Origin of the sequence: Eisenbergiella tayi (genome assembly GCF_001881565.1) — a bacterium.
Taxonomy (GTDB): domain Bacteria; phylum Bacillota; class Clostridia; order Lachnospirales; family Lachnospiraceae; genus Eisenbergiella; species Eisenbergiella tayi.
Genome location: NZ_MPDJ01000004.1, coordinates 165126 through 222796, shown reverse-complemented (window position 1 = coordinate 222796; position 57671 = coordinate 165126). Strand labels below are relative to the sequence as shown.

Below are 57671 nucleotides of genomic sequence, written 5' to 3'. Positions count from 1 at the left end.
TCTCCTTTGGTCAGAAAAGTGACCACCTTTTTATGATTGAGTTCAAAGGTGATATCCGAAGGCCAGTTATTGTTATAGCCGGGAGCCTCTGAGCATGCCTCAAAGGAAAATTCGATTTGCGCCGGTTTATCCTGGAGCAGGGAATAGTTGGAGAACTGGTATTCCAGATACCCCTTAGTAAACCACAGGAGAGAAGCGTCCGTGCGGTCGGGAGAGTAAAAGCCATAAGGAGTGTCTTCGTAATAAAGATAGGAGACAGCGGAAGCGATGCCGCAGGGCGGTGATATTTCACAGTTGCAGTAATGGCCGATGGGCATGTTTACAAACACAGGAGGCTTGCGGGTGATTTTGCTCACATGGGCAAAGACGTCCAGGGAGACATTGGCGGTCTTAATACCGCACAATTTCTGGGAACCGCGCATGCCCGGTTTGGGGATGACGGTTATCAGGTTGGCTTCCTTCAGGGTTTTGATATGGAGACACATGGAGGACATGGGAAGATAAAAAGCTTCCGCAAGCTCGCTGATAGTCATGGATTTGGCTACCAGGCATTTCAGTATTTCCAGACGGGTTTCCGATGACAGGGCCCTGCATATTTTGGCAGTGGTTTCTGTATCGGACAGATCCATGACGATGTCTCTTTTATTTTTGATTTCTTCGGAATGTTTTGCTTCCATGTTCATAGGCAGTGCTCCTTTAAATGAGAAGGAAGCGGCAGGCAGAACTCTGCTCCTGCGCCGTTTGTTGATATAAACAAAGTATAAAAGGAAAAGATTTTTATTGCAAGCTATAATTACATTAAAAATGTATTAAAAGAGGCTTTTGCATATAAAATGTATAGTATTAATTTAATATATTGAAAATTAATGTGTAAATTATATAATCAAAGTATCGATGGGTACAAATAAAATGGATAAGAAAGCCGGTGAAAAAATTGAATATTTTATGGATCTGTACGGATCAGCAGAGGGCGGATACCCTGGGCTGTATGGGAAATGAATGGGTCTGCACGCCCAATCTGGACAGGCTGGCAGCCGAAGGGGTGGTGTTTGAGAATGCCTATTCCCAAAGCCCTGTCTGTGCGCCCAGCAGGGGAAGCTTTCTCACAGGGCGTTATCCGAGAACCTGCGGCCCCAGGCAGAACGGACAGGATATAGATGCCGGAGAACGATTGTTTCCCAAAATGCTGGCTGACAGGGGATATTACTGCGGACTGGCCGGGAAGCTGCATCTGTCCGCCTGCCATCCGGATACGGGAAGACTGGAAGAACCGCGGATTGATGACGGGTATCATGTATTCAGATGGTCGCACCATCCGCAGCCCCATCATGGCACAAACTGGCCCTCCAATGCCTATAATCAGTTCCTTCTGCAGAACGGAAGGGATTATATCACTCCCGACAGGGAGGATTGTCCCTATGTACAGACAGGGGTGGAGGAAAAATGGCATCAGACCGCCTGGTGTGCGGATGAAGCCATTGCATTTATGGAAACGGCCCGGACATACGGAAAGGATTGGATGTTTTCCCTGAATTGTTTTGATCCGCATCATCCCTTTGATCCGCCCGCCGATTATCTGGAACGTTATCTTGATAAGCTGGAACAGCTTCCCCTTCCCAATTATGAAGAGGGCGAGCTTGCTGAAAAGCCGGTTTTCCAGCAAAAGGATCATGAGGGGGCTTATGATACCAAAGGTTATTACATGTATGACAACATGAACGATCATGATCACAGGCTTATCAAAGCTGCTTACTGGGCTATGGTGGATCTGATTGACAAGCAGGTCGGCAGGCTGCTTGATTACCTGGATAAGTCCGGGCAGAGAGAGGACACGCTGATTTTGTTCCACTCGGATCATGGGGAGAATCTGGGGGATCATGGCATGTACCTGAAGGGGCCTTATTTCTATGAAAATAATGTCCATGTGCCGCTGATTATCAGCTGGCCCGCCAGAATACCGGGAGGACGCAGAAGCAGGGCGCTGGTGGAGCTTACCGATTTGGCTCCCACATTGTGTGAGGCGGCAGGGCTCCCCGCCTTTGAAGGATTTCAGGGAAAATCCTTTTGGAAGCTGCTCACAGGGGAAACAGACCTGCACACTCACAGAAGCAGTGTTTACAGCGAGTATTATAACAGCAATATCAACCACAGGGATCCGCTGGCCTTTGCCACCATGGTATGTGACGGACGCTACAAGCTGGTCAGGGTGCATGGCGATATGGGGAAAACGGCAGACGGAGAACTGTATGATCTGGAGGAAAGGCCGTTGGAGAGGAAAAACCATTATCAGGATCCCGGAATGACGGAGGTGAAAATGCGCCTCCTGGAAACGATGTGCGACCGGATGGCGCAGACCTGCGATCCCCTCCCGGTGAGGAAGGCCTGCTGGTGAGAGAAGCACAGAAACAAAAGTAACAGTAAATGGGTGACCGCGGAAACGTAAGGAAGGATTCCGGCGGAGAAGAGGAGGATTGTATGGGATTAGTAAGAGTAAAGGATATTTTAAAAATGGCGGATGAAAATCGTTTTGCCGCCGCCGCTATTGATGTTTTTGATTTCCAGTCTGCCGAATGGGTGGTGAAGGCGGCGGAAAGGGAACAGGTGCCGGTATTGCTGATGTTTTATCCGGATATGAGTTCCTTCATCCCTTTCAGCACCATGGCGGGCATCGCCGTGGATCTGGCAAAACAGGCATCCGTGCCGGTAGGGGTCCATCTGGATCACGGCAAATCCTATGATGTGGCGGTAGGAGGAATTGCGGCTGGCTTTCCTTCCATCATGTACGATGGCTCCGCACGGCCCTTTGAGGAAAATCTAGAGGTTACGGCCAGCGTGGTAAAGTGTGCCCATATATTGGGAATTGATGTGGAAGCGGAGCTGGGAACTGTGGGGCAGGGAAGCCGGAAGGAGGACTTCTGCAACGAGGAGCTATATACCAAGCCGGAGATGGCGAAGGATTTTGTGGAAAGGACACATGTGGATTCCCTGGCCGTTGCCATCGGAAACAGCCACGGACATTATGTATGTGAGCCTCATCTGGATATCAGAAGACTGGATGAAATTAACAAAACCATTGATGTGCCGCTGGTGCTTCATGGCGGTTCCGGCATTCCTGCGGAGCAGATGATTGAGTCGGTCAAATACGGAATCAACAAAGTGAATATCGGTACGGAATTCTTTGAAAAATGTAAAAATTGTGTGGCGGCCCACATGGGAGAGGATGGTTTTATTCTGGATCATTACAAAGAAGCAGGGGAAGAGGTTATTGAATTTGTGAGAGGCCGGATCGCCAGAATTAATCCTTATCATTTTACCTTGTAGAATGCGGGAAGAGAGGGCGTTTTATGGATATGGAAACAAACAGGGCCATGGAGGTGGTCGGTATTGGGGTACCCTATTATGACATGGTGATCAATGTGAGCAAAATGCCCGGGCTGGACGGGGCCGCCGGCGCCAACGAAGCGTTTTACCAGGGAGGAGGAAAGGTGGCTACGGCCATGGCTGCGGCGGCAAGGCTGGGACGGCGTGCAGGTATCATCGCCAAGGTAGGGGAGAATCACAGAGGAAGATTTGTTATCGAAGATTTCCGGTACAATGGCGTGGATACGTCGGCGGTGATCGTGGACGCGCCGGGAACATCGAGTCCCTTCTGCCTTTCCCTGTCGGAAGAGGAGCATAAAACCAGGATTTTCATCGGCAAGGAGGGGACGGCCGGGGAACTGCAGCCGGAAGAGATCGATTATTCCTATCTGGGAAAGGCGAAGTATCTGCATCTGGAAAACGGAAGGCCTGCCAGTGAGGCGGCGGCCCGTTTCGCAAAGGAACACGGGATCGTAACTGTGATGGATGCGGACAATTATCAGGAGGGGATTGTAAAGCTTCTTCCCTTACTGGATGTATTTATCGCTTCCGAGTTTTTCTACCGGGATATGTTCGGGGAGCTGGATTATGAAGCAGGCTGCAGGAGGCTGATGGCAGCAGGCCCGTCTACAGTAATCGTGACTCTGGGAAGCAGGGGCAGCGTGGGGCTGACGGAACAGGACGGGTTCTTTAAGACGGAAAGCTTTCAGGTGCCGGTGAGGGATACGACAGGAGCAGGGGATGTATTCCACGGAGCCTATATCGTGGGGCTGCTGGAAGGGATGAATGCACCGGAATGCGCCAGGTTTGCCAGTGCGGTTTCTGCGATTAAGTGTACCTGCTTTGGCGGCAGGACGGGGATTCCGGACAGAAAGACAGTGGCGGAATTTCTGGAAACCGGGGTTATCGATGATACGCAGGCACAGGAGCGTCTGGCGTATTACAGAAATAACCTGTAACAGGAAAATTCGTGAATAATTAATTTGCGTAAAAACGATCATGGGGGTAAAATAAACTATGAAGAACAGGAACAAGCAGCTTAGGGTTGGACTGGTCCCCACACGGAGGGAGGCCTTTGCCAATGAAACCACGACAAAGCAGAAGAAAGCGATAGTGGAAAGGTTCCGCCGGCTGGCTGCGGAACTGGATTTTGAGATAGTGGATATTGAAGATATTAATGAGGAAGGCATGCTGATGACCTACCGGGATGTGGAAGCCGCCTATGACAAGCTGACCGCAGCCAAAGTGGATGCCCTGATTTTCCCGCACTGCAACTTCGGCCAGGAGGAAGCGGTGGGCAGGCTTGCGAAGGATATGAATCTTCCGGTCCTCATCTGGGGGCCCCGTGACGGGTATCCCAACGGGCTGGAATGGCGTCCGACGGACAGCCAGTGCGGCATGTTTGCCACAACCAAGCTTCTCATGCATTATGGAGTTACTTTTTCATACATAGAAAACTGCGAGCTGGAAAGCGATATCCTCAGGGAGGAACTGGCCGATTTCCTGGCTGCTGCGAACGTGGTGAAGGCGTTCCGCGCCCTGCGTATTGCGAGGATCAGCAGCAGGCCGAAGGAATTCCTGAGTGTTATGGTAAATGAAGCGGAGCTTCTGGAAAAGTACGATATTGAAATTGTGCCGGGAGAGCCGACGGTGATTCTGGATCGGGTGGATCGTATTCTGGCGGAGGACAGGGATCGCATGGAGGAGCTGCTGAAGAGCCTGACGGATGCGGGGCTGGATATCAGCGCACTGGGGGAAAACAGGTATCCTCTGGCGGCCATTGAACTGGCGCTCCTGGATTTCGCAGAGGATAATGACTGTAACGCCCTTTCCTGTGAGTGCTGGAATCTGTTCCGGAAGAAATACGGGGTTTCGCCCTGCTTTATCCTGGGGGATCTGAATGACAGAGGCCTGCCGGCTGCCTGTGAAAATGATGTCCACGCAGCAATAACCTCCGTGATGGCCGTTGCGGCCGCCAGATATAAAACTCCCTCTTTTGTGGCGGATCTGACGATCCGGCATCCGGAGAATGATAACGCGGAACTGCTGTGGCACTGCGGATCCTTCGCGAAGGCTCTGAAGAAAGAAGGGGCGAAGGGCTGTGTCATCCGGGAAGGAAAGGGATTCTATGAACTGGAAGGCGGTCCTGTTACCGTGCTGCGGTTTGACGGAAACCACGGGGAATATTATATGTTTGCCGGAGAAGCAAAAGGGGTGGACGGTCCTGTTACCAACGGAAACTATCTCTGGATTGAGACTGATAACTGGGTTAAGTGGGAAAAGAAATTCATTTTCGGCCCTTATATCCATCATGTGGTGGGAATTCACGGAAGCTATTCCGGCATTATTCAGGAAGCGTGCCGCTATCTGGGAATACGGATAGATCTGCCTGACATGCCTAACCAGTACTGACAAGCGGGGAATATAGATGAGAGGCGATAAAAAGACCATCCGGATTTTCTGGACACTGTTTGCCTTTAATGCCTTATTTTACATACCGGGGGCCACCTTCGGCGCCTATATCGGCGTATATTACAGATCCCGGGGAATGGATGTTTCTCAAATCGGCCTTCTTTCCGCCATCGGGCCGCTGCTGGCGTTGGTCATGCAGCCCCTTTGGGGTGTGGTTTCCGACAGGAAAGGCAGGCATATGACGGTTCTGCGCCTGGCCCTGGTGGGTTCGGCTGCGGGTGTCCTGTGCTATTACCGGGCGGATACCTTTGCGTTGTTTGCCGTATGTGTGCTCATTTACAGCTTTTTTAACTGTGCCGTAGGGCCTATCGGGGATTCCATCGTAGTGGATATGGCGCAGGAAAACGGCCTGAAATTTTCTTCCATCCGAATGGGAGGGACACTGGCTTATGCGGTGGTGGTTATTTTTGCGGGAATGTACCTGAAAACCAATCCCACCGCATCCTTCGGGATCACAGCTGCCGCATGGGCGATCATGCTGGTCATAACACGGTTCATGAACGGTGAGGTAAAGACCCATAAGTGTGAGAAGCAGGCGGGTATTCTGACAGTCCTCAAAAATAAAAAAATCCTGTTTGTTCTTTTTTACGCCTGTGTTTTCCAGATTGTGCTGGGCTGCTACGGCTCCTTTCTGGGCCTGGTAGTGACGGACATGGGGTATGATAACGCGGTTATAGGCCGGCTGATGTGCGTTTCTGCCCTCGGTGAAATACCGGTCCTCCTCTGTATTGGCTACTTATCAAGAAAAATCCGTATTGAATATCTGCTGCTCATTGCAGGGGCCGCCATGACCGTAAGGATCTGGCTGCCCCTGACAGGGAGCATAGCCGGGATTTTTCTGGGGCAGTCCCTGCAGGGAGTGACCTATATGATCATGTATTACAGCTGTGTGATGTTCATGAACGAGAATTTATCCAAGGAGCTGCATGGCACGGGCCAGTCTCTGTTCTATATGGTTCAGACGGGACTTGCCTGTACCTTCAGCAATATTGTAGGGGGATGGCTGGGAGGAAAAATCGGCCTTCTTAAAACCTATTTTCTTTATGGCCTGATTCTGCTCTTCGTCACGGTGCTTTGCGCTTTTGTGCTGAGGAGCCATTTTCATAAGAAAAAACAAGAACAAAAGGAGGCGGAATTTTTATGAGTGAAACGGGATCATTGCTGTCAGGGCTTACCAGCCTGGCAGACGCAAAGACAAGATCGATCAGCCCGGAAAATTTCCACGGGGAAAAAGGCAGGGGCGGAATGGCAGTGGAAGGGACCGGAAAGGAATGTGCCAGGCAGCTGGGACAGGGATGGAAAATTTCCCCTTCGGTTGAAATCGCGGGAAAAGAACTTCTGGTGCTGGCGGATATCGAGGGAAGCGGCATCATCCAGCATATCTGGCTGACCTGTCCCCATGAAGACTGGCGTTGCCTGATTCTGCGGATGTATTGGGACGAGGAGGAGAATCCTTCCATAGAGGTCCCTCTGGGTGATTTTTTCTGCATGGGCTGGTGTAAGCCCGGGCTTCTGCAGTCCATCCCGGTATGTGTCAATCCCAACGGGGGAATGAATTGCTATTGGCAGATGCCTTTCCGCAAAGGGGCGCGGATTACGCTGGAAAACCTGACGGATAAAAAGAGTGTGGTTTATTATCAGATCACCTATTCCCAAACCCATGTGGCGGAGGATACGCCCTATTTCCATGCCCAGTTTTCAAGAGATAACCCGCTGGAATATAAGAAGAACCATGTGATTCTTCAGGGGGCGGAGGGAAGGGGCCAGTATGTGGGAACCTATCTCGCCTGGGGAGTGAACAGCAACCGGTGGTGGGGAGAAGGGGAAATCAAGTTTTTCATGGACGGTGACAAAGAATTTCCCACTATCTGCGGAACAGGTACGGAGGATTATATCGGCGGCGCCTGGAATTTTGAGTATCCCAAAGGGGAATACTGCCGGTTTTCGAGTCCTTATTCCGGCCTGCATCAGATCATCCGTCCGGATGGCCTGTACAGCTCCCAGCAGCGCTTCGGTATGTACCGTTTTCATCTGACGGATCCCATCCGGTTTGACCAGGACCTTCATGTGGAGATCCAGGCTCTGGGATGGCGGAGCGAGGGACGTTACCTTCCTCTGCAGGACGATATCGCATCGGTGGGCTACTGGTATCAGACGGAACCTCACAAGCCGCTTCCTCCGCTGCCGGATGTTGATGAACTGGAAGTGAACTGAGCATGGAATGACAAAAGGGAGGTTTTATGGGGACATTTGCTTATTACAAGGACAGGCAGCGGACGATATCCTTTCCGGTAGGGGGATTGGGATCCGGCTGTATCGGAATTGCGGGAAACGGCTGTCTGATAGACTGGCAGGTTTATAACAGGCCCGCCATGGGGACGAGAAACGGTTACAGCCATTTTGCGATCAAGGCGCAGGATGAAACAGGGCTGCTGGATGCCAGGGTTCTTGTTTCGGATCTGGAAAAGCCCTATATGGGGCAGGTGGATGAAAAAACAATGCTGGGAATGCCGCATTTCCGGGAGCTGGTGTTTGAGGGAAGATATCCTGCGGCCAAGCTGTCCTTCCTGGATGAAAGATTTCCGGGAAAGGTTACGCTCCGGTATTATAATCCGTTTATTCCCTTAAATGATAAAGATTCCAGCATTCCCGGACTGTTTGCGGATATTATCGTGGAAAACACGTCGGATCATCCCATCCGCTATACAGCGGCAGGGGTGATAACCAATCCAAATAAGGGAGCCAATACAAGCAATCATTATTTTGAGGACAAAGGGATCCGGGGAATCCGTTTTGCAACGGATGGGATGGATGAACGGGATGCGGAGTACAGCGATTTTACCCTGGCGACGGATTCAGAAGAAGGGGACTGTCAGGAGTACTGGTTCCGCGGAAACTGGCGGGATCATGTGGAAACCTACTGGCGGGAGTTCGCTTCAATACAGCCGCTTCAAAACAGACGTTATGAGACGGGGATCCCGGATTATAAGGATACGGGAATGCTCTGTGCCGTACAGGATATCGGCCCGGGGGAGAAGAAGGAATTTCATTATATCCTTACCTGGAACGTGCCGAACTGTAATAATTATTGGAGCGGCCTGGATATCAGTACCTCCAATATCCATTATGATGTGTGCGACCGTACGCCCTGGAAGAATTATTATGCGGTGCTTTTTGCGGATTCCGGGGCCAGCGCATCCTACGGACTTGAAAACCGGGCGCGCCTTTGGGAAGAAACGAAGTGTTTTATGGACGCGGTTTACAGCACCACCATTCCGGAGGAGGCTCTGGATGCCGTTACGGCTAATCTGGCGATCCTTCGTTCTCCTACATGCCTGCGGCTGGAGGATGGCTCCTTTTACGGATGGGAAGGCTGTTTTGACGATGTGGGAAGCTGCGAAGGAACCTGTACCCATGTATGGAATTACGCTTATGCGCTGCCTTTTCTTTTCCCTGCCCTGGCACGGAGCATCCGGGATCTGGAGTTCACTTACAGCCAGCAGGATGACGGCGGGGTGGAATTCCGTCTCCGCCTGCCTCTCGGGAGTACGGGAAGGAGATTCCATTCCTGTGTGGACGGACAGCTGGGAAGCGTCATGCTGACCTACAGAGACTACAAAATAAGCGGTGACAGAGAGTGGCTGGAAGGAAAATGGGAATCTGTTAAGCAAGCCATTGCCTATGCCTGGTCCGAAGAAAATCCGGATGCCTGGGATCGGAAAAAACAGGGAGTGCTGGACGGAAGGCAGCACCATACCCTGGATATGGAGCTGTTCGGCCCCAATGCCTGGCTTCAGGGATTTTATGTGGGTGCGCTTGAGGCAGCGGCGGAAATGGCCGCCATATTGGGAGATGGGGAAGCGGAGGCGGAGTACAGGGCTCTGGCCGCCGGAGGAAAGGCGTATTTGAACAATGAATTGTTCAATGGGGAGTATTTTTACCAGAAGATAGATGTGTGCGACCGTTCTGCAGTGGATCGGTTTAACGCCTCAAAAGAGTACTGGAATGAAGAAAAGGGGCAGATCAAATATCAGATTGCGGAAGGGTGCGGAATCGATCAGGTTCTTGCTCAGTGGCATGGAAATCTGTGCGGACTGCCTGAGATATTTGAAAAGGAAAAAGTGCATAAGGCACTTGCTTCTATCTTCTGCTATAATTACAAACCGGCTTTGGGGGATATTTATAACCCATGGCGAATTTTTGCCATCGATGAAGAAAGCGGCGCAATCATGTGCGAATGGCCGGAGGGCACGGAGAAACCTGCCATCCCCCTGACCTATGCCCAGGAATGTATGGACGGCATGCAGTATCAGGCGGCGGCCCATATGATTCAGGAGGGGATGACGGAAGAGGGAGAGACGATTGTCAGAGCGGTGAGAGGAAAATACAGGGGAGATAACCGGAATCCCTGGTGCGAGATTGAATGCGGCAGCTACTATGCACGTTCCATGGCAAGCTATGCGCTGCTGCTTTCCTACAGCGGCTTTGTGTATGATGCAGCTGCAGGTATTATGGGATTCCGCCCGGTAATCAAAAGCAAAGAGGAGGATTTCTCCAGCTTCTGGTCCATGGGCAGCGGATGGGGTACCGTCCGTTACAGGAAGGACGGGAGCATATGGCTTGAAGTAATCCGGGGAAGCCTGGAACTGAAGCGGTTTGTTTATGGAAACGGGACAGAGGTGGCAGCGGTATACGCGGACGGGAAGGAAGTTCCTTTCATGCATGAAAAGGAAGCTGTGGGCTTCCCGGAGAAAATCAGAATACAAAAGAGTCTGGAACTGAAGGCGGATTAATCCGCCTTCATTTCTATTCTCTGGCCTGTCTCAAAAGAACGGATTGCTCCGTAGGCCAGCTCCAGGGCGCGCAGGCCCCGTCTGGCAGGAACCGGCGGCTTTTGCCCTGCGAGAAGCGCCGGAATGAGCGCGTCCAGATGCCGGTCCAGATTCCGGCCAAAGCTGCGCAGATCGTCTTCAAAGAATCCGGCCTGCCAGGTTTCTGCCATATCACTGTTGGTGGACTGGAAGGAATAGGAGCGCACATTATCCTCTATCAGGATTCTTCCGTCTGTGCCTCCGATTTCTACAAGCTGGGACAGGCGGTTATGTTCGTTGGCGTCCAGCGTGGCGAGGAAGGAGCCCACGGCTCCGTTTTGGAAACGCAGGGCCAGGGTAAAGCTGGAAAAGCTGTTTCGTCCGCCATTATCTGTCATTTCCGCCATACAGGAGCGGATGGGGCCGCAGAGATGCTCCAGAAGATCCAGGCCGTGGCACTGTGCTTCGATGAGATTCAGATAAGGATGATCCAGGTAAGGGGTATCCCATCCATGGCCGAAACGCCAGTGGGCGAATACCGGCCGTCCCAGGCGGCCTTCATCGATGGCCTGTTTGGCTTTCAGACAGGGAATGCTGTAGCGCTGATTGAAATCTATGGCGTAAAAGAGATTTTTTTCTTCCGCCTTTGCTACCAAAGCTCTTGCTTCCTCCAGCTTATAGGCGATAGGCTTTTCTGACAGAAGAGGAATACCGGCTTCAATGACTGCCATTGTGGTTTCAAAGGTATGCTGGGCGGGAAGACAGAGAGAGACAAAATCCGGTTTTTCCTTTTCCAGCAGCTCCGGAACGGAAAGATAATAAGGTACCTTGAACTCAGCGGCCCTTTTTGCCGTCCGTTCCTGAGTGCGCCCGGCGATTGCCACAAGCTCCGTATCACTGCGCCCGGAAAACGCCCTTGCATGCTGATAGCCCCAGCCGCCTGCACCGATGACTGCTACGCGTAATTTTTTCTGTTCCATATATGACTCCTTTCCTTATGCCTGAAAGAAACAGGGCTGAGGTGTTGTTACAGGCCCGTCCACCACCAGAATATCCGGTCCGTTATCCTGTTCTTCAAAATGGATACGATCCACACAAAGGCGGCGGGGGCTCATTTTTGTTAAATCATAATGTCGGTGGTAAATGATGAACATGTCTTTCTTGTCGGGGGACCAGGTAATGCAGTGATGGCCCACGCCATGTACGTTTTCATTGGAACGAAGAATCGGATTGTTTTCATATTTCCTGAATACTCCCATGGGAGAATCGGAAACAGCGTAGCCGGATCCATAATCGGACAGGCAGTGGCTGCCGGAATAGGTGAGATAATACAGTCCTTTGTGCAGGAGCATATAAGGTGCTTCATTTACCGGCCACTGGATGCATTCCCAGGGAGTGTCCGGAACCAGAAGCCGGGTCAGGGTTTCCTCCCGGATCCCCAGCAGATCATCGGTCATTTTCGCTCCCCAGATCTGGTTGGAATCAAAGAAACGGACGAAATACAGATACCAGGTGCCGTCCGCATCCTGAAAAAAGTGGCTGTCAATTTCCTTGGTATCCTCGTGCAGCGGCTTCTTCACCTCCTGTACAAAGGGGCCGAGGGGAGAACGGCTTGTGGCGATACACAAATGCTCCTCCACGGAGTAGGAAAGATAAAAGAGGCCGTTGGTATAAATGATATCCGGTGCCCAAAACTGCTTTTCTCCCCAGGAATCGCAGGCTTTCAGCGCCATACCGGCATCGTGCCAGTGGACGAGATCCTTTGAGGTATAAACCTTGAAGCCCATTTCGGAATCATCCTTCATGTCGGTGTTGGTGGCATAAAGATAATAGGTCCCTTCATAATAGATGACGTCCGGATCGGCACAGCCGTCCAGAACCGGATTGGTGAACATGTTTTCTTCCATAAAAAATACCTCCCATAGTAAGCAGCGCTTTCAGATTCATATGACGGAGCGCGGACTGCCGCTGTCTCTATTTTATCAAATCCTGCAAAGAGATGATATGGATTTGCCGCGTTCCAATAATTTTATATCCATCAGCCGAATTAACTACAAAAATTTGAAAGGAATCATTCCTTTCAGTATACGGAAAGGAAACTGCAGTGAAGCAGATCTGTGTTTTTGATATCCAGGTCAAAATCACAGATTATGTTATCTCCTGTGAAATGGATAACGCCGATTCCCTTTTTAATAGTAACAGCAGTGCTGAAAGCTCCGTCATTGCCGTCAGCGATGATTGTCTGTTCACCGTCTTCAGCGGTATATACCAGTTTGGCATATCCGGACTGATTTTTCAGCGTGCCGGTTATGGTGATTTCCGTATCTTTTTTGGCGGAAAGAGAAGTAAGCTGCAAAACGGGGGAATTGGCCTCCTGATGTGCGGTTCCCCGTACCTGACAGTTGTTTAAGCCCATCATACTTATGTAATTTTCCATATAGGAGCTGCCTTCAGCCAGTTCCGGCTGCTGGGTGGAAGGCTCTGCTTCATATTGGATCCGGACAGTGCCGCTGATATCTGTCAGCTTATTTTTCTGGCTGCCTACATAAATATAATAATTTCCGCTGTAGTCCGAACTATGATATATGCCGTCCTCGCTTTCATAATGCATCTGGGATCTTCCTTCCTGATAGCTGCTCCATACGATGAGATTTCCACTCTTTGGCATGCGTATGCCCATGTACAGATTTTTGCCATGAGCAGCCCTGACCTCATAGAGAATTTTCTCCGCACTGCCAAGATCCGGCACGGCGCCGATACAGACTTCGCTGTGCGGGGAAAGGGTATCAATGCGGAAGGATATTTCCAGAAGCCCGGAAGAATCCTTGTCCAAGACCGCTGGCGGCCCCTGTTCATTGCCTTTCAGCCGTATTTCCTTCTGTGCGGCAGTGGTTTTTGTATCAGGGTCGGAACGTCCATACATGATAGCTTCTATTTTTCCCAAATCGTCATTAAAGGGCAGGTAAGCGCCGGCAGCGGAGGCACAGGAGCATAAAAGGAGAGTGGCTGACAGAGCGACAGGGATCATCAGCTTTTTTCGTTTATTGAAATTCATAATTGCCTCCAGTCTTTCTTTTAACAATTCCTTGCTTTCATTAAGAGTTACAGATGCGAGCGAATTCTTGTAATGGCCGCCCACACTGATGGCATTGATTAAAGTATCGCCATAGCCATGCTGTCCGGCGGCATCAAGCTTTCTGATAACGGCTTCATCACAGGACAGCTCGCATAAGCGGCTTATATCCTGTTCCATCAGATAAACGAGAGGATTGAACCAGTGCAGGCATACAACAAGCTGGACAAACCATTTATAAAACATATCTCCCCGTTTATAATGGGTCAGTTCGTGAAGCGCTATATATTGAAAATCGGAATCCGGCAGGTCGGTGGTGGGAAGAATGATGCAGGGACGGACAAAACCAATTAATAAGGGAGTGGAAACCAGGGGATTGCAATACAATTCCACCGGCTTATTCACTCCGGCCTGTTCCGCAGCGGATGCCAGACGGTCCAGAACGGCGACGTCGGATACCTCAGAGCTGCCCGCCTTTACATAGCGTATAAAGCTCTGATAAATGGTAACTTTCCTGACAAAAAGAACGAGCCACAAGAACCAGAGGAGCAGCGGGAAAACGGACATAAAGCTTATTATCCCGCCGGATACGGAAGAAGAGTCCCATGAGTTGATACCGGAAAGAGGAGCCTCAGGATACCCGTTTTGCTCCTGTAACCGCACAGCTTCGTTTTCTTCAATAAAGAAAACATCCGCCTGACTGATGTTCTGCTCCAGTGAATGGAACAGAACTCCCACCGGGCTTATTCCGGGCGTGAGAGGCAGAAGCAGACGGAGGAGGGCAATCAGCCATATATAATACTGCCAGCGTTTGCTGGTCCTGTTTTTCAGAAGGGCCTTCAGGAAAAACAGAAAAAGGATCACAAGTGAACCGGACAGCGAAAGAGATAATACCGTTTCGATCAGACTGTTCATTTTCAGTCACTTCCTTTTTCCCAGAATTTTTTCAATTCCTCGTAATCCTCAGGCGACAGCATTTCTCTTTGTATCAGCGTGGATACAAGCCCCTTTGCATTCCCTTCATAAAATTTGTCGAGAAAGCATTTCATTTGATCTGCCTGATAGTCCTCTTCTGATACGATGGCTGTATACTCATTTCTCCGCCCGATTTTGTTCGTTTTTAATAATCCTTTTTCCACGAGACGTGAAAGAAGCGTCGTGACCGTATTTTTCTGCCAGGTACGGCCTGTCTGTGCCAGTTTTTCCATAATATCAGCATAGAGGGCCATACCTCCATTTTCCCAGATGATTTTCATGAGTTCCAGTTCGGAATCGGATACCTGTTGAATCATTTGTTCCTCCTTTTACATAACAGTTTGTCGGCCTAAATTTATAATAACACCTTGTCGGCTAACTGTCAACGCAGTCTTTCCTGTGGATTCCTGTATTTAATCTGTTTGTTACTGCTGTAATTTATGGTATGATAGGAAGAAGAAAGCAGGCAGGATGCTCCTGCGCAAAAGCACAGGGATTCCCGGAGAAGCAGGTTCGGAGAGGGAATCCGGAATCGAGGCCGGAATGTATGAATGTGCGGAAGCGGTCTATCAGAACGAAATCTGGAGGGCCGCCTCTTTAAAGGATGAGAACGGTAATTATAAGCAGGAACTGCGTCTGAAGATGAAAAAGGAGAGTCAGAAGCATTGCTTCAGCTGTCCGGAATGCGGGGAAAGCCTGATACTGAATGCGGGGAATATCAGGCAGCCTTATTTCAGCCATTATGCGGGCAGTGACTGTGTGCTTACCAGCAAGGAACAGGCGGAGAGACATCAGCTGATGAGGCAGGCCATGCTTTTGCTGGCTCAAAGCAGCTTCCCGGATGCCGAAATACGGGAGTATGCTCTTTTGAAGGGGAATATGCGCAGCCAGCTTCTCGTTATGTTGCCTGACAGTAAAATCGCGCTCAACTATGTATCTGATTTTGTGAAGCTTGGCAGGCTGGAAGATAAGATAGCCTGTATGAAAGAAAAAGGAATAAAACCGGTCTGGTTCACGCCCTTCAGGATAGCGGGCAGAGAAAAACTGACGACGGCAGAATATCTGATCAGCGCGGAGCAGCCGGTTCTTAAAAGCATTGACTGGTTAAATAAGCTTATTTATATGAAGGAATATGATGCGGATACGGACAAAGTGCTGTGGGAAGAATGCTATTCCTTTGCGGAACTGCGGCTGGACGAAGAGGGGGAATTCGTCTGCCGGGAACAGATAGAGCCTGATGAAAGTATATTACAGCAGCGAAGACATCAGGAAATGCTGGAAGAGAAGCTGGAGGAGGAGAGGCGTCTCAGGCTGGAATGCGGGAGAAACGCAGCAGCCTGCCTGTTCAGACAGAAAGAAGCCTCTTCTGCGGTGTATGAACCGGAACAGGTGGTGCTGCGGATTTCTAAGGAAGAATATCTTCAGCAGGAATATGCTTATGGACAGGATTTCTTTATGAAAGCCTTTGACGAATACTGGGTTTTGAAGAAGCTGAAAGGGGGAAGCCAGGAACGGCGTGCAGCGGCGGCAGTCAGGGAAAGATTCCTGGAATATGCGGATTATGAGCTGCAGTATGAACGGAAGGGGGAGGAGAAAGGACTTTTCTTAGGAAAGGTTCTTCAGATTCTGGAGGAGGTCCGTGACAGCAGGGAATGGCTGGCAGCGGGGAGTTAACAGATACAGAATACATTCCGACTTCCGGGAATAGCAGGAAGGAAATATTTTGAGGACACAGGAGAAAACCACCTATGGCAACCATCAAACAAATAGCGGAAGAGCTGGGAATAAGCCCTACCACCGTATCGAATGTAATTAACGGCCGTACAGGCAAAATGTCGGCGGAAACCAGAGAGAAGATAGAAGAGGCTCTGTGTAAGTACCACTATGAAACGGCAGGAAAAAGCGGCGGTGCTGCTGCGGAAGAAAATATGATTGCAGTGGGCTTCTGCATGGGGCGGAACAAGAATGTCATGACGGATCCCTTCTGCGGTGAGCTTTTGGGAGCCATTCAGAGGGCCGTAAAGTCCTATGGCAGATATATCGTTCTGGATGTACCGGAAACGGAAGAGGATTTAATCCGTCTGTGTGCCCCCTGGAATATCGACGGCGCGATCGTACTGGGATGGAACCCGGAGCAGTGCGCCAGGCTTCAGCAAAAAATCAACAAGCCCCTTGTTTTTATTGATTCCTGTTTTGAAGATATGGAAGCATATGATAATATCGGCCTGCAGGATTATGAAGGGGCCTTTGAGCTGATATCCTATCTGCTCCGTCTCGGACACCGTAACATCGCTTTTTTCAGCGATCAGGAGCCGCCTATGGCCAGCAACCGGGAACGGTTCAGAGGATATCTGGATGCGCTGAAAGCCTTTGATGTCCCTTTTTCCCGGGAAGACTTTTATTTCCTTCCGGAGAATAAGACGATGCGCCATGAGGTGTTGCGGCAGTTTGCAAGAAAGAATGGCAAGAAGTACAGCGCTGCCTTTTTCATATCTGATTATTATGCGAATGAAGCCATCACCGTTTTTTATTCCAAAGGGCTGAACGTACCGGATGATATTTCTGTAGTTGGTTTTGATGATAACATATATGCCAGGCTGTCAAGGCCTGCGCTTACCACAGTCCGCCAGCTTCCTGAGGAAAAGGGGAAACAGGCTGTGGAGTTGCTGATGAAAAGAATCCGGGGAGAAGAAAGCCCGGTGCGTTCCCTCACGCTTCCTACCGAGCTGATTGTGAGAGAAAGCACCAAGGCGGTATTTTCCTCCGAAGGGCGGCGGTAGAGGGAAACAGACGTATCCGTGCCAGGGTCCCTCCCGTCCTTTTGTTCCGCCTGCCTGCGCCTCGCCCTTTCTCCCGGGCCGGGGACGGCTTTGGATGTTGTTTCAGTTCCAGCCTCAAAAACGGGGTGTTTCTAAATATTTCATTCTTCCGGAATTCTGCCAGCGCGGCAAAACTCCTCGCGTTCGCTCGTCAGACAAGCCGCTAAGGACGGCAGCCTTCCGGAAGAATGAAATATTAAGAAACATCACCGTTTTTTCCCATGGAACTGAAACAACATCCAAAGCCGTCCCCGGCCCGGGAGAAAGGGCAAGGCGCAGGCAGGCGGAGCAAAAGGACGGGAGGGACCCTGGCACGGATACGTCTGTTTCGGCAGGCTAAGTATTTTATGTGTCTGTGGTTTTCGCGGGGGGTTCATTTATTAATCAATGGAATAAACGGTCTTTGATTGTACACTCTATACAATTAGAGACTGTTTTTTTGTGCAATAAATTGGTTTTGAAGAACACTTATTGAACAACCTGACAAAACCAACTAATCTTTTAGATAGAAAGATACCGAAAAAATGGTGTTTCCCGGAGGACGGGAAACGGCTGAAAAGGAAAGGGGATTATATATGGAAAACAAACAGGCGAAATGGTGGCAGAAGGCGGTTATTTATCAGATTTATCCCAGAAGCTTTTATGACAGCAATGCGGATGGAATAGGAGATCTTCAGGGGATTATACAGAAGCTTCCTTATCTGCAGGATCTGGGAATTGATGCGATTTGGCTGTCTCCGGTATTCCGTTCTCCTCAGGATGATAATGGTTATGATATCTCCGATTATCAGGATATTGATCCGATTTTCGGTAAGCTGGAGGATATGGATGAGCTGATTGCGGAAGCGAAGAAAAGGGGAATCCGTATTATCATGGATCTGGTTTTGAACCACAGTTCGGATGAGCATCCCTGGTTCCTGGAGGCGAAAAAAAGCAAGGATAATCCCTATCATGATTTTTATGTATGGCGTGACGGCGTGGAGGGAAAGTATCCGAATGATTTGAAGGCGGCCTTCTGCGGCCCTGCATGGGAATGGGTGCCGGAATGCGGACAGTATTACCTGCATCAGTTTTCTGTGAAGCAGCCGGATCTGAACTGGGAAAATCCTGCGCTGCGGAAAGCTATTTACGATATGATCAACTGGTGGATTGACCGCGGTGTGGGCGGCTTCCGGCTGGATGTGATAGACCTGATTGGAAAGGATACGGATAACTGTGTTATGGCAGAAGGGCCTATGCTTCATCCTTTTATCAGGGAGATGAGCAGCAATACCTTCCAGAGAGCCGATTTAGTGACAGTCGGCGAGGCGTGGAGCGCCACTCCGGAGAGGGCGTTCCTCTACAGTAACCCGGATGGCTCCGAGCTTTCCATGGTATTTCAGTTCGAACACATGGTGCTGGATCAGCAGCCGGGGAAAGAAAAATGGGATTTGGCCCCTCTTCCTTTTGTGGAATTTAAGAAGGTGTTTACGAAATGGCAGCAGAGTCTGTACCAGAAGGGATGGAACAGTCTTTTCCTGGATAACCACGACCTGCCCCGGGCGGTATCCCATTTCGGAAATGATGAAAAATACCGTGTGGAATCCGCTAAAATGCTGGCGACAATGATTCACGGCATGCAGGGAACCCCTTATATTTACCAGGGAGAGGAACTGGGGATGACAAATGTGAGATTTGACATTGAGGATTACCGGGATATTGAACTCCTGAACATGTATAAGGAACGGATGGAAAACGGATACGAGGAACAGGATATCATGCGTTCCATTTATGCCAAGGGCAGGGATAATGCAAGGACTCCCATGCAGTGGGATGAAAGCGCAAATGCCGGGTTCACGGCAGGAACTCCCTGGATACGCTGCAATCCTAACTATACAGTGATCAATGCCCAGGAAGAGCTGGTGGATCAGGATTCCATTTTCCATTACTATAAAAAATTGATTGCCTTAAGAAAAAAGGAAAATGTCCTTGTTGACGGCTGGTATGAGCCGGTGATGGAAGAGGATGAGGATGTTTTCGCCTATACAAGGGAAAATGATACGGAAAAGCTGCTCGTTCTCTGTAACTTTAAAGAACAGCCCCAGACACGGATCCTTCCGGAGGAATGGAAAAACGGGGAAGTGCTGATTTCCAACTATCCGGACAGCAGTGCGGGCGGAAATTTACGTCCCTTTGAAGCAATGATGATAAAGGTGAGAAAGGGGTAAGAAAATATGAGAAAACGGGGGAAAGCGGCGGCCTGCCTGATGATTGCGGCATTAACGGCAATCGCAGCGGTGCTGCCTGGCTGTCAGCCGCCGGACAGGAAAGGCAAAATCGAGATAGAGCTTGTACAATATAAGCCGGAAGCGGTGGAAGTATTTGAAATGCTGGAAGAAAAATTTAATGCCTCCCATGATAATATCCATCTGACTATTGAATCACCCAACGATGCGATGACCATCCTGAAAACCCGTTTTATCAGGGAGGACGCGCCGGATATTATTGGTATCGGAGGAGATATCAACTATTCCAATTTCCTGGATTCAGAGATGCTCATGGATATTTCCGATTACCGGGGCCTTGCGGATATAAATCCTTCTTACTTGACTATTGACAAGCAGCTGGAATTTATTCCCATGAACGGTACCTATGCGGTCCCTTATGTGGCAAATGCCGCCGGTGTTTTATATAACCGCGCCATGTTTCAGGAGAACGGATGGAAAATCCCGGAAACCTGGGAAGAATTTAAGGCTTTATGTGATACGATACAAGCCGCAGGAGTCCAGCCTTTGTACTTCGGCTTTAAAGATACCTGGAACTGCCTGGCACCCTGGAACGCCATAGCTGTGGATTTGGCTCCGGCCGACGTATGCAGCAGGGTTAACAGGGGAGAAACCACTTTTACTGAACAGTACAGGGAAGTGGCGGAACGTATGCTGGAGCTTCTTCCTTATGGACAGAAGGATCCTTTTTCCTACGGTTATAATGATGCCTGTACGGCCTTCGCACGCGGACAGTCTGCCATGTTTACTATTGGCAGCTATGCGGTGCCCCAGATCAAATCCGTGAATCCGGACATTGATATTGATACCTTTGTCCTGCCCGCCAGTGATAACGCACAGGAGAATGTGCTCAATTCAGGCATTGACCTGCAGTTTTCCGTCATGGCGGACTGTCCTGAAAAAGAAGCGGCCTATGAAGTCCTTGATTTCCTTCTTGCGGATGAGAATGTACAGGCCTACCTGGATAATCAGAATGCCGTGCCCTGTAAGAACGGGGACTTTAAGCTTCCTTCCATGCTGGACGGCGTCGCCGATTATATTAAGGAAGGAAAAATGGTGGATTATCAGGATCACCATTATCCGACGGAAATGGCGGTAGACGCCCTGATACAGACCTATTTGATTCAAAAAGATACCGATGCTTTTCTTGCCGGTTTCGATCAGGACTGGCAGCGTTATAACAGGGATCTGATTGCCAAGGTGCAGCGGTATGAAGATGAACATCCGGATACCGGTGCGGAAGGGGGAACGAATCAATGAATAAGAAGAAAAAAATGAGTGACAGAGACAGAACCTTTCTGCTGATTACGATACCTATCCTGCTGTTGTTTTTCTGCTTCAATACGCTCCCTTTGCTGAAAGGTTTTCTTTACAGCTTTACCAATTTTAAAGGCTACGGAAGCTATGATTTTGTTAAGCTGAGAAACTACATCGATCTTTTCCAGGATGCCCGTGTGGGAAAATCCTACCTGTTTACCTTTAAATTTGCGTTGGTTTCCACAATCCTGGTAAATGTCCTGAGCCTGATTCTTGCCCTGGGGCTGAACAGCAGAATAAAGGGAAAAAGCGCGCTCCGGGGAATTTATTTTATACCCAATGTACTGGGCGGACTGGTGGTAGGCTATATTTTCAGCTATCTTTTTACCTATATCCTGCCCGCGCTGGGACAGGCGGCGGGGATCGAAGCGCTGAGCACCAGCCTTTTGTCAGGAACCGGAACAGCCTGGTTTGCCATTGTGCTGGTATGCTCCTGGCAGTCGATAGCCATGAATACCATTATTTATATATCCGGGCTGCAGACCGTTCCCGAGGATGTGTATGAGGCCGGAGCCATAGACGGCGTCTCAGGCTGGAAAAAGTTTTGGAGCCTGACCTTCCCGCTGATCATTCCGTTCTTTTCCATAAATATGGTGCTTTGTATGAAAAATTTCCTCATGGTCTTCGATCAGATCATGGCCTTGACTAAGGGCGGGCCGGCGCAGAGTACGGAATCCATTTCCTACCTCATCTATAATAACGGTATGAGCGGAGGACAGTTCGGCTTCCAGAGCGCCAATGCATTCGTATTTTTTATAGTTATAGTAGCGATATCCGTCATTCAGATGCGAATTACCGGTAAGAAGGAGGAGCAGCTATGAAAAAAGGACAGCAAAAAGGAACGCAGCGGGTCAATTGGCCGGTTACGATTCTGTTGATTCTGGGAAGCCTTACGATTTTCTTCCCCTTATATATGGCAATTGTCATAGCCTTTAAAAGCCCCTCCGAAATGACCAATGACATCGCCGGAATTCTGTCCCTGCCCTCCGCATTCCGGCTGGATAACTTTACAGAAGCCATGCGGGTAACAGATTTCTGGCATTCCCTGGGAAACAGCCTCCTCATTACCTGTACGGTCATCCTTATAGCCATTGCGGTCCATTCCCTGGCCGGATACGCCATCGGGCGGAATATGGCCCACAGCCGTTTTTATAATATTGCCTACCTGTACATTGTGAGCGGTATGTTCGTCCCCTTTGCTATTCTCATGATGCCGCTGGTAAAGCAAACAGCCCAGATAGGACTGGCAAACCGGGTGGGGGTTATCCTTTTGTATGTGGTATTCTATATGCCCATGAACCTGCTTCTGTATTCCGGCTACCTGAAAAACATCCCGCTCGCGCTGGAAGAAGCGGCAAGAGTGGATGGAGCCAGCACCTGGGAGACCTATTGGAAAATCATTTTTCCCATTATGAAGCCCATGCACGCCACGGCAGCAGTCCTCACCGCGCTGGGGACCTGGAATGACGTAATGACGCCTCTGGTTATCATGTCCGGAACCGGGCACAATACGCTGCCGCTTGCACAGCTGAACTTCCAGACACAGTTCGGGACGAACTATAACCTGGCATTCGCCTCTTACCTGCTGGCGCTGCTTCCTATTCTGATTTTCTATCTGTTCTGCCAGAAACAGATATTGAATGGCGTTGTAAACGGGGCAGTGAAGTAAGGTTTAATTAATTTATTTCTGGTCATTACTGTATGAAATATGGCAACAGCAAAAAAGCAGATGCTTAACCGGCATCTGCTTTTTTTGGCGTGCGAAGCTTTTCATCCCTGCGGATGTTTTATTTCCCGTTTTTTATTTCGCAAAATCTCACCTTATGCGAAAATTAGAGTAAGTTTTAAACTGACATTTTATGGTAATTATAAACTCAACACTGGAATTTATTGTAAGACAAGTTTTGTATTTTGTCAATTAATGCGTAAAAAAATATATTGAAATGTCATTTTCTGTCGCATCAGGTATAAATTACCGGGAAATGACATTGCTGACAAACAGACAGTAATTACTTTTACGGAATACAAGCTGCGTTTGAGTTGCCATAGGTGGTGCAGTTAATTTATGAGCCGTCAAATATTTCGTCAGGACGATGGAGGAGACTATGGCAAGAAAAGGGGAAAATATCTATAAAAGGAAGGATGGCCGCTGGGAAGGACGTTACCATAAAATCAATATGGCGGACGGCCGTCAAAAATATGCTTCTGTCTATGGGAAAACCTACAAGGAAGTGAAGGAAAAGCTTTTTTTAAAGAAAAGGGAACAGTTCCTGGAAAAAGGCGGACATGGCTGTCTGCCGATCGGCCTTACGATAGGGGAGGCCGCCGGGATGTGGCTGGAGGAACGCAGAGGCGCCTGGAAGGAATCCACACTTTCCACCTATCGTTCCATTACGGAGAAGCATATTCTGCCGCTGATTGGTTCCGTACCGGCGGAAGCCTGGGATTTTGCCGCATACAGAGAATATTTCAAAATTCTGAGGGAAGGGAAACAGGGAAAAAAGCTTTCCGAGCAGTATCTGCACCAGATACACATTATTTTAGGACAGATTCTGCAGTTCCTGAAGGACAAATATCACTGTACCGGGCTGGAACAGCCCCACGCGCCTTACGCCGCCAGACACAGGCCGGTACATCCCCCGCTGGAAACAGATATACGGAAGCTGGAAGCATACCTGCAGAAAGAAGCGCTGAAAGGGGATGTTACCTGCATGGGCATCCTCCTGACCGGCTGCAGCGGAATCCGTATTGGAGAACTGTGTGCCCTGAAATGGGGCGATATCAGTTTTGAGAAAGGTACGATGCATATCGGCAGGACCCTGCAGAGAATCCGCACTTTTTGCAGTAACAGCGGGGAAACAGGCTGTTATTCAACCGGAACGAAAATAACAATTACTTCCCCCAAATCAGGTAATTCAGACAGAGAGATCCCGCTCCCCGGTTATCTGCTTACACTTCTGCAAAAATGGAGAGGCAGACAGGAGGATTATCTGATGCCGGGAAGGAAAAAAGAATATACCGAGCCGAGGACCTTACAATACCGGTTCCTGAGAATTCTGAAAAGCCTGGGGATCCCCTCCTTTAATTTTCACATGCTGCGGCATATTTTTGCCACAAACTGCATTTCCCATGGATTTGACATGAAAACAGTAAGCGAACTGCTTGGACATTCCAATGTGACTACCACGATGCGTATCTATGTCCATTCCGATATGCAGCGGAAAAAAATGCTGATGGCGGATTATCGGATGACGGCTTAGCTGGGGGAGAATCAGTTCCATCTTCCTTTTCATTTCTGAGCCGTCAAAAAAATGGTCAGAGGTACTACAAATATATAGAATACATCTGCTTCTTACGCGTCTTTTCGCATAAGGTGAGATTTTGCGAAAAAAGGCAATAACAGTTTTAAACCGACATGCTCCCATTGATGCCTTATAAGCCGGTTATCAGACAGGAAAACCGCGGATGTGCCGTTTCCCTGTCATGGGATGGCTTAATTGTATAACAGATCAGGGAGCTTCGGAAGGTGGGAAAGAATGGAAAAGGAAACTTATGACAGGAAGGCCGCCGGCAATCGGATACGGGAGAAACGCAGACAGCTGGGAATCACCATGAAAGAAGCGGCAGAAAAGCTGGGAAGAGTACCGACCTATTATGCGGATATCGAACGAGGCAGCTGCGGAATGTCGGTGGAAACCATGATTGCCATATCCCGACTCTACCATATGTCTCTGGATTACTTAATCCTCGGAACACAAGAAGAGGAAAAGACAGAAGATGCAGGAAGGACATACCAGGAAGAAACCGAGGCTGTATACCAGCTTCTGAACCATGTGTCAAAGAAAGAAAGGCTTTACGCGGCCAAGGTCCTGCGGACCTTTCTGATTGCCTGCAGTGATATGGGGACAGAGGACAGAACAGACCATAGCCGGTCCCTCAAAGGGAGAGTAAGAAAGAATGAATGGACTGATTGATATCCATTCTCATATACTGCCTCTTGTGGATGACGGGGCGGAAAGTGTGGAAATGGCTCTGCTTATGCTGAAGAAAGCGGCAGAGGAAGGAATTGAAAAAATCATACTCACTCCTCATCAAAAACCGGATCGAAGATGTGTTACGCCGGAAGGAATACTCCGGAGAATGGAAGAACTCCAGGAACTGGCCGGAAAAGAAAAAATACCGGTACGGCTCTATCCGGGGAATGAGATTTTTTACCGCCATGGGCTTGCGGAATTGCTGGATAAAGGGAAAATACGGACTATGGCAGATTCCCGCTACGTACTGATCGAATTTTTGCCCGGAGAGGATTATACCTATATCCGGGATGCGCTCAGCAGAGTCGCCTCCTTTGGATACCGGCCCATAACAGCCCATGTGGAACGCTATGTGAATGTAATGAGCCGGATAGACAAGGCAGAGGAACTGAAAGAGGACACAGGCTGCTATTTTCAGGTGAATGCCGCCAGCGTGACGGGTGAGAATGGCTTTTCCGTAAAAAATATGACCAGAAAGCTTTTGAAAGAAGGACTTATTGATTTTATTGCCACGGATGCCCATAGAAGCGAAGGAAAACGAAGCCCTGACATGAAAGCCTGTGCAGAATGGGTGAAAAAAAAGCTGGGTGAGGAACGGATGGAACAGATATTCTGCGGAAACCCCACGGCCCTGCTGAAGGATCAAATCATATGATACAGCCCTGACATTTTAAAAATAACAGAACCGCCCAAAATTGATGTGCAAACAGGAATACAGATTGGAGAATACAAAAGTGATGGAAGAAAACACAATGCAGCAGACAGATGAGATAGAAATTGATTTATGGGAAATCTGCCTGGTGCTGGTACATAATCTGGCATTGATTGTATCGGTGGGAATTATGACTGCGCTGGGTACCTTTCTGATAACACAGCTGTTTATCACCCCCAAATATGAGTCCACCACTAAAATTTACATTCTGAATAAGCAGGAAAACAATGCAGTTACCTATTCTGATATCCAGCTGGGCACTCAGCTGACCAAAGACTATGCGGAACTGATCCAGAGCCGTTTTGTCCTTGAAGAAGTAGTACAGGGAATGGGACTGGATCTGAGTTATGAAGAGATGAAGAAAAAAGTATCCGTAACAACCCCGACAGATACCCGCATCCTGGCTATTACTGTGGAGGATACCGATCCGGTGATGGCAATGCAGCTCGCCAATTCCATTCGTGAGGCTGCCGCCGTCCATATCATGAATGTTATGGACATCCAGGCTGTAAACGTGTCGGAAACCGCGAATATGCCCATGAAAAAAGCGAGCCCCAGTGTGATGAAAAATACATTTATCGGCGGTGTGCTTGGTATATTCCTGATGATTGCCGTGATTTTGGTGCGTTTCCTTATGGATGATACCGTAAAGACACCCGAAGACGTGGAAAAATATCTGCAGCTTTCCACCCTGGCGGTAATCCCCCTGAACGAAGGGGAAGAAGACGGGAAGAAGAAAAAGAAAAAAGTAAAAAGAAGCTAGTGCTCCAACCGGCCAGAAACGCTGCTGACAGTACTGGCCGGATAGAGCACTAGTAAGAGAGGCAGAAAAGAGTATCGAAGGGACGGTTGCTTTTCTGCTGTTGTCTTGTGCGGAAAGCAGAAATGAACAGCTGTGAGCGGCAGGAGTGTACGGCTGTTACCTACCAAAAACGGATACAACGGATAAAGGAGAAAGGCCACCATGCAGACAGTCACATTTAATTCCATAGAAAAGCTGGATTTCAGAACAAAGGAAAGTTATAAGACCCTGCGGACTAACCTGGAATTTTCAGGAAAAGACAGGAAAGTGATTTCCATAACCAGCAGTACACCCAATGAGGGAAAAACAAGCGTATCCTTTCAGCTTGCCCTGTCAATTGCGGAAGGCGGGAAAAAGGTCGTCCTTGTGGATGCGGATCTTCGGAAATCCGTGCTGAAAGGCCGTTATAAAACCAATGCAGCCCGGTATGGCCTGTCCCATTACCTCAGCGGACAGGCATCCATTTCAGATATATCCTGCAAGACCAATATCCCTGATTTTTATGTGATTTTCTCCGGCCCGGTGCCTCCGAATCCCAGTGAATTATTGGGAAACGATGCATTTCGGCTGCTGCTCGAATACCTGCGGAAGGAATACGACTATGTGATTGTGGATACGCCGCCGTTAGGGAGCGTCATTGACGGTGCGGTAGCTGCGCAGCATTGCGACGGAACCGTCATCGTGGTTGAAAGCGGGGCTATCAGCTATAAATTTGCCCAGAAAGTAAAGGAACAGCTGGAAAAAGTGGACTGCCGGATTTTAGGCGTGATTCTGAATAAGGTGAACATGAGCGGCAAGGGATATTACGGCGCTTATTATGGGAAGTATTACGGGAAATATTACGGAAAGTATTACGGGAATAGTGAGGAAGGCGGGCTGCATGCCGCTGTGGTGCAGAAGGGGACAAAAGGAGCCAAGGCGGTGAAGGGGGAAGGAAATCTGCATTCCCATGACAATAAAAGTACCAGAGAATCGGGGAAAGAAAAGACAGCAGAAGAAGGCGTAATCGCTGAGGATGATATGATTCAGCTTGATATGGATATTGTGGAACTGGCTGAAGATACGGAATTGATAGAGGAACTGAAGTAAAGGAGGCATTAGAGGAATATGAAAAAGTTAGTATTCATAATCGGAGGAATTGACATTGTTCTCCTGGCAGTTTGTATGTTCCTGTATCTGGGGAAGGACAGAACCGCGCCGGTGATCTCATTTGGCGAGAATGCGGTGAGCTATGAAGAAGGGATGGATGAAAGTCTTCTGCTTCAGGGAGTTGTGGCTATGGATGAGAAGGATGGAGATGTGAGTGACAGCCTGCTGGTGGAAAAGATAGCGGGGACGAACGGGAAAGAAGTGATCGTTACCTATGTGGCGAGGGACAGTGCGAATAATGTGGGGAAGGCCTCCAGGGCGTTTCCTGTGGCAGAGAGTTATATGGGAAGAGATGTGCTGCCTGCTGCGGGGGAAGGACTGGACGATGAATATGGAATGGATGAAAGCAGGATGGAGGAGTCGGAGACAGAGACGGAGAGTAATGAGGAGAGCAGTTCTGTGCCGGATGATATGGACAGGAATGATGCAGAGGAGGAACGGAATGGGGGAGATGGAGAAGAGGGGAGGCAGGATGAACAGGATGAGGAACCTCAGGAACGTCAAGAGCCGCAGGCTGGGCCGAATCCGGTGTTGGTGACGAGCGGGGATGTGGTTAGTACGAAAATTGGTACAGCACCGAATTGGGGACAGGTGATAGCGGCGATGACGGATGATAAGGATGATTATAATACGCTTTATAATAATTTGAAGCTGGAAGGGCATGTGGATTTGAATGCGGCTGGGGAGTATCCGGTGACGTTGTATACGGTGGATTCGGATGGGAACCGGTCGGAGGTTAGAAATTTGGTGGTTAGGGTGGAGGAGTAAACAATCTAAATAATTGAATTCTAAAAAGATTTAAATTTGTTGAGTTATTTGAATAATAATTATGAAAGCTGTTTTAGATTATAAACATAAGCAAACAATATTGTGACAATTTGTTTGATAATTTAATTCCTTTAAACAAGAAAAAGTAAATGAAGGGAGGTTTTGAAGTGAAAAAAATAAAAAGGTCTCAAGACATTAAGGTTTGCCTTGTGGGTTCTTCAGGAGGGCATTTGGCACATTTATATATGCTAAAACCTTTTTGGAAAGAAAAAGATAGATTTTGGGTGACTTTTGATAAGGAAGATGCACGAAGTTTGCTTAAAGATGAGAAGATGTATTCATGCTATTATCCTACAAATCGCAGTCTAAAGGCACTGATAATTAATTCAAAATTAGCAATAGAAATTTTACTTTCAGAAAAACCAGATCTAATTATATCATCAGGCGCAGCAGTAGCAGTTCCTTTTTTTTATTTTGGAAAGTTAATGAGAAAAAAATTGATTTATATAGAGGTATTTGATCGAATTGATAAGCCTACAATGACAGGTAAAATTGTATATCCAATAACGGATAAATTTATTGTGGAATGGGAAGAAATGAAACGAGTATATCCTAAAGCAATTAATTTAGGAAGTATATTTTAATTTCTTAGAATAATTATTTAGGAGTGAGAGAAGATGATTTTTGTTACAGTAGGAACACATGAACAATCTTTTAACCGTCTGGTTAAGTATATGGATGAATATAAAAAAAATAACATTGATGAAGATATTATTATTCAAACTGGATTTAGTACATATATACCTCAGTATTGTACTTGGGAAAAAATATTTCCATATAAAGATATGCTCAATTATATATCAGAAGCAAGGATTGTAATTACTCATGGTGGTCCATCTAGTTTTATTTTGGCACTACAAGTTGGAAAAATTCCCATTGTTGTACCAAGGCAAAAACAGTTTAATGAACATGTTAATAATCATCAGGTGGAATTTGCGTTAGCTGTGGCTAAAAGACAGAAAAATATTATCGTAGTAGAAGATATTAATAAATTGGAGCAGACTATTAAAGATTATAATGAGATTGTTTGTTCTATGACTACAGGATTAAAAAGTAATAATGAGATATTTATTAAAGAATTTAAAAATCTTGTTAGAGAAATAATCGAGGATAAGGAACAAAAGTAAGATGAATAAGGTTGGTATTATGTCAATGCAACGCATTGCGAATTATGGCTCTTTTTTACAGGCATATGCTTTGAAAGAAATATTACAGGAGCGGGAAGTTAATATTGAATTTGTTGATTATCATATAGAACCAGTTGTAATAAGTCAAGTACAAAATGAAAAAAGGGGAATAAGTGGAAAAGTATATAAAGCACTAGAGACAATGCGATACGACGCTCCTTTATTACATAAATTTGAGTTTTTAAAGTATAAAGAAGCTTTTTCCAGAAGTTATCTTCCAATATTAGGAATATCAAAAGACATGAATTATACTCCAGAACTGGATTGTCTTTTAATAGGGAGTGATGAGGTTTTTAATTGTATCCAAAAGAATGCTAATGTAGGCTGTTCTATGGAATTATTTGGGAAAGATAATCGTGCTAAGAAGTTAATTAGTTATGCCGCTTCTTTTGGTAATACTACTCTGGAAAAATTAGTGTTTTATCGAAAGGCAGATGAAGTTGGAAGATTACTAAAAACATTTGATTGCATTTCTGTACGAGATAAAAATTCAGGCATTATAGTGGAACAGCTTACAGGAAAAATGCCGGAATATCATTTTGATCCTGTATTGATTTATGATTTTATAAATAAATGTAATAGAATTCCAATTTGGAAATCGACAGAAAAATATCTTATTCTCTATGCATATTCCGGAAGAATTTCAAATAATGAAGCAATCTGGATCACTGACTATGCTAAAAAACGTGGATTAAAAATATATGCTATAGGTGGTATACAAAAATGTGCAGATCGATTTATTAATTGTACTCCATTTGAAATATTCACCTATTTTATAAATGCTGAAGAAATTATTACTGATACTTTTCATGGAAGTATATTCTCTATTATTACACATAAGAAATTTACTACTATTGTAAGAGAGAGTATTGATGATTCTTACGGAAATGAAGAAAAATTAATTGATTTGTTAACGCGATTAAATCTTATGGATCGATTGACAAAATCTATTCAATATGTAAATAAAATAAATGAAAAAGAAGTTAACTATGATCTTGTTGATAAAATAATATATGAACAAAGGCAGAAAACTAACGAATATTTCAAACGGGAGATTGGATAATGTATACGGAGTTAAAAGCTTATCAAATTATTATTGCGTTGATGAAAAAATGGGAAATTAGTCAGTGTGTATTGTCGGCAGGTAGCCGTAATGTCCCATTTGTTCATTCTGTAGAAGAGGACCCTTTCTTTCAATGTTACTCTGTAGTAGATGAGCGAAGTGCTGGATATTTTGCTTTAGGATTGGCACAAGAAAAAGGAGAACCTGTTGTGCTTTCTTGCACTTCATCTACTGCAACTTGTAATTATTGGCCACCGATTGCTGAAGCGTTTTATCAAGGTGTTCCACTTATTGTGTTGACAAGTGATCGTGATCCCGCAATGTTAGGACAATGGGAAGATCAAATGATTGATCAAATAGGAATGTATGATCGTCATGTGCGTAAATCGGTAAATCTTCCGATTATAAGAAATAGGGCTGATGAAGTATTTTGTCAAAGATTAGTTAATGAAGCCTTTTTAGAATTAAATCATCACTCTAAAGGACCTGTTCATATTAACATACCAATGAATACCTATAATAATTCATTTAATATAAAAGAATTACCTAAAGTCACCAAAATTGATAGGTTATGTATAGATGATGAAGTAGCTGTTTGGAACAAAAAAATTGAAAAATTAAAGAATTCAAAAAGAATATTAGTTACATGTGGCCAAAATAATCATATCTCCAATAAGTTACTTTCATTAATTAAATATTTTTTCAGTCATTATAATACTACGATAGCAGTAGAGTGTACCTCTAATATAGCATTAGATGAAATTATTAATACATCTGTATGTATGGATGTTCGATATGCCAATACTGAAATCGTTAAGGAATTATTACCGGATATTGTTATTTCTTTTGGTGGTAATATCATGTCTGGAATAAAGGAACAACTGAGAAAATTTGCTGGAAAATTTGAACATTGGTCTATACAGGAGGATGGCCATGTTGTTGATATGTATAAAAGTATAACTACCATATTTGAATGTTCTCCTGAGTATTTTTTTGATTTCTGTAAAGATAATACGGATGATACATATAAGAACAGTCGAGAGTATTATAATAAGTGGAAAGAATATACAAATTCTATTATTATCCCAGAATTTCCCTATTCACACATTTATGCTATTCAACAAATTGTCGAACGTATACCTAGTGATTCAATCCTACATTTAAGTATAAATAATAGTATACGTATAACGAATTTTTTTAAGATGAATCAAGGAATAAATGTTTATGCAAATATTGGTACTCATGGAATAGATGGTTGTCTTTCTTCTTTCTTGGGACAAGCGACAGCCGCATCAAATAAACAAAGTTATCTTATTATTGGGGATCTTGCCTTTTTTTATGATATGAATGCTATACGCTTACGTCATATTAGTAAAAATGTGCATATTCTTATGATAAATAATCAAGGAGGATCAGAATTTTACTTTAATAAAATGTGGAAAAATTCAGCAAGTGATTTACATACAACGGCTCGACATTATACTACTGCAGAGGGATGGGTAAAATCTAATAATTTCACATATCTTATGGCACGAGATAAAGAATCATTATTAGAAAATTTAACGGAATTTATGCGAGAGGATTTGGAACGACCTGTATTCATGGAAGTATTTACTGAAATGAAGCAAGATGCTGATGCTATTTATGATTTTTTTGATTTAAGCCGTCCGAGAAACTTTCAATCTGAAATAATTCGTAAAAGTAAAGATTTAATTAAGTCAACAATTGGACAGGAAAAAATTCAGAGTATAGTTGATAACTTGAAAAATTAGAAGAGGCGAACAATTCATGAATTCTTGGGTAATCAGAATAATTAAAATAAATCATAATTGATTTTTATACAACGATTTATTGGAGAATAGGTAACTGAAGCTTTTATTATTTTAAAATACAAGGGGAACTAATATGGGAGAAGTAATACGTGTTTTACATATATTACAAAGAATGGAGGCGGGAGGAACACAAGCATTATTAATGAATATTTATAGAAATATTGATCGAAATAAACTACAATTCGATTTTTTGGTTGAATATCCAGAAAAACAATTTTATGACGATGAGATATGTAGTTTAGGAGGTGAAATTTACTATACTTCAGTAAGAGAAGATTTTAATATTATTAAATTTCAAAATCAATTAACAAATATATTATTAGAAAATAAAAATTATAAAATTGTTCATATGCATACATATTCAATTGGTTATTTCTGTTTACGCATAGCTGAAAAATGTGGGGTACCGGTAAGAATTGCACATTCGCATAGTAATTCAATGACGCAGGATTATAAAAAATACATTAAATATATATTACAACGATTGTATACAATTCATGCTACAGACTTGTTTGCTTGTTCACAAGATGCGGGAAGATATTTGTTCAAACATAAAAAATTTCATGTGTTAACTAATGCTATTGATTCTAGTAAATTTGTAGCTAATACATTAATGAGAGAAACGATAAGAAAAGAACTAAATATCAGTAATAAATTCGTAATAGGTCATGTTGGTAGATTCCAACCAGAGAAAAATCATGATTTTTTACTTGAAATATTTATGGAAATTAGAAGAAAACGTAATGATGCTGTTCTACTTCTTGTAGGATCTGGAAACTTAAAGAGTCAGATAATAACTAAAGTTAACTTAATGTCTTTAACAAATAATGTATTATTTCTTGATAACCGGCGAGATATGAATCGAATATATCAGGCGATGGACGTTTTTTTATTTCCTTCACTTTATGAGGGATTGGGCATTGTTGCGGTTGAGGCACAGGCTTCTGGTATTCCAGTTGTTGGTTCGGAAAGAATACCAAAGGAGGTTGAAATTTCCCCTTTATATAAGCATCTATCATTAGATAATAGCGCTGAGATGTGGGCGAGTGAAAGTATTGAATTTGCACACAATGTATATAGTCATAGTAATATGCAACGATATATTATTAATGCTGGATTTGATATTAATACAGTAGTATCAGAAATAGAAAACTATTATATAGAGAGTGCTGAAATCGCAAAGATGAAATAAAGATAGTGGAGGTTATTAATGCAGTCAGGATTAAGAAATTCAAATCTATTTTTATTTTTTGTTTATCTGAATGTTATATGTAAGGGAATAGGACTGGATAATGACAGTTTATTCTATCAAATTCTCATAGTTTTTGGGGTTCTTGCTCTGATTCTAAAAGTAACTGTTGAAAAATATAAACCAGAAGAATTAATTTGGGCTATGGTTTTAAGCTTATTAGGAATAATTAGTTTGTTTATAACCAGAAAACCAACATTATTATTAACATGTATTTGTATTATTGGAATGAAAAATGTCAATATGGAAAAGTTATTTATGGGGATGTATAAAATTCGATTAATAACATTCATAACGGTTATTTCTCTTTCATTTTTAGGTATTGTGGAAAATAAAAGTATAGAGATGTGGAGAAATGGTGGGTTTGATATTAGGTATTCGCTAGGATATGGTCATCCAAATTCTTTACATCTGTCATTATTTATTTTAATTTCACTTTATATTTATGTAAAATATAGTAGTCTGAAAATCTATAACCTAATCTTTTGGATGATTGTCAATCTTTTTATTTTTAATTATTCAGGAAGCAGGACAGGTGCATTAAGCGTTTTTTTGTTGATTAGTTTGTGCTTTTTGACAAAAATAGAGTTGGCACGATCAATAATATTAAAATTGCCAAAGTACTTATATATGATTTTAATAATTCTTTCCTTTACATCTGCTTTATTATATGGGAAATCTGAAGAAATTAGTATATTGAATATATTATTAAATGGTAGGGTGTCGTATTCTAACTATTATATTACTAATTATAGATTTACCCTATTTGGTAATAATATCTTAAATGATTTTACTCTATTTGATAATGGCTATATCTATTTGTATATTCAATATGGTATATTAGGATTCTTATTAATTTCATGGTTAATTATTAGTTCATGCAACTATGTTAATAAAATTTATGATATACGAAAAGCTGTTATCCTGATTTCATATATTATTTATATCTTTACAGAAAGTTTTAGCCCAAATATTTTTATGAACATAATACTTTTTTTTGCGGCACCTGTTATTTTTCCCCCTGTTTCGAAAGAAAGGTATTCTATTGAACAAGATAAAAAAGAATTATATATATAATATGGCATATCAAATACTCTTAGTAATTAGTCCTGTAATTACGATGCCTTTTCTTTCAAGAAGTTTAGGAGTGACGGGTATTGGTAAATATAGCTATTCATACACAATGACAAGTTATTTTGTACTTATAGCAACATTAGGATGTGATACATATGGTAGACGAGAAATATCATATGTAAAAGATTCTATTTTGGAGAGAAGTGAACGATTTTGGAGTATACAGATAGTAAAATGCATAGCTACTATATTTGTATTTGTAATCTATATTATTTTTTGTATTATTAGTGATAATACTATTATTTTGTTGATACTTGGTATACATTTAATAAACGTTCCATTAAATATAGGATGGTATTATCAAGGTATTGAAAAATTTAGAACATTGACAACTCGTGGATTTACATTAAAATTAATTGATTTATTATTTGTTATAATATTTATTCATAAACCAGATGATTTGACTTTATATGTTGTTGGTAGTAGTACAATTGCATTAGTGACTTTTGTGATACTTTGGTATGACCTTAGAAAAACGATATTTAAAATTCCCATTAGAAGATTAACAATAAAGAAAGATTTGAGAAATAGTTTAGTGTTCTTTCTACCATCAATAGCGACTTCAATATATACATTATTGGATAAAACAATGCTTGGTATTTTTACTGGTGATTATATAGAAAATGGATACTATGAACAAGCATTAAAAATAAATCAAGTATTCTTGAAAATAGTTTTAGCCTTTGGTACGGTTTTATTACCGCAGATAGCATATTCTTATAAGCAAGGTAAATATAGTGAAGTAAATGAGTATATTAACAAATCGATGAGATATGTTTATTTTATGGCATTTCCTATAGCTTTTGGATTATGTAGTATTTCAGATTTATTTGTTCCATGGTTCTTTGGAAATGAGTTTCTGAAAGTATCAATGATTTTACAGATTAGTGGATTTATTATCTTATTTCAGGGTATGAGTGATACTATAGGAATGCAATATCTTGTAGCAATTGGAAAACAAAAAAAATATATCATTTCATTATTTATTGGTGCAATTTCCAATTTTTTATGTAATCTTGTATTAATACATGCATTGCAATCAATAGGGGCAACGATAGCCTCTTTAATTAGTGAAGCTATAATTGTCTCATTCCAAATAATTTTTGTAAAAAACAAATTAGAAGTCAATAAATTGATAAAAACAAGTAGAAATTATTTTGTTAGTGCTATAGTCATGTTTATTATAACAAAAGTTGTAGCAAACCAATTAGATGCATCGATAATAAATACTGTAATAGTAGTTATTTTGGGGGGATTCTGCTATTTTGCTTTTTTATTTTTTATTAAAGATCCATTAATAATAGATGTTGTGAAATCAACATTGTTAAAAAAGACGAGTAATAAATAGGTTCTTTGAGATAAACAACTATATTACGAAAATATGTAATTTATAGAAAAAAGTTTATAAATAATAGAATTTAATGTTACAAATTTTCTTTTTTTGTTATATGGATGGTAATCTACTTACATAATATTAAATTATTAATAAATATTTTTATAAAACCATACAAAAGTCACAAAATCACAACAAATATCAAAATAACGCAATTGTCCCACCCCCTCCCTTTCCCTATAATAAAAATATCAAAAAAAGGAGGGGTTTTTCTATGAAAAAGAAACAACTACTAAGCATTCTTCTAACCGCCGTCATGGCTCTGTCTCTGACAGCCTGCGGCAATTCCGGCAATACCCCGCAGGAATCCGCAGCGTCCAATTCCACTACCACACCATCCACCGAAAGCTCCCAACCCGCAGGAACCGAAGCCGCCGATACATCATCGCAGGCCGATCCCTTCGGCAAATATGCCGATCCGCTGGAAATCCATTTTGTCCGCGCCACCGATGACACCATCGAAACCAACGTGCTCGCCAACCTTCCAGGCCAGACCCTGGAAGATAACTTCTGGCTGGACACCTACGAGGAAGAGCTGGGAATCAAAGTTGTATACGACTGGATTGTTAAAGGCGATGATGAATTCAACCAGAAGATGAACGTATCCATGGCAAGTGAAGATCTTCCCGACGTTATGTGCGTCACCTCCACACAGATGATGCAGCTTATCGATGCCGGACTGGTACAGGAAATGGGGCCTGTTTTTGAACAGTATGCAACCGATTTCACCAAAGAAGTTATGTATCAGGAAGGAGATTCTCCCTTCCTGGCAGGACAGAAGGACGGCGTGCAGTATGGTCTTCCGGTTACCGGCGGCAGCGTTGATTCCGTAGATCTTATGTGGATTCGTACCGACTGGCTGGAAAAGCTGAATCTGGAAGTACCCACGACTATGGATGAAGTGATGAACATGATAGATCAGTTTGTGAACGCTGACTTTGACGGCAACGGCCAGAAAGATACCGTAGGTATCGGCATTGCAGGAACCTCCCTTCTGGGCGGCGGTTTCGGCGGCTTGAGAGGATTTTTCAACGCTTATGGCGCATATCCAGGCATTTGGGTGGAAAAAGACGGACAGCTTGCTTACGGCGCAATTCAGCCTGAATGCAAGACAGCGCTGGCAGCTCTTCATGACATGTATGAAAAAGGCTACATTGATGCTGAGTTCGGTGTAAAAGATTCCACTAAAGCCGGTGAATCGGCAGCGGCAGGAAAATGCGGCTTTTCCTTCGGACAGCAGTGGCTTTCCCTCACTCCTTTCCAGTCCTGTAAAGACAATGATTCCGACAGCCAGTGGTCTGCATATCCGCTTCCCAGTGCAACCGGCGAGCCCTCCACAGCACAGGCGGATTTGGGAACCAACAGATGGATTGCTGTAAATAAGAATTTCGAAAATCCGGAAGCTGTTGTTAAGATGATTAATCTGTTTATCGAAAAATGCTGGGGAGAAACAGGAGATAACGGAAAATACTATGCGCCTCCGGAAGCGGAAGGTGTATGGAAGCTTTCTCCTATCCAGTGTTCCATGCCCGAAAAGAATCTGCAGGCTTATCTGGATATTGAAGCCGCCCGTCAGTCCAGGGATGCGTCTTCCCTTACCGGTGAGGCCAAGTCTATTCAGGATAAACTGGACAGCTATTATTCAGGAAGTGACGAAGGCTTTGCTTTATGGGGATGGGAGAGAATCTACGGACCTGCGCCCAGTTCCTATTCTTCCATTAATGAGATGAATGAAAGCGGCCGTATCATGATTAATAAGTTTGTAGGCGCGCCGACGGAAACAATGACAGAGAAACTTTCCACACTGGAAACCATGCGTGATGAAATCTACACTAAGATTATTATCGGCGAATCCTCTATTGATGATTTTGATACCTTTGTGGCAGATTTCAATAAATTAGGCGGAGATGATATGACAGCGGAAGTAAATGAGTGGTATTCTTCTGTGAAATAAGCAGCTTCGTAAGAATAACGGGTACCAGACCATGCGGCCCATCGGTTTTATGCCGGGCCGCATGGGATTTCTTACCAAAAGGTTTAAAGGAGTGGGAGAATATGGCGGCTTCTAAGATAAATCATAAAAAAAAGCATGTGCTCAAGAGGGAACTTCCTTTGCACATGATGCTCATACCGGGAATTATTTTCACTTTTATATTTTGTTATATCCCTATGGCAGGTATGGTAATTGCATTTCAGAAATTCATTCCGGCCAAGGGGCTGTTCGGGGATCAGAAATGGATTGGCCTCGATAACTTTACATATCTCATCAACATGCCGGGAGCGATGTCAGCCTTAAGAAATACCGTTGTCATTGCTTTTTTTAAAATCGTATTGGGGCTTGTGGTTCCCATTACGGTGGCGATATTGCTTAATGAAGTGCGCTCCAGCAAATTCCGGAGGACAGTACAGACTGCCATTTACCTTCCCTATTTCCTTTCCTGGGTGGTTCTTGGCGGCGTTATGATAGATATTCTTTCCCCTTCCCAGGGTATTGTGAACCAGGTTCTGAATCTGTTCGGTATTGATTCTATTTTTTTCCTGGGAAGCAATAAATGGTTTCAGCCCACAATTATCATGACTGATGTATGGAAGGGCTTTGGCTTTGGCACAGTAGTATATCTGGCGGCCATCACGGGGATTGATCTCAGCCTCTATGAAGCGGCAACCATGGACGGAGCGAACCGGTTTCAGAAAATGTGGCATGTAACGCTGCCGGGTATCCGTATGATTGTAGTATTGATGTGTGTCCTGGCTTTGGGGAATGTGCTGAATGCAGGATTCGATCAGGTGCTGAATCTGTACAGTCCTCAGGTTTATGAAACAGGCGATATTATTGATACCTTTATCTACCGCATAGGGCTGATAGATGCCCAGTTTGGCCCGGCGACTGCGATGGGTGTGTTTAAGTCGGCAGTTTCCTGTCTGTTCATATCGGTTTCTTATTACGTTGCCTATAAGTTTTTTGATTACCGGATATTCTGACAGTGAAAACGGGAGGTAGACCAAGATGAAACAAAACAAGAAGAAAACAGGGGCGGTCACGGTCAGGGAATCCGTTGGCTCCCGGATTTTTACCATAGTAAATACCCTTATACTGGTTTTTCTGGCGTTGATCTGTATTCTGCCGTTAATCAATATCCTGGCAGTTTCCTTAAGCTCCAATGCCGCGGCTACGGCAGGTCTTGTGAAGCTGGTGCCGGTGGAATTCACACTGAAATCCTATGAATATGTGGCAAAGAGGGCGGCATTCTGGAAATCGCTGGGAGTGACAATTCTACGCTGTCTCCTCGGTGTTTCCCTGAATGTGCTGATGTGTGTTCTTACGGCCTATCCGCTGTCAAAGGATAACAGCAAGCTGCGGATGCGGACGGGATATACCTGGTTCTTTTTTATCACCATGCTGATCAATGCGGGGCTGATTCCCTGGTATATGACAATAAAAAGTGTACATCTGCTGGGAACCATATGGGCGCTGGTACTTCCCGGAGCGGTTCCGGTATTCAGCGTGGTGCTGATGCTGAACTTTTTCCGGGCAATTCCGGAGGAACTGGAGGAGGCAGCATTTATGGACGGTGCGAATCATTGGAATATCCTGGCGAGGATTTATATTCCTCTTTCCAAGGCCAGTATAGCCACGATTTGTCTGTTCGCCCTGGTTTATCATTGGAATTCCTGGTTTGACGGGATTATCCTGATGAATAAGCCAACCCAGTATCCTCTGCAGAGCTATCTGCAGACAATAATCATACAGGGGGACACCTCTGTAAACAGTACCACAGACTGGCAGACCATGGCACTGGTTTCAGACAGAACGGTGAAGTGCGCGCAGATTTTCCTGTCCACCCTGCCTATTGTGGCTGCCTATCCTTTTTTACAGAGGTATTTTGTAAAAGGTATGGTAATGGGATCCGTAAAGGGATAGAATAGTAAAAAATGCATGGGGAGGCCGTGGAGATGTTTAAATCGAAAACATTCAGAAAGATGTTGATTTCCATTACCCTGGTATGTTTTTGTTTTTATGGAATCGGTCTCTTCAGCAACCTATACAGCCGCAGGGTGCTGGCAAATCAGATACAGGATACTCTGGATTCCAAGGTCCGTTTTTGGGAAGAACAGCTGGAGCAGGAAGTGACAAGCCTTCTGCTCACCCAAAGCAGCCTGACGGATGACAGCAACCTTCTGAAGCTTCATGTGATGTGGGACAGCATGAGCAGCTATCAGAGAAATGAAGCCATTAAGCAGTTTTCCTACCGGCTTCTCAATATCAAGGTGCTTCATGGAATCGCGGCCTCGATAAACACATATTTCCCGGAACGAAGAATGGTAGTCAGTGCGGATGCCCCCATTCTGGATGAGTATGAAGAGGATATATTTGAAGGATATGAGCAGTTTTATCTTACGGAAGAGGGAGATATCTGTCTGACTGTTTATTTTCCCTTTTATGGAAGTCCGCGGGAAGATAAACTGCCCCATTATTATATCCGTACCACCATCACCCCCTATACGCTGCAGGATACGCTGTCGGAAATGCTGGGTGAAGACGAGGGGATTCTTTTTCTTATGGACGCGGAAGAAGGAAGGGTATTGGCGGGATCCGGGAAAAAGCTCATGGAAGATGTGGCGGAAACACCGGTTTTAAATGCGGTCAGAAAGCAGCTGACAGAGGCGGAAGACGAGGAAATGATCCATGTATCGGAGGATGGTTTCGCTTCCGGATGCCTGTTTCCAAAGCTGGGTGTCTGGCTGGTTTACTGCTATCCGGACAGGATTCTCGAAGAGCCGCTGGATTTTTTCGGGATATTTAATATTGCACTGACTGTGCTTGCACTTGTTCTGATTGTGAGCTATGCCTGGTATGCGAGAAAATCCTTTGCAAAGCCGCTGGATAAAATTATGCAGGCTATGGAGGATTTTCAGGATAAGGAAAGCTTTTTGATAGAAGAGCAGGATCGGGATGACAGGGATGAGCTGACTGTGATATACCACCGGTATAATAAAATCGTAAAAAAGACGGAAAGCCTTATCCGGGAAAATCTGGATTCTAAGTACAGGGTACATATCGCGGAACTGAGGCAGTTACAGTACCAGATACAGCCGCATTTTCTGTATAACAGCATTTTCCTGATTTACCGGATGGCGCGGATGGATGAAAACGAAACGATGGCCGAGTATGCCGAACATCTGGGGAAATATTATCAGTATATTACCCGGGTGGGAAATTCCATGGTAAAGGTGAGACAGGAGATCAGCCACATAGAGAATTATCTGGCCATACAGGAAACCCGGTTCGGAGAGCGGATCCGGGCATTTCTGGGGGATACGCCGGAGGAGGTAAAGGATATGGATATTATGCCGCTGATTTTACAGCCTCTGGTGGAAAATGCATATGAGCACGGGATGAAGGATTGTATGCGGGATGGACAAATATGGATTTCCATGTGTTATGAATCCGGAATTTTCAGTTTTACAGTGGAAGATAACGGGCCGGGAATGTCGGAGGAAGAACTGATCGGGGTATGTCGGAAAATGGAAGAAGGAACGATTGAAACGGAAGAAATCCATGCCATTTCCAACACGAATATCCGGTTGAAGCTTCATTATGGGGAGGGGAGCGGCCTGACCTTTGAAAACAGGGAGGAAGGCGGATTCCGGGTTACAGCCCGTATACTTTTGGGAGAAGGACAGAATCATGGATAGTATAAAATGCAGCCGGGCGGAGGCAGGGCCGGAGGGTGACAGGGAACGTGGGGGAAAGCCCTGGTATAATCTTCTGATTGTGGATGACGAACCTCTGATCCTGGAAAGTCTTTATCATATGCTGGTGAAGCGGTATGGCAGGAAATTCCTTATTTACCAGGCGGCTTCTGCGGATGAAGCATTAGAGCAGTTTAAAAGCATCCGCGTGGATCTACTGATGACGGATATCCGTATGCCCGGTATGGACGGGCTTTCTCTTGTCAGGATCGTGGAAAAAGAATGGCCGGACTGTCTTACGGTATTTCTTACAGGGCATAGTGAATTTGAATATGCAAGACAGGCCGTGAGCAGCAGGACGATAGGATATGTGCTGAAGCTGGATGGGGACAGGGCCATTGAAGAAATAATCGATAAGGCCTACGACAGGCTGGAGCGGGAATATGAGGAAAAAAGCAGGTATCTGAAAATGAGCGCTTCCTGGCAGGAAGCGGCGCCGCTTCTGCAGCAGGATATACTGAAGCAGATGATTACTACGGAAAAATGGACGGAAAAGAAGAAGAACTCCCTGTACCAGAAAATCCAGGCATCCGGCATGGAGCTTTCTATGGATGAGAGTTTTCTGATAGCAGCGATATCCATGCCGCCGATAGAAAATGTTCAGAAAATGGAGTGTGAACCGGCAGCATTGCCGCCGGTGGAAAACCCTCAGCAGCTGTCCGAAGAGGAAATATCTTGCGGCAATGTCTGGAATGCAGTCACGATGAGCCGGATTCAGTCTGTCATCATGGAGAGCCTGAAATATGCTTTTCATGCGTATTCTGCATCAGTCTCCACCCATCTTTTTCTGATGCTTGCCCAGTCGGAGGACAACAGACCCCAGAGGCTGAAGGGATTTTTGGAGATCGCGCTGTCCATGTGTGAACGTATGGGGCTGAAAGCGCCGCAGATATATCTTTATGAAGAACAGACGGATTTGGAAGGGCTGACGGATGCTTTTTCCGTATTGGGGAGAAAACGGTTTGAACTGACCGGAGAAGGGGAAATTATCCTCTGCGGAAAGGATGCGGCCCTGTCTGACTATACATGGCGGGAGGAAGGTCCTGTCATGGGCCGTTTTAATGTGGAAAAGCTGTCGGAAAGCTTAAGCTATGGAAATGCCGCGGATTTCAGGCTTATTATGGAAGAGGTTAAGCAAAATACGCCGGAAGAAAATCCTGCGGCACAGATAGCGGTGTATACCACCTTTGCATCTTTGCTTCTTCAGGCGATATTGAATTATCTGCCTGAGGAAAGCATGCTGCTTACCCACCGTAATCTGGGACAGATAGCGAATTACAGCGCGCACAGAGGCTTCCTGGATGCCTGCCGCTGCCTGGAAGGGCTGGCGGATGAGTACTTCCGATGCAGGGAGGCGGTTCATGAAAATTCCGATCATTATATAGTACATAAGGTGAATGCGTATATTATGGAGCATCTGTCGGAGGATTTGTCCATGACTGTGATAGGGGAAGTGGTGGGGCTGCATCCTTCCTATCTGTCCAGGCTGTATAAAAAGGTAACAAACCTGTCGCTGGGGCAGTATATCACAGCCAGAAGGCTGGATTTGGCCAGGGAGCTTCTGGCGGATCCCTGCCTGAGAACACAAAGCATTGCGGAACAGACAGGGCTGAATACAGCGTCATATTTCACTCATTTTTTTAAAAAGAATACGGGAATGACGCCTCAGGAATACAGAAACCAGATGATGGAGGGATTATCTTACCAAGGCGGCGAACAGGAATGCTGCCGGTAAAAGACAGAAAGGGAGGATGAAGGATCATGTGTATTATGTGGGAAAGCAAAGGGAATAAGACCTTATTCCGGCTGAATGGAGAAGAGGCGCTGTTAATTGTGACTCCGGAAGGAATGACGGATACCTTCGAAGAAAAAGAAGAGGGCGTATTTTTATGGCACAGGACGACGGAGGAGCCGGTGGTTTCCATGTGTATGGAGGCTGAAACGCTGTTCGTGCCGGAACACACTATGGTCCCGGCAGTTTCCTATGACGGAAACCCATGGGGAAAAGATCACGAGTACAAGGGACTGGAAAAAGATGGAGCGGCCTATTCCTATGCCTTTCATCGCTGTGCGGTACCCGGAGCGACCTGTTCCTGGAATGAAAAACTGGGAACTGCGCTGTTCGGCACAGGCTCCTGTTCCGGGAGTATGCAGAAATCAGCGGAAGGTCATATGCATCACCGTGTCCTGTGGCCGGAGGAAGAAGGGCCGCAGGTGCTTTATTCCGATTGCTGGGGACCGGCTTTCAGAGGAATAATGGAACCTTCTGCTTCCTTTAACGCGTGGATATGCATAGGTGAGGGAAAAGATGCGGCAAAGAAAATGCTTCATACAGCATGGAAACAGGAGTATGCAGCGAAAAAGCCTGTGCGGAAAACAGAGGAGGTCTGGAAGCTCAGTTCGGATTATGCTCGTTTATTATATACGGAAGAGGAGGACGGGCTTCGCGCTTTCAGCATTGGGTTTACCTGGAATGGAAAGGAATGGGTGAAACGGCCCGACTTTAAATATGAAATTGGATGGTGCGGACAGAATGCTTCTTTAGCGCTCTCGCTTTTATACGATTATCAGATGAACGGCAGGGAGGAATCCCTTCGATATGGGACTGCAGTCCTGGACAGCTGGGTGGAAAAAGCAAGAAGCAAAGAAGGGCTGCTCCTTACGCGGTATGATCCGGAGGATTCCCTTATCGATGCCTGTAATCTGGGAACGGCGGGGCAGCAGTTTTTTGAAGCGTATGATCAGGCGAAAAGAATGGGACTGGATAAAAAGAACTGGCTGGATGCCGCTTTTGAAATCTGTGAATTCGCCATGTCCAGACAGCGTCTGGACGGCGGTATCGGCATGAGCTGGAACAGAGACGGTTCCCCCCATGAGCTGAAGGGGACGGCCGGAGCCTTTTTAATCCTGCCTTTGGCGGAAGCCTTTCTGCGTACCGGTGAGGACAGATATAGTATTGCCGCTGTGAGGGCTTATTCTTACTATTACAGGGAATTCGCCAATAACGGTTATGGAACAAGCGGGGCGCTGGATACCTGCTGTATCGATAAAGAGTCGGTGATTCCTCTTTTAAAAGGCGGGCTGCTTATGTACAGGGCAACCGGTTTTGATAAATATCTGGAGATGGCGGAGGAAGCGGCCTGGTATCTGTCTGCTTGGCAGTGGCATCAGACAGTGAAATATCTTGCGGATACGGTGCTCGGAAAAATGGGATATGATACCTTCGGAGGAACGGCGGTTTCCACCTCCCACCATCACCTGGATCCCTTTGCGCTCTGTTATGTGCCGGATTTGCTTGAACTTTCTGAACGAACCGGCAGGGAGGAATGGAAGCAGAGAGCCCTTGCCATATGGAGAAACGGGGTTCAGGGGATTTCAGATGGGACAATGCAGCTGATGCAGGCAGGACCCAGGCCGGCGGGAAGCTGTGATGAAGGGATTCTTCACACACGGTGGGGTAATTACAAAACGGATTGTGAGAATGGCAGCTGGGGCAGTATTTTCAGTGTGACTCAATGGCTCGTTGCATGGCCCTGTGCATTCCGGCTGGAAGTACTTAGAAAATGCGGCAACTGGAATTTACTGGATGGCTTATTTTAATGGGGGAAAGTGTAATGATTCAATGGAAGAAAAAAGGATTGGATACCTGTTTTTATAAAGACGGGCTGCAATTGGCAAGGGCCATAGGGGCGGAAGGCTGTGAGGACAGTTTTGAAGAAATAGAAACCGGTGTATTCTGCTGGAAAAGGAAATGCCGTCCTGCGGTACGCATGGTTATGGAGCTGCGTGCGGCATATTCTCCGGATTTTACCATGATTCCGGGAGTCAATTATAACGGCAACGGATGGGGAACCTTTTGTGAGTATACACTAGACCGGTATCATGGGGAACCCTGGCAGTACGGATGGCACAGGGCGTCTGTGGCGGCTATGACCTATTCGGAGAAGGAGCTGGAAGGAAATTTGATCAGCGTCGCTTTCTTCGGAGAAGAAAACGGCGGCAACAGCTGCCAGCTATTTGAAGACAATGGGGAAGAAGTGCACCGTATCTGCTGGCCGGAGACGGAAAGCCCGAAAGCCTTGTACCTGTACAGGCTGGGTGAAGCATGGCATGGCAGCATGGAACCGAAGGATACCTTTATTTCCTATATAGTACTGGAGGAAAACGGAAAAGCCAAATTCGGTTATCGCAGGGCTTTGGATGCCGCATGGAAGCTGAACGACAGGGAGCGGCCGCTTCCTCTTTCTCAGGAAGAGGTCTGGGAAGCAGGCATTGCCTATGCAAAGACACTCTACACGGAGGAAGAGGATGGCTTCTGCGGCTTTAATATCGGATTGGCTTGGGAGGGAAATGCATGGAAAAAACGGGAGGCGAATAAATACGAGATCGGCTGGTGCGGCCAGAACGGGATGCTGGCAAATGCCCTGTTATGTGAGGCGCTTCATTCCGGTGATAAGGAAGCGGAGACAATGGGATTCGGGGTATTGGACAGCTGGCTGGAGAAAGCCACGCTGCCGGTTGGAGTGGTTGCCAGTTATTATGATCCGGGACAGGACAGATATCTGGAGGCCTGCGATTTGGGAACGGCAGGCCTTGCCTATTTCGAAGCCGCCCAGCTTTCTGAAAAGCTTGGAAGTAACGGCGGAAAATATCTTCAGGCCGCTTATCAGATCTGTGATTTCGCCGTCAGGATACAGGACGGGAACGGCCGGTTTGCAAAATGCTGGCATGAGGACGGCAGCGTTGCCATAAGGGAGGGTACCGTCGGTGCATTCCTGGTGCTGCCTCTGCTGGAAGGCTATCGGCAGTCCGGGGATGAGAGCTACTTAAAAGCAGCCATAAAAGGAACCAAAATATATCTGGAAGAATTAAAGACCCATGGTTTTACCACAGCCGGTGCGCTGGATATTTTCTCTATTGATAAGGAATCCGGGATTCCGCTGCTGAAAGCGTCGACAGAGCTTTACCGGCTGACAGGGGAGAAGGTGTGGCTGGAGGCGGCCAGGGACAGCGCCTGGTATCTTTCCACCTGGCAGTATACCCATACCTGTCATTTCGGCCCGTCCTGCATACTGGGGCAGACCGGTTATGATTCCTTCGGCGGCACGCTTGTATCCACCGTCCATGAGGGAATTGATCCCTTTGCCCTCTGCTATGTTCCCGAACTGTATTACTTATGGAAAGAGACAGGGGAAGAGCGTTGGCTGCAAAGAGCCAGGGCAATCTGGAGAAATGGCTGTCAGCATATATCGGACGGGACTTTGGTCATTGACGGCAAGCAAAGGCCAAAGGGCAGCCAGGATGAAAGCTATACGGTGACAAGGCAGGGAACTCATGGAAGGAAGGCTGATCCGGATGCCCTAAGGCCGGATTCTATCGGAATCGCTTCCCAGTGGCTGGTGGCCTGGCCCGGCTCCTTCCGCATGGAAGTTTTGAGGCGTCTGAAGGATGAAGCGGAAATGTGGAACTGAATAAATACAGGCATGTACATTTGTCTTGTTGGAAGAAGGAATATAGAAAGAAAAGGAAGAGCAGCTTATGACAGAACAAGGTAGATATTTTTATGTTGACAGTATAAAAGGAGATGATTCCTGTTCCGGTTTTACACCGGAGGAAGCCTGGAGGAGTCTGGAAAAGGTAAATGAACTGATTTTTCAGCCGGGGGACCACATCCGTTTCCGCAGAGGAGGAGAATGGCACGGCATGCTTCGTTTTCAGGGAAACGGAAGCGCCTGGTCGCCCATTGCAGTGGAAGCCTATGGGGAAGGCGGGATGCCCCAAATACATGGTGACGGATGTTATGCGGCAGTTTTGCTGGAAGGCGTCAGCCATTGGAGGGTAAAGGAACTGGCCGTGACAAATGAGGCCGAAACCCGCAGCGTACGCCAGGGAATATGCATCTGCGGCAGCCCGCAGGGGATTACAGAGGATATTGTGATTGAAGGCTGTGAAATCAGCCGTGTTGCCGGTGAAAACCGGAGAGCGAGGGATGTATACCAAAGTATGTACTGGAACTCCGGAATTTATGTGACCATGCCCGGACGTTCTTCGGATAAGAACCATCTTCATGATATTATTATCAGCAGCAATTACGTGCATGATGTGCTCACCAGCGGCATTCGTGTAAACCAGCAGGAAGATTTTATCAACGATATCCATCATACGCATGTGGTGGTGAGAGGAAACCGGATTGAAAGAACCGGAAGCGACGGAATCATTGTAGCCAACTGTATTTCCCCTCTGATAGACGGAAATGTCTGCCTGAATGCAGGAGCGCTGGGAAGTCTGGAGGATACCAGGCTGATTGCCGGCATCTGGGTATGTGCTGTCTCGGATGCCCTGATTCAGCGTAATGAGGTGGGAGGTACCCGCCTGTTCGAAAATGACGGGACAGCCTTTGATACGGATTGGGGAACCGCAGGTGATACCATTTTCCAGTACAATTATACGCATGATAACCAGGGCGGCTTCTGGCTGGACTGCATGGGAATCAATAGGAACCGGGAATGCGGAAAAACAATACTGCGCTATAACATCAGCATTGATGACAAACGCTGCCTGATTCAGGATGATTACGGCCTGCCCGCCCACCTTTACGGAAATTTATTTATAAACAGTGAGGAAGGTCCTCTGATCTGCTGCCACAAGGAAGGAGAATCTCATATCTTCCGGAATAATATATTCCATTTCGTCGGCAAACCGGCAAACGGATGGCAGAAATCCTCTTTCCAAAGGAATTGGTATAGCGGCAATACCGGATTCCCGGAAAGCGACAGGGAAGCGTCCGGAGATGTCCCTTTCTGCCTTTCCGGCCTGCTGGATAATAAGCCGGTTTCCAGGGAAGAATGCGAAAAATTCTGGAACCTTCTCGCGGCTCTTGGGGATGAATAATTCCGGCATGTAAGAATGGTTCTTATGGGTATAAATGATATATTTTTTGTAAGCGATATTACGTTTAAATAATTGCTTAATATTTCATTATTAATATAGACTTTACAAATACCTTATGCTATAATACCCCTACGGGAGGTGATAATAAGAGATGTCAGATAATGAAATACTTCAGCAAATATTGGCTGTTACCCAGTCTTTAAAAGCAGATGTGAGCTCTTTAAAAACAGATGTTGGATCATTAAAAGCAGATGTGAGCTCCTTAAAGACAGATGTGGGAACTTTAAAAACAGATGTAAGCTCCTTAAAGACAGATGTTGAGTCCTTAAAAACAGACATGAAGACTGTTAAGTCGGATGTGCAGGATTTAAAGTCAGATGTCCGGACGCTGAAGACAGATATGCAGGATACGAAACATCGGATTACTTCTCTGGAATTGACATTGGAAAATGAGACCAACCGCAATATCCGCCTTATAGCAGAAGGCCATTTGGATTTAGGCAGGAAACTGGATCAGGCGCTGGTGGTTGAAAATCAAAAAGAAATGCTGCTTATTCGTGTAAATACGCTAGAAAATGAAATGCGTAAATTAAAGGAACAGATGGTTACCACATCCTGAAAATAAATCAATACTATCGGGAATGTAAATCCTTAAAAAGAATTTGCATTCTCTTTTTTTGCAAATAAATAGGAATGGTTCAGGTCTGTCTGAACTTTTACAGAAAATATAAGAAACAGCATCATTTTAAATAACCTGCTTGATTTATTCTTCATGTCTGGATAAAATAAAAAATAGGTCTATAGTAGTATGAGATTTGAAAAAAATGAGTTGACGGGGGATAATCCTTTGAATTACAAAAAAATGAAAAACCTCTTTCTGAGACAATCCTATCTGGATTCATGGGAAGACTATGAGAACAGCCTGAGAAAGCCCAGCTTTATTAAATGGGATTACATCATCCTTACTGCGTCCAATGAAGAACAGGCGCGTACGTACCGGGAACAAATCGATTACAGGCTGGCCCAGGGGCTGCTTCCCGCAGGAACGCACTATGCGGTGCTTCCCGATCCGGATGGCAAGCGGGTGGGATCCGGCGGCGCAACCTTCCATGTCCTGAAATATATTGCGGAAAAAGAACAGCAGGAGAGCGCGGCTAATCTGTTTAAGAACCGCCGGATATTGGTAATTCATTCAGGAGGAGACAGCAAAAGGGTTCCTCAATACTCGGCCTGCGGCAAACTCTTTTCCCCGGTACCAAGGCAGCTGCCTAACGGTTATGCATCCACGCTGTTTGACGAATTCATAATCGGGATGTCAGGCGTTCCATCCAGAATCCCTGAGGGAATGCTGATATTATCCGGGGATGTGCTTTTGCTTTTTAATCCTCTGCAGATTGATTTTAACTATCATGGTGCAGCGGCTATTTCTATGAAGGAAAATGTATTGACCGGTAAGGATCATGGCGTTTTCCTGAATGATGGCAATGACTATGTCGGTCAATTCCTGCACAAGCAAAGCGAAGAACGTCTGCGGGAGCTTGGAGCGGTGAACGGACAGGATAATGTAGATCTGGATACCGGGGCCGTGATAATGGATTCCGATCTCCTTTATGCCCTCTTCAGCCTGATCAGTACGGACGGCCGTTTTGATGATGTTAAATTCAGGGAATTTGTCAATGAAGAAGCCAGAATCAGCTTTTATGGTGATTTCCTGTATCCTTTGGCCCGATCCTCCACATTAAAGCAGTATTACAGGGAGGCCGCGGAAGGAACGATAAATGATAAGCTTCTCGCCTGCCGCAGGAAAATATGGGAGGTGCTGTCGCCTTATTCCATGAAGCTGCTGTGCCTGTCTCCCGCAGAATTTATCCACTTCGGAACAACGACGGAGCTGCGCAGGCTTGTGACCGCTGACGTGGAAGATTATGAATTCCTGGACTGGAAAAAGCAGGTGGCTACGACCGCGCCGGAGCAGGCTCCCTATGCCGCGCATAACAGCTATGTGGGCAAGCGTGCCAGGGTTTCGGCAGGAGCATATCTGGAAGACAGCTATATTCTGGATGAAACGCAGATCGGACAGGGGAGTGTAATCTCCAATGTAAAACTAAGAAATGTGTCGGTTCCCGATCATGTGGTGCTTCATGGCCTGCGTCTGCTGGACGGAAGATTTGTTATAAGAATTTACGGCGTGGAGGATAATCCAAAGGGAACCCTGGAAAAGGGTGCCGGCTTTTTGGGAACAAGCCTTCCGGCATTTTTGGAAAAGAATGGTTTGTCGGCGGAGGATATATGGGAAAACGGCGAGCATTATTTATGGTTCGCCGCTCTTTACCCTGCGGCGGATACGATGGAAGAGGCTATCAGGTTATCCCTGATCGTGAAACGGATGGCGGACGGCGCGGCCTCGCCCGAAGAGAGGGAAGAATGGAAAAAGGCGGATCGGAAGAGCCTGTATTCCAGCTTTAATGAAGCGGATGTCCTGGCTATCAGCAGATGGCAGCATGAGCTGGAAAGCCGTATCCTTGCCAGCAAATTTGTCTGGGCTATTGAGGGCGGAAGCTATTACAAGGATGCTCTGGGGGTATTCGGCGCTCATGGCATCAGTTCCGATATTTATGAGATGCTTCTGGAGGATGCCGAGAAAGCGGCATTTTCCCTGAAAATACGTATTTACTACGCACTGGCTCAGTATATGAAGGAAAAACGAATCACCTTCCATGGAAAGGGATATGATTCTCTGGAGGCCATGTGTTTTGGAACGATTCAGAAAACCATTTATGACAGCGCGGCGGCGAAGCTGCCATCCAGCCAGGATTACCGCATTGCCAGGGATGAGGTTTCCGTAGAACTTCCTGTGCGCGTGAACTGGGGCGGCGGGTGGACGGATACGCCTCCTCACTGCAATGAAAGAGGAGGTGCGGTGCTCAATGCGGCATTGAAGCTGAACGGCATATATCCCATTCAGATCCGGGTAAAACGTCTGAAACAGCTGCATGTGGAATTTGCCAGTACGGATATCGGGGCGTCAGGCAGCGTGGAAACCGTGGAAGAAATTCAGGACTGTCACAATCCTTATGATTCTTTTGCCCTTCATAAAGCGGCGCTTATAGCCTGCGGCATTATTCCTCTGCAGGGGGGAAATCTGGAAGAAATCTGCCGACGTCTTGGCGGAGGCATCAGCCTTTCCACCAGAGTAGTGGGAATTCCGCAGGGCTCAGGACTGGGAACCAGCAGTATCCTGTCCGGAGCCTGTGTGAAGGGGCTTTTTGAGTTCCTGGGCAGGGAAACGTCGGAAGAGGAGATTTATGATATTGTTCTGAATATGGAACAGATTATGAGCACGGGCGGAGGCTGGCAGGATCAGGTCGGCGGGCTGAGTCCGGGGATTAAATTCATTACTTCCATGCCCGGGATTGATCAGAAAATCAAAGTGGAAAAGGTACAGCTTTCCGATAAAATGAAGAAGGAACTGCAGGAACGTTTCGTGCTCGTTTATACCGGACAGCGCAGGCTGGCCCGTAATCTGCTCCGTGATGTGGTGGGAGGTTATCTGGGAGGACGTCCGGAGTCCATTGATGCCCTGGAAAAAATGCAGAATCTGGCCGTTCTGATGAAGTTTGCCCTGGAAAGAGAGAATCTGGATGCTTTTATGGATCTGCTGAACCAGCACTGGGAGCTTTCCAAGCAGCTGGATGCCGGATCCACCAATACCTGTATTGAACAGATTTTTATGGCGTGTGAAGATATGATAGATGCGAGATTCATTGCAGGGGCAGGCGGGGGAGGCTTCCTTCAGATGATTCTGAAAAAAGGAATAACAAAAGAGATGCTGAAAGACCGGCTTCATGAAATATTCCAGGAAAGCGGCGTGGATGTCTGGGACAGTACCTTTGTATAAAGAATAAGGAAATGCAGAGAGCGGGAAGGTTTATCTTTCCCGCTTTTTGCATTTCTGATCCAGAAGCTTCTTCGCATCCTCCAGATGTTCACGGCATAAAATACGGTAATGAATCCATCCTCCGTCACCGCATGGATATTTTCCGTCAATAACTTCTTTCGTATAAGGCAGCAAATCATTATAAACAGCCTCATACTGTCTGTTATCCATTCTCAGCATCAGTTCAAAAGCCTGATCCTCGGCGAAAATATCACAGATATGTTTACTTTTTATGCTGTGCTTGACTCCCCATCCGTAGCTGTTCCCGTAGGGAAAACGGATTAGAGTCTGTGTGTTCCATTCTTCTGTAAGATAGCTGTTCAGTTCCTGAAACAGAACTCCGTTGGCACCGCAGTAGGTGATTAAGTCTTCCATGGAAGGGACTTCCTGTTTGTTCAGCATTTTTTCATACATAGGCGGCCTCCTGTATTTTTTGATTCGCATTTCAATTCAGTATAGCATAATAAAGCTGACAACAGGTGTCATATTATTTATTTTCCTTTACAAATTATTTTATTTATGATAGGATTCTATTACCGACCGACAATCTGTCGGTAAATGATAAAAAGAAAACAAATATCGCTGTTCGCATAGGAATATGTGACTGTATACACAGGCAGGAGAGTACAATGAGAGTGGTAAAGGAAGCGGAAGAGCGCAGAAATGAAATACTGGATGCGGCGGATATGCTTTTTGCCGACAAGGGCTTTGATAACACAAGCACCAACGATATCCTGGAGAAGGTGGGAATTGCCAGAGGGACTCTGTATTATCATTTTAAGTCAAAAGAGGATATTCTGGATGCCCTGATTAAGCGCTGTCAGGAACAGATAATAAGCGCTGCCGGGGAAATTGCTGCGGATAAGGGGATTCCGGTGCCCCGGCGCATTACCGGTGTGGTACGTGCCATGAGTATCAGCCACGAAAGCGGTAAGGAGATGAAGAAACAGATGCATAAGCCGCAGAATGCACTGATGCACCAGAAGTCTCAGGCGGCTGTGCTGAAGGGTGTGACTCCGGTTCTTACAGAGGTGGTGCAGGATGGCATCAGGGAAGGACTGTTTTCCACGCCTTATCCCCGTGAATGTATGGAAATGCTGCTGGTGTATGCCGGAACCGTATTTGACGATATGATGGACGATACACAGGAAGTACAGGAACAGCGAATCCGCGCTTTTATCTTTCATGCGGAGAGAATGCTGGGAGCGGAAAGCGGCAGCCTTGAGCCAGATATGCTGCAGATGTTCACAGACGGACCCGCTGCCTGCGGTGACAGCTGTCCTGCCGTATCAGGATAAGGCTGTCAAAGGACTTGAATATGCGTTCAGGCGCGTGGATAGGAGTTGGAATGATATTTAAAATGATCCGTAATGATCTGACTAAAAATAAGATAATTACGCTTGCAGCCACTGTATTTATTGCCGCTGCGGCTTTGCTTGTTTCGCTGGCTGCGCTTCTCGCCATTGATCTGGCGGGAGCGGTGGATGCCTTAATGGAGCAGGCACAGACGCCTCATTTTATGCAGATGCACACAGGAGATTTCAGCCGTGAAGCCCTGGAACAGTTTGCTGCGGAAAACGAAAATGTGGAGAGCTTTCAGATAATGCCGTTTCTGAATATAGAGGGCGGAAAGATACGGTTAGGGGATAACACGCTGTCGGGCACCACGCAGGATAACGGACTGACCATACAGGGAGCAAATTTTGACTACCTGCTTGATTTGGACGGAAACCGGATACAGCCACAGGAAGGGGAAATATATGTACCTGTCTGCTATATGCGCGATAATACGGCAGGTCTGGGAGAGACTGCCGATATCGGAGGCATTTCATTCCGTATAGCCGGTTTTTTGCGTGATTCCCAGATGAATTCCATGCTGTCCTCCTCCAAACGTTTTCTGGTGAATCCCAGTGATTATGAGAAAGCGGCAGGCCTGGGGAAGGAAGAGTACCTGATAGAATTCAGGCTGAAGGAGGGCACGGACCCGTCCGCCTTTTCCAATGCTTATACGGCGGAGGGCCTTCCCGCAAACGGCCCTGCGATCACGTATCCCCTTATAAAAATGATCAATGCCATGTCGGATGGCATTATGATCGGTTTGCTTCTGCTGGTAAGTATTCTGGCGGTGCTCATCGCCCTGCTGTGTATCCGTTTTACCCTTCTGTCCCAGATAGAAGAGGATTACCGGGAGATAGGAGTGATGAAAGCCATCGGCATCCGGATTGCCGGCATGAAACAGATTTATCTCATAAAATATGCGATATTGGGCGGCACAGGCTGTCTTGCCGGTTTTCTGTTTTCCCTGCTGCTGCGGGAACCGATGCTGGGAAGTATCAGGCAGAACATGGGGGATGCGGGAAAAGGCTCCCTCTCTCTGGCAGCCGGATTCTGTGGCGCTGCGATCGTTTTGGCGGTTATCCTTATTTTTGTAAACAGGGTGCTGAATCGTTTCCGTAAGATATCACCCTCCCGGGCCATCGGCTTTGGCTTTGAGGAAGAGTCGGGCGGAACATCCGGCCGTTTTTTCCACAGGATCAGCCGCCTGCTTGGAGTGAATGCGGCCTATGGCCTGCAGGATGTTGTATCCCGGAAAAAGATATATGCGACTATTTTGACCGTACTTGTTTTCGCAGTGTTCATCGTTGTCGTCCCCCGGAACCTGTACAGTACTATTGCGGACGAAAGCTTTTCCACTTATATGGGAATCGGGGACTGTGATCTGCGGATGGATATCCAGCAGACGGATGCTGTTGCGGAAAAGGCCGGAAGAATAGGGGAGGAACTGGAAAAAGACAATTCGGTTGCCGGTTATACGGTGCTTCATACCAAAAACTTCACTTTGAAGAATACGGACGATGAGGAAGAAAGCATCAAAATAGAGTTCGGCGACCATAAAGCATTCCCTGTAACCTACGCGAAAGGCGATGCCCCTGTTTCGGAGAATCAAATCGCCCTTTCCGCCCTTTTGGCAAAGGAGCTTGGAAAAGAGGTGGGCAGTACGCTGACACTTCGTACAGGGACAGGTGAGAAAACGCTGACGGTATGCGGTATTTATTCCGATATCACAAATGGAGGGAAGACTGCGAAGGCAGTTTTTGAGGACACGGATGCGGATATTATGTGGAGTGTGGTATATGCAAAGCTGTCCGATTCCTCTTTGGCGGCGGAAACGGCGCTCCGCTACAGAGCAAAATTCCCTTTTGCTAAAATTACGGATATCCGGGAATATGTATCACAGACATACGGGCAGACCCTGCGGTCGGTAAACTGGGCGGCTGATGCAGCCGCGGCGGCGGCCGTACTCATCACAGCGTTTATTACCCTGCTTTTTGTCAGGCTGCTGATAGCGAAAGACAGGTATGCGATTGCCGTTATGAAGGCAGCCGGTTTTACCAACACGGATATCCGGCTGCAATATATATTCCGTCTGATATCTGTAATGCTTGCCGGCATCCTTCTTGGAATCCTTCTTGCCAATACGGCAGGAGAAAAGCTGGCAGGAGCGGTTCTTTCCTCACTTGGCGCCGCCGCCTTCCGCTTTCGGATAAATCCGCTGTATTCCTTCCTGCTTTGCCCGTTATGGATGGTCTGCTCGGTTCTTGTGGCGGCCTTAGCCGGAGTACAGGCGGTGAAGAGGATAAACACTGGGGAACACTTAAAAGAAGTATAGATTGGATGCCATTTGGCACAGAAGGAAAAGCAAATGAAAGAAATCATCAGCGGAAAAGGCATCATAAAGACATTTGGACAGGGCGGGGAAAAAAGACGGGTATTGGACGGCGTGGACATATCGGTGGAGGAAGGGGAATTTATCTCTGTCATGGGCCCCTCCGGTTCAGGAAAATCCACTCTGCTGTATGCCTGCAGCGGCATGGACAGCATTGACGGCGGAAAAATATCCTTTTGCGGCAGGGAACTGTCATCATTCAGGGAAAAAGAACTTGCCGATCTGCGCAGGACGCGGATGGGTTTTGTATTCCAGCAGCCCTCTCTTTTGAAGAACCTGAATATCCTGGATAATATCGTTTTCCCGTCCCTTAGGGATCACAGAAAAAATGCCGGTCAGTTAATGGAAAGGGCGAAAGAATTGATGGAAAGGACCGGGATAAGCCAGCTTGAAAAAAGGAAGGTCACCCAGGTTTCCGGCGGCCAGCTTCAGCGAGCGGGAATATGCCGCGCCCTTATGAACCAGCCGGAAATCGTTTTCGGGGATGAACCCACCGGGGCCCTGAATTCCAGGGCATCGGGAGAAATCATGGATCTTTTCTCCGAGATTAACGGACAGGGAACGGCAGTTATGCTCGTAACCCATGATGCCGCAATTGCGGCGCGGACCCGCCGCGTTTTGTTCTTATCTGACGGCCAGGTTGCGGGAGAATTGAGGTTGCCCCGGAATTCGGGCCTCAGTCATGCGGCCAAAATGGATAAAGTATTGGAAAAAATGCGTCTGCTGGAGATCTGAAGGTTTCCTGCCAGGTACAGATAAAAAAAGCGCCGCGCTCTGCCTGAGGTTCTTTCTCGCGTCAGGGTATTCATCGTCCGCGCTGTGGCCTTACGCTCCCCACTTTCCTTCGGCCTGTGTCCGGCCAGATGCTTTGCTGTTGGGCATGGGCAG

The 57671-nt window shown here is 46.1% G+C and carries 45 protein-coding genes (1 of these 45 only partly in view); 39 read left to right on the top strand and 6 right to left on the bottom strand.

Annotated features, from left to right (window positions below; genetic code table 11):
* Positions 1–683, bottom strand: partial view of an ArsR/SmtB family transcription factor gene (locus tag BLA28_RS15625; RefSeq protein WP_044962784.1) — the 5' portion only. Its footprint begins 289 nt before the window's first position; 683 of the gene's 972 nt are visible here — the first part of the coding sequence; it begins with the start codon at positions 681–683; the stop codon falls past the left edge of the window.
* Between the two features lie 242 nt (positions 684–925).
* On the opposite strand from BLA28_RS15625, the gene BLA28_RS15620 reads away from it, so the two are divergent.
* The 7 genes from BLA28_RS15620 to BLA28_RS15590 all read left to right on the top strand — a co-directional run bounded on the left by BLA28_RS15620 (position 926) and on the right by BLA28_RS15590 (position 10625).
* Complete coding sequence (locus BLA28_RS15620; RefSeq protein ID WP_069158109.1) at positions 926–2392, top strand: sulfatase family protein; 1467 nt, start codon at positions 926–928, stop codon at positions 2390–2392.
* Between the two features lie 83 nt (positions 2393–2475).
* Complete coding sequence (locus BLA28_RS15615) at positions 2476–3321, top strand: class II fructose-bisphosphate aldolase (protein ID WP_069158627.1); 846 nt, start codon at positions 2476–2478, stop codon at positions 3319–3321.
* A gap of 23 nt (positions 3322–3344) precedes the next feature.
* On the top strand, positions 3345–4319 hold the full coding sequence (locus tag BLA28_RS15610; protein WP_081330083.1) for a carbohydrate kinase family protein: 975 nt from the start codon (positions 3345–3347) through the stop codon (positions 4317–4319).
* Positions 4320–4377: 58 nt separating this feature from the next.
* A complete protein-coding gene (locus BLA28_RS15605; protein ID WP_069158108.1) occupies positions 4378–5772 on the top strand; it encodes an L-fucose/L-arabinose isomerase family protein in 1395 nt (464 codons plus the stop codon).
* A 16-nt stretch (positions 5773–5788) separates the two neighbouring features.
* Positions 5789–6976 (top strand): MFS transporter, encoded by a 1188-nt coding sequence (locus BLA28_RS15600; RefSeq protein WP_044962793.1) that lies wholly within the window; start codon positions 5789–5791, stop codon positions 6974–6976.
* Entirely contained in the window at positions 6973–8046 is a 1074-nt protein-coding gene (locus tag BLA28_RS15595; RefSeq protein WP_069158107.1) for a glycoside hydrolase family 172 protein, read from the top strand. Before BLA28_RS15600 ends, BLA28_RS15595 begins: the two co-directional genes overlap by 4 nt.
* 26 nt (positions 8047–8072) lie before the next feature.
* Positions 8073–10625, top strand: a complete 2553-nt coding sequence (locus BLA28_RS15590; RefSeq protein ID WP_069158106.1) for a GH116 family glycosyl-hydrolase — start codon at positions 8073–8075, stop codon at positions 10623–10625.
* Here BLA28_RS15590 and BLA28_RS15585 read toward each other — a convergent pair.
* From BLA28_RS15585 to BLA28_RS15570, 4 genes are all read right to left on the bottom strand, one after another.
* Positions 10622–11623: a Gfo/Idh/MocA family protein gene (locus BLA28_RS15585; RefSeq protein WP_069158105.1), complete on the bottom strand. Its 1002-nt coding sequence runs from the start codon at positions 11621–11623 to the stop codon at positions 10622–10624. The genes BLA28_RS15590 and BLA28_RS15585 overlap by 4 nt on opposite strands.
* Before the next feature lie 15 nt (positions 11624–11638).
* Positions 11639–12550 (bottom strand): glycoside hydrolase family 43 protein, encoded by a 912-nt coding sequence (locus BLA28_RS15580; protein WP_069158104.1) that lies wholly within the window; start codon positions 12548–12550, stop codon positions 11639–11641.
* A gap of 173 nt (positions 12551–12723) precedes the next feature.
* Complete coding sequence (locus BLA28_RS15575; protein ID WP_069158103.1) at positions 12724–14631, bottom strand: M56 family metallopeptidase; 1908 nt, start codon at positions 14629–14631, stop codon at positions 12724–12726.
* Positions 14632–14633: 2 nt separating this feature from the next.
* Positions 14634–15008: a BlaI/MecI/CopY family transcriptional regulator gene (locus tag BLA28_RS15570; RefSeq protein ID WP_069158102.1), complete on the bottom strand. Its 375-nt coding sequence runs from the start codon at positions 15006–15008 to the stop codon at positions 14634–14636.
* A gap of 154 nt (positions 15009–15162) precedes the next feature.
* On the opposite strand from BLA28_RS15570, the gene BLA28_RS15565 reads away from it, so the two are divergent.
* The 29 genes from BLA28_RS15565 (at position 15163) to BLA28_RS15420 (ending at position 53017) form a co-directional block, all read left to right on the top strand.
* On the top strand, positions 15163–16365 hold the full coding sequence (locus BLA28_RS15565; protein ID WP_069158101.1) for a competence protein CoiA family protein: 1203 nt from the start codon (positions 15163–15165) through the stop codon (positions 16363–16365).
* 74 nt (positions 16366–16439) lie between these two features.
* A complete protein-coding gene (locus tag BLA28_RS15560) occupies positions 16440–17471 on the top strand; it encodes a LacI family DNA-binding transcriptional regulator (protein WP_069158100.1) in 1032 nt (343 codons plus the stop codon).
* A 614-nt stretch (positions 17472–18085) separates the two neighbouring features.
* On the top strand, positions 18086–19717 hold the full coding sequence (locus BLA28_RS15550; RefSeq protein WP_069158625.1) for an alpha-glucosidase: 1632 nt from the start codon (positions 18086–18088) through the stop codon (positions 19715–19717).
* A 6-nt stretch (positions 19718–19723) separates the two neighbouring features.
* Positions 19724–21034 carry an ABC transporter substrate-binding protein gene (locus BLA28_RS15545; protein ID WP_069158098.1) on the top strand — a complete coding sequence of 437 codons (1311 nt, stop codon included), beginning with the start codon at positions 19724–19726 and terminating at the stop codon, positions 21032–21034.
* Positions 21031–21912: a carbohydrate ABC transporter permease gene (locus tag BLA28_RS15540; RefSeq protein ID WP_069158097.1), complete on the top strand. Its 882-nt coding sequence runs from the start codon at positions 21031–21033 to the stop codon at positions 21910–21912. The genes BLA28_RS15545 and BLA28_RS15540 overlap by 4 nt, the downstream gene beginning before the upstream one ends.
* Complete coding sequence (locus BLA28_RS15535) at positions 21909–22760, top strand: carbohydrate ABC transporter permease (RefSeq protein WP_009252530.1); 852 nt, start codon at positions 21909–21911, stop codon at positions 22758–22760. Before BLA28_RS15540 ends, BLA28_RS15535 begins: the two co-directional genes overlap by 4 nt.
* Before the next feature lie 436 nt (positions 22761–23196).
* The gene (locus tag BLA28_RS15530; RefSeq protein ID WP_069158096.1) at positions 23197–24351 is read left to right on the top strand and encodes a tyrosine-type recombinase/integrase; all 1155 of its coding nucleotides are present in this window, start codon (positions 23197–23199) and stop codon (positions 24349–24351) included.
* A 276-nt stretch (positions 24352–24627) separates the two neighbouring features.
* Positions 24628–25065: a helix-turn-helix domain-containing protein gene (locus BLA28_RS15525; RefSeq protein ID WP_069158095.1), complete on the top strand. Its 438-nt coding sequence runs from the start codon at positions 24628–24630 to the stop codon at positions 25063–25065.
* The gene (locus tag BLA28_RS15520; RefSeq protein ID WP_069158094.1) at positions 25049–25780 is read left to right on the top strand and encodes a CpsB/CapC family capsule biosynthesis tyrosine phosphatase; all 732 of its coding nucleotides are present in this window, start codon (positions 25049–25051) and stop codon (positions 25778–25780) included. The genes BLA28_RS15525 and BLA28_RS15520 overlap by 17 nt, the downstream gene beginning before the upstream one ends.
* 64 nt (positions 25781–25844) lie before the next feature.
* Positions 25845–26600: a YveK family protein gene (locus tag BLA28_RS15515; RefSeq protein WP_242880618.1), complete on the top strand. Its 756-nt coding sequence runs from the start codon at positions 25845–25847 to the stop codon at positions 26598–26600.
* A 201-nt stretch (positions 26601–26801) separates the two neighbouring features.
* A complete protein-coding gene (locus tag BLA28_RS15510; protein WP_069158093.1) occupies positions 26802–27728 on the top strand; it encodes a polysaccharide biosynthesis tyrosine autokinase in 927 nt (308 codons plus the stop codon).
* A gap of 18 nt (positions 27729–27746) precedes the next feature.
* Positions 27747–28556, top strand: a complete 810-nt coding sequence (locus BLA28_RS15505) for a hypothetical protein (RefSeq protein ID WP_069158092.1) — start codon at positions 27747–27749, stop codon at positions 28554–28556.
* 194 nt (positions 28557–28750) lie between these two features.
* A complete protein-coding gene (gene pssD / locus BLA28_RS15500) occupies positions 28751–29200 on the top strand; it encodes a PssD/Cps14F family polysaccharide biosynthesis glycosyltransferase (protein WP_069158623.1) in 450 nt (149 codons plus the stop codon).
* A 33-nt stretch (positions 29201–29233) separates the two neighbouring features.
* Positions 29234–29743, top strand: a complete 510-nt coding sequence (locus BLA28_RS15495; protein WP_069158091.1) for a glycosyltransferase — start codon at positions 29234–29236, stop codon at positions 29741–29743.
* A gap of 1 nt (position 29744) precedes the next feature.
* Positions 29745–30866, top strand: coding sequence for a polysaccharide pyruvyl transferase family protein (locus BLA28_RS15490; RefSeq protein ID WP_069158090.1), 1122 nt, complete (start codon positions 29745–29747; stop codon positions 30864–30866).
* Positions 30866–32638, top strand: coding sequence for a 2-succinyl-5-enolpyruvyl-6-hydroxy-3-cyclohexene-1-carboxylic-acid synthase (menD, locus tag BLA28_RS15485; RefSeq protein WP_069158089.1), 1773 nt, complete (start codon positions 30866–30868; stop codon positions 32636–32638). The genes BLA28_RS15490 and menD overlap by 1 nt, the downstream gene beginning before the upstream one ends.
* A gap of 133 nt (positions 32639–32771) precedes the next feature.
* Positions 32772–33890, top strand: coding sequence for a glycosyltransferase family 1 protein (locus BLA28_RS15480; protein WP_081330082.1), 1119 nt, complete (start codon positions 32772–32774; stop codon positions 33888–33890).
* An 18-nt stretch (positions 33891–33908) separates the two neighbouring features.
* Positions 33909–35024 carry a hypothetical protein gene (locus BLA28_RS15475; RefSeq protein ID WP_069158088.1) on the top strand — a complete coding sequence of 372 codons (1116 nt, stop codon included), beginning with the start codon at positions 33909–33911 and terminating at the stop codon, positions 35022–35024.
* Position 35025: 1 nt separating this feature from the next.
* On the top strand, positions 35026–36429 hold the full coding sequence (locus BLA28_RS15470; protein ID WP_069158621.1) for a flippase: 1404 nt from the start codon (positions 35026–35028) through the stop codon (positions 36427–36429).
* Positions 36430–36688: 259 nt separating this feature from the next.
* The gene (locus tag BLA28_RS15465; RefSeq protein ID WP_069158087.1) at positions 36689–38428 is read left to right on the top strand and encodes an extracellular solute-binding protein; all 1740 of its coding nucleotides are present in this window, start codon (positions 36689–36691) and stop codon (positions 38426–38428) included.
* A 101-nt stretch (positions 38429–38529) separates the two neighbouring features.
* A complete protein-coding gene (locus BLA28_RS15460; RefSeq protein ID WP_069152535.1) occupies positions 38530–39456 on the top strand; it encodes an ABC transporter permease in 927 nt (308 codons plus the stop codon).
* Positions 39457–39481: 25 nt separating this feature from the next.
* Entirely contained in the window at positions 39482–40396 is a 915-nt protein-coding gene (locus BLA28_RS15455; protein ID WP_069158086.1) for a carbohydrate ABC transporter permease, read from the top strand.
* Between the two features lie 32 nt (positions 40397–40428).
* Entirely contained in the window at positions 40429–42171 is a 1743-nt protein-coding gene (locus BLA28_RS15450) for a sensor histidine kinase (protein ID WP_071699255.1), read from the top strand.
* Positions 42164–43963 (top strand): helix-turn-helix domain-containing protein, encoded by a 1800-nt coding sequence (locus BLA28_RS15445; protein WP_069158084.1) that lies wholly within the window; start codon positions 42164–42166, stop codon positions 43961–43963. The genes BLA28_RS15450 and BLA28_RS15445 overlap by 8 nt, the downstream gene beginning before the upstream one ends.
* 26 nt (positions 43964–43989) lie before the next feature.
* Positions 43990–45828 carry a hypothetical protein gene (locus BLA28_RS15440; protein ID WP_069158083.1) on the top strand — a complete coding sequence of 613 codons (1839 nt, stop codon included), beginning with the start codon at positions 43990–43992 and terminating at the stop codon, positions 45826–45828.
* Between the two features lie 14 nt (positions 45829–45842).
* On the top strand, positions 45843–47699 hold the full coding sequence (locus BLA28_RS15435) for a hypothetical protein (protein WP_141702948.1): 1857 nt from the start codon (positions 45843–45845) through the stop codon (positions 47697–47699).
* Between the two features lie 67 nt (positions 47700–47766).
* Complete coding sequence (locus BLA28_RS15430) at positions 47767–49119, top strand: right-handed parallel beta-helix repeat-containing protein (RefSeq protein WP_069158081.1); 1353 nt, start codon at positions 47767–47769, stop codon at positions 49117–49119.
* 151 nt (positions 49120–49270) lie between these two features.
* Positions 49271–49738 (top strand): CCDC90 family protein, encoded by a 468-nt coding sequence (locus BLA28_RS15425; protein ID WP_081330079.1) that lies wholly within the window; start codon positions 49271–49273, stop codon positions 49736–49738.
* Between the two features lie 228 nt (positions 49739–49966).
* A complete protein-coding gene (locus BLA28_RS15420; protein ID WP_176726831.1) occupies positions 49967–53017 on the top strand; it encodes a fucose pyrophosphorylase domain-containing protein in 3051 nt (1016 codons plus the stop codon).
* Between the two features lie 30 nt (positions 53018–53047).
* Here the strand turns inward: BLA28_RS15420 and BLA28_RS15415 are convergent, their stop codons facing one another.
* On the bottom strand, positions 53048–53470 hold the full coding sequence (locus tag BLA28_RS15415; protein ID WP_069158079.1) for a DUF3788 domain-containing protein: 423 nt from the start codon (positions 53468–53470) through the stop codon (positions 53048–53050).
* A 215-nt stretch (positions 53471–53685) separates the two neighbouring features.
* On the opposite strand from BLA28_RS15415, the gene BLA28_RS15410 reads away from it, so the two are divergent.
* Genes BLA28_RS15410 through BLA28_RS15400 form a run of 3 tightly spaced genes read left to right on the top strand, consistent with a single transcriptional unit; the run spans position 53686 to position 57518 of the window.
* On the top strand, positions 53686–54354 hold the full coding sequence (locus BLA28_RS15410) for a TetR/AcrR family transcriptional regulator (RefSeq protein WP_069158078.1): 669 nt from the start codon (positions 53686–53688) through the stop codon (positions 54352–54354).
* A gap of 50 nt (positions 54355–54404) precedes the next feature.
* Entirely contained in the window at positions 54405–56726 is a 2322-nt protein-coding gene (locus BLA28_RS15405; RefSeq protein WP_069158619.1) for an ABC transporter permease, read from the top strand.
* A 33-nt stretch (positions 56727–56759) separates the two neighbouring features.
* Complete coding sequence (locus BLA28_RS15400; protein WP_069158077.1) at positions 56760–57518, top strand: ABC transporter ATP-binding protein; 759 nt, start codon at positions 56760–56762, stop codon at positions 57516–57518.
* Positions 57519–57671: the final 153 nt, after the last annotated feature.

What these genes read in the sequence shown, in the direction of transcription:
- BLA28_RS15615 (WP_069158627.1), top strand. Translation starts at nt 2,476, where the DNA reads ATGGGATTAGTAAGAGTAAAGGATATTTTAAAAATGGCGGATGAAAAT.
- BLA28_RS15610 (WP_081330083.1), top strand. Translation starts at nt 3,345, where the DNA reads ATGGATATGGAAACAAACAGGGCCATGGAGGTGGTCGGTATTGGGGTA.
- BLA28_RS15605 (WP_069158108.1), top strand. Translation starts at nt 4,378, where the DNA reads ATGAAGAACAGGAACAAGCAGCTTAGGGTTGGACTGGTCCCCACACGG.
- BLA28_RS15600 (WP_044962793.1), top strand. Translation starts at nt 5,789, where the DNA reads ATGAGAGGCGATAAAAAGACCATCCGGATTTTCTGGACACTGTTTGCC.
- BLA28_RS15595 (WP_069158107.1), top strand. Translation starts at nt 6,973, where the DNA reads ATGAGTGAAACGGGATCATTGCTGTCAGGGCTTACCAGCCTGGCAGAC.
- BLA28_RS15590 (WP_069158106.1), top strand. Translation starts at nt 8,073, where the DNA reads ATGGGGACATTTGCTTATTACAAGGACAGGCAGCGGACGATATCCTTT.
- BLA28_RS15585 (WP_069158105.1), bottom strand. Translation starts at nt 11,623, where the DNA reads ATGGAACAGAAAAAATTACGCGTAGCAGTCATCGGTGCAGGCGGCTGG.
- BLA28_RS15580 (WP_069158104.1), bottom strand. Translation starts at nt 12,550, where the DNA reads ATGGAAGAAAACATGTTCACCAATCCGGTTCTGGACGGCTGTGCCGAT.
- BLA28_RS15575 (WP_069158103.1), bottom strand. Translation starts at nt 14,631, where the DNA reads ATGAACAGTCTGATCGAAACGGTATTATCTCTTTCGCTGTCCGGTTCA.
- BLA28_RS15570 (WP_069158102.1), bottom strand. Translation starts at nt 15,008, where the DNA reads ATGATTCAACAGGTATCCGATTCCGAACTGGAACTCATGAAAATCATC.
- BLA28_RS15565 (WP_069158101.1), top strand. Translation starts at nt 15,163, where the DNA reads ATGCTCCTGCGCAAAAGCACAGGGATTCCCGGAGAAGCAGGTTCGGAG.
- BLA28_RS15560 (WP_069158100.1), top strand. Translation starts at nt 16,440, where the DNA reads ATGGCAACCATCAAACAAATAGCGGAAGAGCTGGGAATAAGCCCTACC.
- BLA28_RS15550 (WP_069158625.1), top strand. Translation starts at nt 18,086, where the DNA reads ATGGAAAACAAACAGGCGAAATGGTGGCAGAAGGCGGTTATTTATCAG.
- BLA28_RS15545 (WP_069158098.1), top strand. Translation starts at nt 19,724, where the DNA reads ATGAGAAAACGGGGGAAAGCGGCGGCCTGCCTGATGATTGCGGCATTA.
- BLA28_RS15540 (WP_069158097.1), top strand. Translation starts at nt 21,031, where the DNA reads ATGAATAAGAAGAAAAAAATGAGTGACAGAGACAGAACCTTTCTGCTG.
- BLA28_RS15535 (WP_009252530.1), top strand. Translation starts at nt 21,909, where the DNA reads ATGAAAAAAGGACAGCAAAAAGGAACGCAGCGGGTCAATTGGCCGGTT.
- BLA28_RS15530 (WP_069158096.1), top strand. Translation starts at nt 23,197, where the DNA reads ATGGCAAGAAAAGGGGAAAATATCTATAAAAGGAAGGATGGCCGCTGG.
- BLA28_RS15525 (WP_069158095.1), top strand. Translation starts at nt 24,628, where the DNA reads ATGGAAAAGGAAACTTATGACAGGAAGGCCGCCGGCAATCGGATACGG.
- BLA28_RS15520 (WP_069158094.1), top strand. Translation starts at nt 25,049, where the DNA reads ATGAATGGACTGATTGATATCCATTCTCATATACTGCCTCTTGTGGAT.
- BLA28_RS15510 (WP_069158093.1), top strand. Translation starts at nt 26,802, where the DNA reads ATGCAGACAGTCACATTTAATTCCATAGAAAAGCTGGATTTCAGAACA.
- BLA28_RS15505 (WP_069158092.1), top strand. Translation starts at nt 27,747, where the DNA reads ATGAAAAAGTTAGTATTCATAATCGGAGGAATTGACATTGTTCTCCTG.
- BLA28_RS15495 (WP_069158091.1), top strand. Translation starts at nt 29,234, where the DNA reads ATGATTTTTGTTACAGTAGGAACACATGAACAATCTTTTAACCGTCTG.
- BLA28_RS15490 (WP_069158090.1), top strand. Translation starts at nt 29,745, where the DNA reads ATGAATAAGGTTGGTATTATGTCAATGCAACGCATTGCGAATTATGGC.
- menD (WP_069158089.1), top strand. Translation starts at nt 30,866, where the DNA reads ATGTATACGGAGTTAAAAGCTTATCAAATTATTATTGCGTTGATGAAA.
- BLA28_RS15480 (WP_081330082.1), top strand. Translation starts at nt 32,772, where the DNA reads ATGGGAGAAGTAATACGTGTTTTACATATATTACAAAGAATGGAGGCG.
- BLA28_RS15475 (WP_069158088.1), top strand. Translation starts at nt 33,909, where the DNA reads ATGCAGTCAGGATTAAGAAATTCAAATCTATTTTTATTTTTTGTTTAT.
- BLA28_RS15470 (WP_069158621.1), top strand. Translation starts at nt 35,026, where the DNA reads ATGGCATATCAAATACTCTTAGTAATTAGTCCTGTAATTACGATGCCT.
- BLA28_RS15465 (WP_069158087.1), top strand. Translation starts at nt 36,689, where the DNA reads ATGAAAAAGAAACAACTACTAAGCATTCTTCTAACCGCCGTCATGGCT.
- BLA28_RS15460 (WP_069152535.1), top strand. Translation starts at nt 38,530, where the DNA reads ATGGCGGCTTCTAAGATAAATCATAAAAAAAAGCATGTGCTCAAGAGG.
- BLA28_RS15455 (WP_069158086.1), top strand. Translation starts at nt 39,482, where the DNA reads ATGAAACAAAACAAGAAGAAAACAGGGGCGGTCACGGTCAGGGAATCC.
- BLA28_RS15450 (WP_071699255.1), top strand. Translation starts at nt 40,429, where the DNA reads ATGTTTAAATCGAAAACATTCAGAAAGATGTTGATTTCCATTACCCTG.
- BLA28_RS15445 (WP_069158084.1), top strand. Translation starts at nt 42,164, where the DNA reads ATGGATAGTATAAAATGCAGCCGGGCGGAGGCAGGGCCGGAGGGTGAC.
- BLA28_RS15440 (WP_069158083.1), top strand. Translation starts at nt 43,990, where the DNA reads ATGTGTATTATGTGGGAAAGCAAAGGGAATAAGACCTTATTCCGGCTG.
- BLA28_RS15435 (WP_141702948.1), top strand. Translation starts at nt 45,843, where the DNA reads ATGATTCAATGGAAGAAAAAAGGATTGGATACCTGTTTTTATAAAGAC.
- BLA28_RS15430 (WP_069158081.1), top strand. Translation starts at nt 47,767, where the DNA reads ATGACAGAACAAGGTAGATATTTTTATGTTGACAGTATAAAAGGAGAT.
- BLA28_RS15425 (WP_081330079.1), top strand. Translation starts at nt 49,271, where the DNA reads ATGTCAGATAATGAAATACTTCAGCAAATATTGGCTGTTACCCAGTCT.
- BLA28_RS15415 (WP_069158079.1), bottom strand. Translation starts at nt 53,470, where the DNA reads ATGTATGAAAAAATGCTGAACAAACAGGAAGTCCCTTCCATGGAAGAC.
- BLA28_RS15410 (WP_069158078.1), top strand. Translation starts at nt 53,686, where the DNA reads ATGAGAGTGGTAAAGGAAGCGGAAGAGCGCAGAAATGAAATACTGGAT.
- BLA28_RS15405 (WP_069158619.1), top strand. Translation starts at nt 54,405, where the DNA reads ATGATATTTAAAATGATCCGTAATGATCTGACTAAAAATAAGATAATT.
- BLA28_RS15400 (WP_069158077.1), top strand. Translation starts at nt 56,760, where the DNA reads ATGAAAGAAATCATCAGCGGAAAAGGCATCATAAAGACATTTGGACAG.